The 56,560-nt window shown below is 63.4% G+C and carries 56 protein-coding genes and 1 tRNA gene (2 of these 57 only partly in view); 41 read left to right on the top strand and 16 right to left on the bottom strand.

Annotation, left to right across the window (positions count from 1 at the left end):
* Positions 1 to 78 carry the 5' end (the start) of an O-acetyl-ADP-ribose deacetylase gene (locus AC5RU3_RS05710; RefSeq protein ID WP_458117096.1) on the bottom strand. 447 nt of this gene lie to the left of the window's left edge, so 78 of the gene's 525 nt are visible here — the first part of the coding sequence; it begins with the start codon at positions 76 to 78; its stop codon lies off the left edge, out of view.
* Between the two features lie 111 nt (positions 79 to 189).
* On the opposite strand from AC5RU3_RS05710, the gene AC5RU3_RS05705 reads away from it, so the two are divergent.
* Both AC5RU3_RS05705 and AC5RU3_RS05700 read left to right on the top strand, forming a co-directional pair.
* Positions 190 to 1,590 carry an AMP-binding protein gene (locus tag AC5RU3_RS05705; RefSeq protein ID WP_493965019.1) on the top strand — a complete coding sequence of 467 codons (1,401 nt, stop codon included), beginning with the start codon at positions 190 to 192 and terminating at the stop codon, positions 1,588 to 1,590.
* Positions 1,574 to 2,746, top strand: a complete 1,173-nt coding sequence (locus AC5RU3_RS05700; protein WP_493965018.1) for an acetyl-CoA C-acyltransferase — start codon at positions 1,574 to 1,576, stop codon at positions 2,744 to 2,746. The genes AC5RU3_RS05705 and AC5RU3_RS05700 overlap by 17 nt, the downstream gene beginning before the upstream one ends.
* Positions 2,747 to 2,808: 62 nt before the next feature.
* Here AC5RU3_RS05700 and AC5RU3_RS05695 read toward each other — a convergent pair whose 3' ends face one another.
* Genes AC5RU3_RS05695 through AC5RU3_RS05685 form a run of 3 tightly spaced genes read right to left on the bottom strand, consistent with a single transcriptional unit; the run spans position 2,809 to position 4,784 of the window.
* Positions 2,809 to 3,441: an energy-coupling factor transporter transmembrane component T family protein gene (locus AC5RU3_RS05695; RefSeq protein ID WP_493965017.1), complete on the bottom strand. Its 633-nt coding sequence runs from the start codon at positions 3,439 to 3,441 to the stop codon at positions 2,809 to 2,811.
* The gene (locus tag AC5RU3_RS05690) at positions 3,438 to 4,151 is read right to left on the bottom strand and encodes an energy-coupling factor ABC transporter ATP-binding protein (RefSeq protein ID WP_493965016.1); all 714 of its coding nucleotides are present in this window, start codon (positions 4,149 to 4,151) and stop codon (positions 3,438 to 3,440) included. The genes AC5RU3_RS05695 and AC5RU3_RS05690 overlap by 4 nt, the downstream gene beginning before the upstream one ends.
* Before the next feature lie 9 nt (positions 4,152 to 4,160).
* Positions 4,161 to 4,784 carry a biotin transporter BioY gene (locus AC5RU3_RS05685; RefSeq protein ID WP_493965015.1) on the bottom strand — a complete coding sequence of 208 codons (624 nt, stop codon included), beginning with the start codon at positions 4,782 to 4,784 and terminating at the stop codon, positions 4,161 to 4,163.
* 139 nt (positions 4,785 to 4,923) lie between these two features.
* On the opposite strand from AC5RU3_RS05685, the gene AC5RU3_RS05680 reads away from it, so the two are divergent.
* Complete coding sequence (locus tag AC5RU3_RS05680; protein WP_309072338.1) at positions 4,924 to 6,522, top strand: ABC-F family ATP-binding cassette domain-containing protein; 1,599 nt, start codon at positions 4,924 to 4,926, stop codon at positions 6,520 to 6,522.
* Here the strand turns inward: AC5RU3_RS05680 and AC5RU3_RS05675 are convergent.
* The 3 genes from AC5RU3_RS05675 to AC5RU3_RS05665 are packed head-to-tail and all read right to left on the bottom strand — an operon-like array spanning position 6,519 to position 8,010.
* Positions 6,519 to 7,334, bottom strand: coding sequence for an SURF1 family cytochrome oxidase biogenesis protein (locus AC5RU3_RS05675; protein WP_493965150.1), 816 nt, complete (start codon positions 7,332 to 7,334; stop codon positions 6,519 to 6,521). The two genes, AC5RU3_RS05680 and AC5RU3_RS05675, sit on opposite strands and share 4 nt — an antisense overlap.
* Positions 7,335 to 7,336: 2 nt before the next feature.
* Positions 7,337 to 7,603, bottom strand: a complete 267-nt coding sequence (locus AC5RU3_RS05670; RefSeq protein WP_309072337.1) for a hypothetical protein — start codon at positions 7,601 to 7,603, stop codon at positions 7,337 to 7,339.
* Positions 7,600 to 8,010: a DUF3099 domain-containing protein gene (locus AC5RU3_RS05665; RefSeq protein WP_309072336.1), complete on the bottom strand. Its 411-nt coding sequence runs from the start codon at positions 8,008 to 8,010 to the stop codon at positions 7,600 to 7,602. Before AC5RU3_RS05665 ends, AC5RU3_RS05670 begins: the two co-directional genes overlap by 4 nt.
* 114 nt (positions 8,011 to 8,124) lie before the next feature.
* Between AC5RU3_RS05665 and AC5RU3_RS05660 the strand changes: the two genes are divergently transcribed.
* Positions 8,125 to 8,868, top strand: coding sequence for a beta-ketoacyl-ACP reductase (locus AC5RU3_RS05660; RefSeq protein WP_309072335.1), 744 nt, complete (start codon positions 8,125 to 8,127; stop codon positions 8,866 to 8,868).
* 75 nt (positions 8,869 to 8,943) lie between these two features.
* Positions 8,944 to 9,687: an SDR family oxidoreductase gene (locus tag AC5RU3_RS05655; RefSeq protein WP_493965014.1), complete on the top strand. Its 744-nt coding sequence runs from the start codon at positions 8,944 to 8,946 to the stop codon at positions 9,685 to 9,687.
* 34 nt (positions 9,688 to 9,721) lie between these two features.
* Here AC5RU3_RS05655 and serB read toward each other — a convergent pair whose 3' ends face one another.
* Entirely contained in the window at positions 9,722 to 10,603 is an 882-nt protein-coding gene (gene serB, locus AC5RU3_RS05650) for a phosphoserine phosphatase SerB (protein WP_309123850.1), read from the bottom strand.
* Between the two features lie 157 nt (positions 10,604 to 10,760).
* Here serB and AC5RU3_RS05645 point away from each other — a divergent pair, with 157 nt between their 5' ends.
* From AC5RU3_RS05645 to lplAB, 5 genes are all read left to right on the top strand, one after another.
* Positions 10,761 to 11,546, top strand: coding sequence for an ABC transporter ATP-binding protein (locus AC5RU3_RS05645; RefSeq protein WP_309070387.1), 786 nt, complete (start codon positions 10,761 to 10,763; stop codon positions 11,544 to 11,546).
* Positions 11,547 to 11,564: 18 nt separating this feature from the next.
* A complete protein-coding gene (locus AC5RU3_RS05640; RefSeq protein ID WP_458117105.1) occupies positions 11,565 to 12,341 on the top strand; it encodes a sulfite exporter TauE/SafE family protein in 777 nt (258 codons plus the stop codon).
* A gap of 1 nt (position 12,342) precedes the next feature.
* Entirely contained in the window at positions 12,343 to 13,155 is an 813-nt protein-coding gene (locus AC5RU3_RS05635; protein ID WP_493965013.1) for a TrmH family RNA methyltransferase, read from the top strand.
* Between the two features lie 120 nt (positions 13,156 to 13,275).
* A complete protein-coding gene (locus AC5RU3_RS05630; RefSeq protein ID WP_309070390.1) occupies positions 13,276 to 13,530 on the top strand; it encodes a type B 50S ribosomal protein L31 in 255 nt (84 codons plus the stop codon).
* A 91-nt stretch (positions 13,531 to 13,621) separates the two neighbouring features.
* Positions 13,622 to 14,695 (top strand): lipoate-protein ligase LplAB, encoded by a 1,074-nt coding sequence (lplAB, locus tag AC5RU3_RS05625; RefSeq protein WP_493965012.1) that lies wholly within the window; start codon positions 13,622 to 13,624, stop codon positions 14,693 to 14,695.
* Positions 14,696 to 14,698: 3 nt separating this feature from the next.
* Here the strand turns inward: lplAB and pepN are convergent, their stop codons facing one another.
* On the bottom strand, positions 14,699 to 17,356 hold the full coding sequence (pepN, locus tag AC5RU3_RS05620) for an aminopeptidase N (protein WP_493965011.1): 2,658 nt from the start codon (positions 17,354 to 17,356) through the stop codon (positions 14,699 to 14,701).
* A gap of 118 nt (positions 17,357 to 17,474) precedes the next feature.
* Between pepN and AC5RU3_RS05615 the strand changes: the two genes are divergently transcribed.
* The 3 genes from AC5RU3_RS05615 to AC5RU3_RS05605 are packed head-to-tail and all read left to right on the top strand — an operon-like array spanning position 17,475 to position 20,843.
* Positions 17,475 to 19,076, top strand: coding sequence for a circularly permuted type 2 ATP-grasp protein (locus AC5RU3_RS05615; RefSeq protein ID WP_493965010.1), 1,602 nt, complete (start codon positions 17,475 to 17,477; stop codon positions 19,074 to 19,076).
* Positions 19,069 to 19,995 carry an alpha-E domain-containing protein gene (locus AC5RU3_RS05610; RefSeq protein WP_493965009.1) on the top strand — a complete coding sequence of 309 codons (927 nt, stop codon included), beginning with the start codon at positions 19,069 to 19,071 and terminating at the stop codon, positions 19,993 to 19,995. Before AC5RU3_RS05615 ends, AC5RU3_RS05610 begins: the two co-directional genes overlap by 8 nt.
* Positions 19,992 to 20,843, top strand: a complete 852-nt coding sequence (locus AC5RU3_RS05605) for a transglutaminase family protein (protein ID WP_309070395.1) — start codon at positions 19,992 to 19,994, stop codon at positions 20,841 to 20,843. Before AC5RU3_RS05610 ends, AC5RU3_RS05605 begins: the two co-directional genes overlap by 4 nt.
* Positions 20,844 to 20,913: 70 nt before the next feature.
* On the opposite strand, the gene glgC is transcribed toward AC5RU3_RS05605, so the two are convergent.
* On the bottom strand, positions 20,914 to 22,152 hold the full coding sequence (glgC, locus tag AC5RU3_RS05600; RefSeq protein ID WP_309070396.1) for a glucose-1-phosphate adenylyltransferase: 1,239 nt from the start codon (positions 22,150 to 22,152) through the stop codon (positions 20,914 to 20,916).
* 86 nt (positions 22,153 to 22,238) lie between these two features.
* Here glgC and glgA point away from each other — a divergent pair, with 86 nt between their 5' ends.
* The gene (gene glgA / locus AC5RU3_RS05595; RefSeq protein ID WP_309070397.1) at positions 22,239 to 23,432 is read left to right on the top strand and encodes a glycogen synthase; all 1,194 of its coding nucleotides are present in this window, start codon (positions 22,239 to 22,241) and stop codon (positions 23,430 to 23,432) included.
* Here the strand turns inward: glgA and AC5RU3_RS05590 are convergent.
* Both AC5RU3_RS05590 and AC5RU3_RS05585 read right to left on the bottom strand, forming a co-directional pair.
* Complete coding sequence (locus AC5RU3_RS05590) at positions 23,429 to 25,516, bottom strand: acyl-CoA dehydrogenase family protein (RefSeq protein ID WP_493965008.1); 2,088 nt, start codon at positions 25,514 to 25,516, stop codon at positions 23,429 to 23,431. The two genes, glgA and AC5RU3_RS05590, sit on opposite strands and share 4 nt — an antisense overlap.
* Positions 25,513 to 26,232 (bottom strand): TetR/AcrR family transcriptional regulator, encoded by a 720-nt coding sequence (locus AC5RU3_RS05585; RefSeq protein ID WP_309070399.1) that lies wholly within the window; start codon positions 26,230 to 26,232, stop codon positions 25,513 to 25,515. Before AC5RU3_RS05585 ends, AC5RU3_RS05590 begins: the two co-directional genes overlap by 4 nt.
* A gap of 111 nt (positions 26,233 to 26,343) precedes the next feature.
* On the opposite strand from AC5RU3_RS05585, the gene AC5RU3_RS05580 reads away from it, so the two are divergent.
* The 7 genes from AC5RU3_RS05580 to AC5RU3_RS05550 all read left to right on the top strand — a co-directional run bounded on the left by AC5RU3_RS05580 (position 26,344) and on the right by AC5RU3_RS05550 (position 33,890).
* The gene (locus AC5RU3_RS05580; RefSeq protein WP_493965007.1) at positions 26,344 to 27,684 is read left to right on the top strand and encodes an acetyl-CoA C-acetyltransferase; all 1,341 of its coding nucleotides are present in this window, start codon (positions 26,344 to 26,346) and stop codon (positions 27,682 to 27,684) included.
* A gap of 2 nt (positions 27,685 to 27,686) precedes the next feature.
* Entirely contained in the window at positions 27,687 to 29,030 is a 1,344-nt protein-coding gene (locus AC5RU3_RS05575; RefSeq protein ID WP_309070401.1) for a 3-oxoacyl-ACP reductase, read from the top strand.
* Positions 29,030 to 29,956: a MaoC family dehydratase gene (locus AC5RU3_RS05570; protein ID WP_458117112.1), complete on the top strand. Its 927-nt coding sequence runs from the start codon at positions 29,030 to 29,032 to the stop codon at positions 29,954 to 29,956. The genes AC5RU3_RS05575 and AC5RU3_RS05570 overlap by 1 nt, the downstream gene beginning before the upstream one ends.
* A gap of 156 nt (positions 29,957 to 30,112) precedes the next feature.
* Positions 30,113 to 31,078, top strand: coding sequence for a trypsin-like serine peptidase (locus AC5RU3_RS05565; protein ID WP_458115070.1), 966 nt, complete (start codon positions 30,113 to 30,115; stop codon positions 31,076 to 31,078).
* 101 nt (positions 31,079 to 31,179) lie between these two features.
* Entirely contained in the window at positions 31,180 to 32,418 is a 1,239-nt protein-coding gene (locus tag AC5RU3_RS05560; RefSeq protein ID WP_493965006.1) for a kynureninase, read from the top strand.
* 71 nt (positions 32,419 to 32,489) lie between these two features.
* Positions 32,490 to 32,573: transfer RNA gene (locus AC5RU3_RS05555), tRNA-Leu, on the top strand.
* Between the two features lie 306 nt (positions 32,574 to 32,879).
* Positions 32,880 to 33,890 (top strand): 1-aminocyclopropane-1-carboxylate deaminase, encoded by a 1,011-nt coding sequence (locus tag AC5RU3_RS05550; RefSeq protein WP_493965005.1) that lies wholly within the window; start codon positions 32,880 to 32,882, stop codon positions 33,888 to 33,890.
* A 559-nt stretch (positions 33,891 to 34,449) separates the two neighbouring features.
* Here the strand turns inward: AC5RU3_RS05550 and AC5RU3_RS05545 are convergent.
* Positions 34,450 to 35,052, bottom strand: a complete 603-nt coding sequence (locus AC5RU3_RS05545) for a DUF6318 family protein (protein WP_309070406.1) — start codon at positions 35,050 to 35,052, stop codon at positions 34,450 to 34,452.
* 184 nt (positions 35,053 to 35,236) lie between these two features.
* Between AC5RU3_RS05545 and AC5RU3_RS05540 the strand changes: the two genes are divergently transcribed.
* Together AC5RU3_RS05540 and AC5RU3_RS05535 are read left to right on the top strand one after the other, a co-directional pair.
* Positions 35,237 to 36,538: a M20/M25/M40 family metallo-hydrolase gene (locus AC5RU3_RS05540; protein WP_309070407.1), complete on the top strand. Its 1,302-nt coding sequence runs from the start codon at positions 35,237 to 35,239 to the stop codon at positions 36,536 to 36,538.
* Positions 36,538 to 37,698 carry an acyl-CoA dehydrogenase family protein gene (locus AC5RU3_RS05535; RefSeq protein WP_493965004.1) on the top strand — a complete coding sequence of 387 codons (1,161 nt, stop codon included), beginning with the start codon at positions 36,538 to 36,540 and terminating at the stop codon, positions 37,696 to 37,698. Before AC5RU3_RS05540 ends, AC5RU3_RS05535 begins: the two co-directional genes overlap by 1 nt.
* Here the strand turns inward: AC5RU3_RS05535 and AC5RU3_RS05530 are convergent.
* Positions 37,695 to 37,928: a DUF5703 family protein gene (locus AC5RU3_RS05530; protein WP_309070409.1), complete on the bottom strand. Its 234-nt coding sequence runs from the start codon at positions 37,926 to 37,928 to the stop codon at positions 37,695 to 37,697. The genes AC5RU3_RS05535 and AC5RU3_RS05530 overlap by 4 nt on opposite strands.
* Before the next feature lie 41 nt (positions 37,929 to 37,969).
* Between AC5RU3_RS05530 and AC5RU3_RS05525 the strand changes: the two genes are divergently transcribed.
* Complete coding sequence (locus AC5RU3_RS05525) at positions 37,970 to 38,215, top strand: hypothetical protein (protein WP_309070410.1); 246 nt, start codon at positions 37,970 to 37,972, stop codon at positions 38,213 to 38,215.
* Between the two features lie 17 nt (positions 38,216 to 38,232).
* Here AC5RU3_RS05525 and AC5RU3_RS05520 read toward each other — a convergent pair whose 3' ends face one another.
* The gene (locus AC5RU3_RS05520) at positions 38,233 to 39,168 is read right to left on the bottom strand and encodes an aldo/keto reductase (RefSeq protein WP_309070411.1); all 936 of its coding nucleotides are present in this window, start codon (positions 39,166 to 39,168) and stop codon (positions 38,233 to 38,235) included.
* 49 nt (positions 39,169 to 39,217) lie between these two features.
* On the opposite strand from AC5RU3_RS05520, the gene AC5RU3_RS05515 reads away from it, so the two are divergent.
* On the top strand, positions 39,218 to 40,042 hold the full coding sequence (locus AC5RU3_RS05515) for an undecaprenyl-diphosphate phosphatase (RefSeq protein WP_309070412.1): 825 nt from the start codon (positions 39,218 to 39,220) through the stop codon (positions 40,040 to 40,042).
* A gap of 49 nt (positions 40,043 to 40,091) precedes the next feature.
* Positions 40,092 to 41,375: a cysteine--1-D-myo-inosityl 2-amino-2-deoxy-alpha-D-glucopyranoside ligase gene (gene mshC, locus AC5RU3_RS05510; RefSeq protein WP_493965003.1), complete on the top strand. Its 1,284-nt coding sequence runs from the start codon at positions 40,092 to 40,094 to the stop codon at positions 41,373 to 41,375.
* Here the strand turns inward: mshC and AC5RU3_RS05505 are convergent.
* Complete coding sequence (locus AC5RU3_RS05505; RefSeq protein ID WP_309070414.1) at positions 41,372 to 42,268, bottom strand: proteasome assembly chaperone family protein; 897 nt, start codon at positions 42,266 to 42,268, stop codon at positions 41,372 to 41,374. The genes mshC and AC5RU3_RS05505 overlap by 4 nt on opposite strands.
* Positions 42,269 to 42,372: 104 nt before the next feature.
* Between AC5RU3_RS05505 and AC5RU3_RS05500 the strand changes: the two genes are divergently transcribed.
* The 15 genes from AC5RU3_RS05500 to tatC all read left to right on the top strand — a co-directional run.
* Entirely contained in the window at positions 42,373 to 43,146 is a 774-nt protein-coding gene (locus tag AC5RU3_RS05500; RefSeq protein WP_309070415.1) for an HAD family hydrolase, read from the top strand.
* A complete protein-coding gene (locus tag AC5RU3_RS05495; protein ID WP_493965002.1) occupies positions 43,143 to 44,297 on the top strand; it encodes a site-2 protease family protein in 1,155 nt (384 codons plus the stop codon). The genes AC5RU3_RS05500 and AC5RU3_RS05495 overlap by 4 nt, the downstream gene beginning before the upstream one ends.
* 56 nt (positions 44,298 to 44,353) lie before the next feature.
* Positions 44,354 to 45,436 (top strand): tRNA (adenine-N1)-methyltransferase, encoded by a 1,083-nt coding sequence (locus AC5RU3_RS05490; RefSeq protein WP_493965001.1) that lies wholly within the window; start codon positions 44,354 to 44,356, stop codon positions 45,434 to 45,436.
* A gap of 108 nt (positions 45,437 to 45,544) precedes the next feature.
* Entirely contained in the window at positions 45,545 to 47,311 is a 1,767-nt protein-coding gene (gene arc / locus AC5RU3_RS05485) for a proteasome ATPase (RefSeq protein ID WP_309070418.1), read from the top strand.
* 62 nt (positions 47,312 to 47,373) lie between these two features.
* Positions 47,374 to 48,957 carry a depupylase/deamidase Dop gene (dop, locus tag AC5RU3_RS05480; protein WP_493965149.1) on the top strand — a complete coding sequence of 528 codons (1,584 nt, stop codon included), beginning with the start codon at positions 47,374 to 47,376 and terminating at the stop codon, positions 48,955 to 48,957.
* Between the two features lie 38 nt (positions 48,958 to 48,995).
* Positions 48,996 to 49,205, top strand: coding sequence for a ubiquitin-like protein Pup (locus AC5RU3_RS05475; RefSeq protein ID WP_309070419.1), 210 nt, complete (start codon positions 48,996 to 48,998; stop codon positions 49,203 to 49,205).
* A gap of 3 nt (positions 49,206 to 49,208) precedes the next feature.
* Positions 49,209 to 50,030 carry a proteasome subunit beta gene (gene prcB, locus AC5RU3_RS05470; RefSeq protein WP_309070420.1) on the top strand — a complete coding sequence of 274 codons (822 nt, stop codon included), beginning with the start codon at positions 49,209 to 49,211 and terminating at the stop codon, positions 50,028 to 50,030.
* A 2-nt stretch (positions 50,031 to 50,032) separates the two neighbouring features.
* Positions 50,033 to 50,764, top strand: coding sequence for a proteasome subunit alpha (prcA, locus tag AC5RU3_RS05465; protein WP_309070421.1), 732 nt, complete (start codon positions 50,033 to 50,035; stop codon positions 50,762 to 50,764).
* Positions 50,764 to 52,125 carry a Pup--protein ligase gene (gene pafA, locus AC5RU3_RS05460; RefSeq protein ID WP_309070422.1) on the top strand — a complete coding sequence of 454 codons (1,362 nt, stop codon included), beginning with the start codon at positions 50,764 to 50,766 and terminating at the stop codon, positions 52,123 to 52,125. The genes prcA and pafA overlap by 1 nt, the downstream gene beginning before the upstream one ends.
* Before the next feature lie 129 nt (positions 52,126 to 52,254).
* The gene (locus AC5RU3_RS05455; protein ID WP_493965000.1) at positions 52,255 to 53,190 is read left to right on the top strand and encodes an FKBP-type peptidyl-prolyl cis-trans isomerase; all 936 of its coding nucleotides are present in this window, start codon (positions 52,255 to 52,257) and stop codon (positions 53,188 to 53,190) included.
* A gap of 10 nt (positions 53,191 to 53,200) precedes the next feature.
* A complete protein-coding gene (locus AC5RU3_RS05450) occupies positions 53,201 to 53,596 on the top strand; it encodes an FKBP-type peptidyl-prolyl cis-trans isomerase (protein WP_309070424.1) in 396 nt (131 codons plus the stop codon).
* Positions 53,597 to 53,637: 41 nt separating this feature from the next.
* Positions 53,638 to 55,674, top strand: a complete 2,037-nt coding sequence (locus AC5RU3_RS05445) for a helix-turn-helix transcriptional regulator (RefSeq protein WP_493964999.1) — start codon at positions 53,638 to 53,640, stop codon at positions 55,672 to 55,674.
* Positions 55,675 to 55,683: 9 nt separating this feature from the next.
* Entirely contained in the window at positions 55,684 to 56,016 is a 333-nt protein-coding gene (locus AC5RU3_RS05440) for a hypothetical protein (protein WP_309070426.1), read from the top strand.
* Positions 56,017 to 56,054: 38 nt separating this feature from the next.
* Positions 56,055 to 56,342 (top strand): Sec-independent protein translocase subunit TatA, encoded by a 288-nt coding sequence (gene tatA / locus AC5RU3_RS05435; RefSeq protein ID WP_309070427.1) that lies wholly within the window; start codon positions 56,055 to 56,057, stop codon positions 56,340 to 56,342.
* A 5-nt stretch (positions 56,343 to 56,347) separates the two neighbouring features.
* Positions 56,348 to 56,560: the beginning of a twin-arginine translocase subunit TatC gene (gene tatC / locus AC5RU3_RS05430; protein WP_309070428.1), read on the top strand. The gene runs 615 nt beyond the window's last position; the window shows 213 of its 828 coding nt (coding positions 1–213); its start codon is at positions 56,348 to 56,350; the stop codon falls past the right edge of the window.

Genomic DNA, 56,560 nt, shown 5'->3' with positions numbered 1-56,560 from the left:
TGAATTCGCCGCATTCACGACGGCGTCAACAGTCTGGGTGGTGATGTCGCCCTGGACGATCCGGATCTCCGCCGTCATAGGACAAGAGGGGTTTCATTGTGGCTGAAACGCAGCGCCGCCGAAGTGCTGGACATGGGCACCAATGTACTAACGTTTTGCGTACCTCCAGAAGAGGAAGTTCGTTCGCTTATGCCCTTCATCAATCGTCTGCTCCACTTCGCTGCGAGCGAACCCCTGCGCGCCGCCGTCGTTGTTGGTGACCGTAGATTGAGTTACGGCGAGCTTGCTATGCGTGCAGCCCGCCTCCGGCTGCCGGCGGGGAACCTCATTGGCGTCGACATTGCCGATCCGCTCGAGTTCACTGTCGCATTCACCGCCCTCGTCGGGCGGGGCAGGTGCGCCGCCGTTCTCGACCCGGCCTTGCCCGATGCGCTTCGCGTCAGGGTCCTCGATGAACTGAGGCCGGCAGCGATCCTCACCGGCGGAGCGGAGCACAGGGGCGATGCGCCGCCCCTGGGAGAGGCGCCGGCCGGCGCCCGCTTCTACTGCGGATTCACATCCGGCACGTCCGGCGTCCCGAAAGGATTTGTACGTACCGTGGGCTCGTGGTCGCGGTCCCTGGAACGGAGCGTTGACTGGTTCGGTGTCGCCCCCGGCCTCCGCGTGCTCGCGCCGGGTCCGTTGGCGGCCAGCCTCAGCCTGTACGCTCTGGCGGAGTGCCTCTTCGCCGGTGCGACCTTTCATGCCCCGGCACCCGGGGCGGCATCCGCGAAAGGCCCGCATCTGGCGGAGATCCTGCGCACCGAACGGATCGAGCACCTCGTGGCAGTCCCTTCCGCCTTACGGATCGCACTCGACCGCACGACGGGAACACTGCCCCACCTGCGCACGGTCGTCTCGGGCGGGTCCCGGCTGTCCCCGGCGGAAGCAGCGATCATCGGCCGCGCGGCACCCGCCGCACGGATCTTTGAGTACTACGGGGCATCAGAGCTCAGCATCGTCACCGCCAGACGCGTGGACGGCAACGCCGGGGACAATGTCGGACGCCCCTTTCCGGGCGTGCACCTCCGGATAGAGCGCGACGGCGCCACGCCGGAGAACCGGCCAGGGACGATCTTCGTCCGGACTGACACGGCCATCGAGGGATACCTGTTCGGCGATGACGGTCGCGCGTTCCAGCGGCACGGGGACTGGGTGACGGTCCAGGACCGCGGCTGGATTGACGACGACGGTGCCCTGCATCTGACCGGGCGGAACGGCGACATGGTGGTCGTCGCCGGTACCAATGTCTATCCGGCCGAGGTCGAGGCAGCCCTGACCGAGGCCGGCTACCCGTCCGCCGTCGTGGTCGGTGTTCCGAACGCCGGACGTGGTGCTGTCCTCGCCGCCGTGATCGAGGCGCCCGGAGGTACCGCTATCAACGTGCCGGTGCTGCGGGCCCGGCTGAAACAACTTCTGCCGGTGGGAAAGGTCCCGCGGTCACTTTTCCGGACAGCGTCCCTCCCGCTGACTGCAGCGGGGAAACCGGATCGTGCGGCGCTGCAGGCTGCCGTCCTGGCCAAGGAGAGTGAGCTTGAACCCATCGTTTGAGCCGGACTACCGCCGTCGGGCAGCAGTGGTCCTGTGCCGCCGTACTCCGTTCGGGCGGGTGCGGGGTGTGCACGCGGCAATCGAGGCTCACCAGCTGCTCGCCGCCGTCCTTCCTGCGGCCCAGCGTGACGCCGGGCTGGCTGCCGAAGACATTGATGATGTCATCGTCGGTAACGCCACTGGCGGCGGTGGCAATGTCGCGAGGCTGGCCGCCCTGACAGCAGGGCTTCCGAACGCGGTACCCGGCCTCACCGTCGACAGGCAGTGCTCTTCCGGGCTCGACGCTATCGTGCTCGCGTGCCGGCTGGTCGAATCGGGAGCCGGCGACTGGTTCCTCGCCGGGGGAGTGGAGAGCTGCAGTACAGCCCCGCTGCGGGCGCATCGCCTGACGTCCCTGCCGGGCGCTCCGGACTTCTATTCCCGCGCTCAGTTTGCGCCGGAGGAACAGGGCGATCCCGACGCCGGCGAAGCGGCCGAGAACGTCGCCGCCGCCTTCGGTGTCGGGCGGGAGCAGCAGGACCGGTACGCGTTGTCCAGCTATGCACGCACAGCCGCAGCGCATGACGCCATGGCCGCGGAGATCGTCCCCGTAGGGGGTTGCGGGGCCGATGAGACGTCACTACGCACGATGTCGGCTGCTCTCATGGCGCGGTTCCCGCCTGCATTCAGGACCGCCGGAAGCGTCACGGCAGGCAATTCGTGTGCCGACGCCGACGGCGCGGTGGTCGCCGTCGTCACAACCGTCGATCATGCCCGCGCCGCAGGTTTCGGGACCATCCTTGAATTTCGCGGCTCGGCCGTTTCGGGTGGACCGCCCGCACTGTTCGGGACCGCGGGCGCGTTTGCCGTGCGCAAGCTCCTTGACGGACTGCGGCTCTCTTCGGATGACATCAATACGTGGGAGTACAACGAGGCATTCGCCGCACAGGTCCTCGCATCGGCACTTTTGATCGGCGTTGCACCGGAGAATCTGAATCTTCACGGCGGTGCCCTCGCCTACGGGCACCCCTATGGGGCGTCCGGCGCCATGCTCGTTGCGAATCTCCTCCGCCAGGCGTCCCAGCGCGAGGACGACGGCGGCTGGTCGGTGGCGGCGGTGAGCGCCGCCGGCGGGGTCGGAACAGCGGCCGCTTTCCGGCCTGTGTCTCTACGGTAGGAGAGGTTTCTCGGGGGCGGAAACAGGATCAGAGCAGAAACAGGAGCGCGTACCGCGCCCGGTCAGCCGTCGTCGTCGGAGTCGGCGAGAGCGCGGGCAGCCAGCGCTTCACCTGTCTGGTGCGCATATGCCACTGCACCGATGAAGACCGGAAGGATGAGAGCGCGCGGATTGCGCTCGAGGCCGCGGGCGCGGGCGGCGTCGCGAGAGTCTTCAGCCGCCCCCACGAGGTAGGGAATACTGCGCAGCATGAGGGCGATGGTCAGCCCGAGACGCTCCGGATCCACGCCGAGTGGCCGGAGCGGGCGTGCCAGGAAGACCAGGCCGTCGAGCAGGCGCTGGCTCTGGGTTGTCAATGTGACGAGCAGTGCAGCCAGCACGCAGACGGCGATGTTCCCCACCACCGTGAAGGCCGTTTCGGGACCGGACCTGAACCACTGGAATGCTCCAAGAATCAGGATCAACGGCCACATCCTCAGCAGCGGCTGCACCAGCTCGCGAAGGGTGAGCCGCGCTCCGACAAGATAGCCCAGGACGACCAGGCCCAGGCCGACGAGGGTTGCAAGCGGCGAATTCAGCATGAGGACGAGGACTGACAGCGTCGCCACGGGCATGAACTTCGCCCAGAGGGGAGCAGCGTGCAGGAGCGAATTGCGTTCGACGTAGGCGCCCAGCAGGCTCGCGTGCCCCCTCATCGCCGCGGTTCCTCATGGGCGACATCCCGCACACTGAGACGCCGGTATGCAGCGACCGCCTCCGTTGGTTTACCGTCGAACACCACCCGGCCTCCGTCGATGACCAGGGTGCGGTCGGCCTGGAGGGCGAAGTCGAGCGAGTGCGTCGTGAAAACGACCTGCTGCTCCAGCCCGCGGAACATCCGGCGAACCCGTTCCTCATTACGCAGGTCCAGGAGGGTGGTCGGTTCATCGGCGAGCAGCACCTCCGGCTCGGTGGCAAGCACAACGGCAAGGGCGAGGAGTTGCCGTTCTCCGCCCGACAAGTCGTAGACACTCTGGTCGGCAAGGTGCACAAGTCCGAACCGGTCCAGCACCTTTTCGGCCGCGCTTCGCCGCTCCTCGGCGTTCCGGTGCCGGCGGCGCAGTGACAGCTCCACATCTTCGCGGCCCGTGGGCATGATCAGCTGGGACAGCGGGTCGGTGAACATGAAGCCGACTGCGCGTCGAACCGAGGAGCCCTTCCGCGCGGTGTCCAGTCCGTTGACCAGCACCTGCCCGGAGGTCGGCAGGACCAGTGAATTGATCAGCTTCAGCAGCGTGGACTTGCCGGAGCCGTTGGCGCCGATGATGCTGATGCGGTCTTCAGCCAGGGTCAGGTGCAGCGGCTCCAGGATTTGCCGTGTGGCGGGGTGCTCGGCCCTGACTGCGGCGCCCTTGAATATGATCACTGCGGCGGTTCAGGGACGGGACTGCAGGCGGGGGAACGCTTTGATGACGCTGAGACCGATTGCGGCCGCTGCCAGGTTCTTCAGGATGTCGCCCGGGAGGAAGACGACGTCCGCGGCGATTGCCGCGCCGAGGTCCAGTTTCGCGTTGATCATCATTCCGATGATGCCGAAGGGATGGGTGATGAGAAGACTCGTGATGGTGCAGGCGGCGAAGAGACCGAGGAAGCGGTGGCGGTCCAATCTGCGGAACACCAGACGGGCAAGGAACCCGACAAGGACCGCCGCAACCGGAAAGGCGATGATGTAACCGGCAGACGGACCGAAGAGTACGCCGATGCCGCCCCGGAACTGACTGAAGATGGGCAACCCCGCCAGCGCAACCGCAACATACAGCGTGAGCGCCGCTCCGGCCCGCCATGGACCGAGCACAATTCCCGTCACCATGATTGCCAGTGTCTGCAGCGTGATGGGCACCCCCACCTGACCGACCGGTATAGCGGGTAGGATGGCACTGACGGCCACAACGGCCGCGAACACCGCGATCAGCGAGAGATCGGTTGCATTCCAGGATCGACGCGCCCGCGCCGACACATCGGTGGGCGAGGAGTGCGGGGCCGGATTCGTCTGTTGCATCGTGAAGCTTTCTGTGGGATCTACACAACGGTGAGCTGTTACTTACCGAGATTAGTGCGGAGAGAACCAAACACTTTTGTAGGGTTCCTACAATATTGAGGCCCGGCGCGTGATGCCGGGACAGGAAAGGCCCAGCCACGTGATTACCGTGTCGAATCTTGAACTGCGCGCGGGCGCAAGGCTGCTGATGGACGAGGTCTCCTTCAGGGTGGACCGGGGGGACAAAATCGGCCTTGTTGGGCGCAACGGCGCCGGCAAGACAACCCTGACCCGCGTACTGGCAGGTGAAAGCCTGCCTGCAGCCGGGTCGGTCAGCCGCACGGGGGAAATAGGCTATCTGCCCCAGGACCCACGCACGCCCAACATGGAACAGCTGGCACGGGACCGGATCCTTTCCGCACGCAACCTGGATGTCGTGGTCGGAAAGCTCCGCCAGACGCAGGACCAGATGGCCAGTGAAGATACCGCAGTCCGAGACAAGGCCATGGCCCGCTACGACCGTCTCGAAGCGGAATTCCTCGCTCACGGCGGCTATGCGGCTGAGGCCGAAGCAGCGGCCATCTCCTCGAACCTTGCGCTTCCGGAGCGGATTCTGAATCAGCCGCTCAAGACGCTCTCGGGCGGTCAGCGCCGCCGCGTCGAGCTCGCGCGCATTCTCTATTCCGGCGCCGAGACGATGCTTCTCGACGAACCGACCAACCACCTCGACGCCGACTCGATCACCTGGCTGCGGGACTTCCTGAAAAACCATCAGGGCGGGCTGATCGTGATCAGCCACGACGTCGACCTGCTTGAGGCGACGGTGAACAAGGTGTTCCATCTCGATGCCAACCGGTCGACCATCGATCTCTACAACATGGGCTGGAAGCGCTATGTCCAGCAACGCGAGACGGATGAGCGGGCCCGGAAGCGGGAGCGGGCGAACACCGAGAAGAAGGCCCAGGTACTTCTCGACCAGGCCAACAAGATGCGTGCCAAGGCCACCAAGGCAGTGGCGGCCCAGAACATGGCCAAACGTGCGGAGCGGATGCTTTCGGGTCTCGACGAGGTGCGCGCGTCCGACCGGGTCGCAGCACTGCGATTCCCGGAACCTGCGCCCTGTGGCCGCACACCGATGACAGCGGAAGGACTCAGCAAGTCCTACGGATCGCTGGAGATCTTCACCGACGTCGACCTCGCCATCGACCGCGGTTCCAAGGTCGTGATCCTGGGTCTCAACGGTGCGGGCAAGACGACCCTGCTGCGGATGCTCGCCGGGGTGGACAAGCCCGACACCGGAAAGATTATCCCCGGGCATGGGCTGAAGGTGGGCTACTACGCCCAGGAGCACGAAACCCTCGATACCAACCGCACCGTGCTTGAGAACATGCGTTCCTCCGCACCGGATATGCGCGACGCCGAGGTGCGCGGCATTCTCGGGTCGTTCCTGTTCTCGGGTGACGACGTCGACAAGCCCGCCGGTGTGCTCTCCGGCGGCGAGAAAACCCGGTTGGCACTCGCGACTATCGTGGCGTCGTCGGCCAACGTGTTGCTGCTCGATGAACCGACCAACAACCTGGACCCCGCCAGCCGCGCTGAGATCCTCGGAGCGCTTCGGAACTATTCGGGCGCAGTCGTCCTCGTCAGCCACGATGAGGGGGCTGTGGACGCACTCAACCCGGAGCGGGTGGTGCTTCTGCCCGACGGCGTCGAGGACCTGTGGAACGACGAATACCTTGAGCTGGTGACGCTGGCCTAGAGCCCGCGGGCGTCGAGGATGGCGTCCTCTTCCTCTTCGGAGGAAGGGCGTCGTCGGACACGGACGGGAGCCGCCGGCGCATCCTCGTCTTCATGGTCGATGCGGTATTGCTGCCTTGCCGCATAACCCAGCCCCACGAAGAGAAGCACGCCGAAGGCGAACCACTGCATGGAGTAGGACAGGTGGGGGCCGAGGTCGATGGCCGGCTTGGCCGGGGCCACAGGCGCAGTGGCAGGAGCCGGCGTCTCACCGGCCAGCAGACCATAGGAGGCAGTGGCGATGGGGTAGTCCAGCTGCTGCCCGTAGGTGGTGAGATCGATCGAAGCGAGCTGTCCTTCCGGCGCCGACCGGTCCAGCGCCGGCTCGGCGGGCCGGATGCGCGCGACGACGGTGACCTCGCCGTCGGGGGCCGCCGGAACGTCGTCCGGCCGGCCGGCCTGGTTATTGCCGATGGGCAGCCAGCCGCGGTTGATGACAACGGCGCTGCCGTCCTCCAGCTTCAGCGGCACCAGAACCTCATAGCCCGGCTGACCGTTGAGCGGCCGGTTGCGGACGATGCGCTGGTTGGGGGAGTCATACTCACCAACAAGCGTGACAGGTGTCCATTCAGCCGCATCGTCGAACGATGTGAAGAGCTGCGGGGCGTAGGGAACCGGCTCCTGATCGTAGTTGGCCTGGACCGTGTTTACAGTGGCGGCGGCCTGGTCCCGCCGGTCCAGTTGCCACAGACCCAGGGCGGAGCAGGCCGCGGCCAGCACGAGGACGAGCGCCAACCAGCCGAACCAACGCGGTGTCGCCAGATATTTCAGGATATTCACGACGACGCCGGACTGCCTTCCAGCGGGAGTGTCTGCTTCCAGAGGCCGCGCGTAACCAGGTAATCCTGAAGCCACTCCCGGTGCTCCGGACAGGCCAACCAGACCTTCCTGCGGTCCGGTGTATGGATGCGCGGGTTATTCCAGAGAAGTTGCCAGGACGCGTTCTGCCCACACGCCTTGCGGGAGCACTTGGGGCCTCCGGACACAGCAGGCCCTTCGGCTGCCCGCGGCGCAGCGCCGGAGAGCTGGTCGAAAATGCTCATGCTGCCCCTTCCCTCCCGTGTGGTTCCTGCTCCGTGTCCGGTTCGTCCGGAATGATCTCGCCCTGCAGCGTTACCGGCCCTTCATCCTCGGCGACCGGGCGCGGAGGTTCGAGTTCCGGTGCCGGCGCCCGCTCCAGCAGCGAGTCGCTGTGGGTCAGGTTGCTGGTGTCGCTCCCGCCGTTCGCGATGATGACCGCGAAGTAGGGCAGGAACACCGCTCCGGCGATCATCACCCACTGCAGCCATCCCTCCACCACAAACACGAGGATGAGGCAAACCATGCGGATTCCCATCGAGAGGGAATACTTGATCATCCGCTGGCGCATCTCATCACTGTGAGCTTCGCGGGCATCACTGATGTTATGGATTTCCGGACGGCGCTTTGACTGATGGTTCAGCTTGAACATCACACTCCAAGGGACTCTTCTATTGTCTCACTCCCTTAGCCGTTGTTAAAGTTCCCGGTTTCGCCGCTAGGATCGAACGGACGTAGGCACCGCACCATCCGAAAGGACCCCTCCGTGCAGGAACAGAACACCGCTGGAACGCCCGACGAGAAGACCGGACGCAGCGTTCTGGTGACGGGGGGCAATCGGGGGATCGGGCTGGCTATCGCGCAGTCCTTCCTTGCCAACGGTGACCGCGTTGCCATCACGTACCGCAGTGGCGACGTTCCGGAGGGCATGCTCGGAGTGAAGGCCGACGTCACTGACTCGGAGCAGATTGACACAGCTTTCCGCGAGGTCGAGGACGCTCACGGACCTGTTGAGGTGCTGATCGCCAACGCAGGAATCACGCGGGACACCCTGCTGCTTCGCATGAGCGAGGCCGACTTCACCGACGTGGTCGACACCAACCTCACCGGTTCGTTCAGGGTCATCAAGCGGGCCAGCAGGGGGATGATCCGCCTGCGCAAGGGACGAATCGTGCTGATCTCGTCAGTCTCCGGCCTGTACGGTGCACCCGGTCAGATCAACTATTCCGCATCGAAGGCGGGCCTGGTCGGCATCGCCCGCTCCCTGACACGGGAGCTTGGTTCCCGGGGAATAACGTGCAATGTGGTTGCTCCAGGCTTCATCAACACGGATATGACGGCAGCACTGCCGGAGGAAACCCAGCAGAACTACCTGTCCTCCATCCCGGCAGGCCGATTCGCCGAGGCGGACGAGGTCGCGAACGTTGTCCGCTGGGTCGCGAGCGACGAAGCCGCGTACATTTCCGGTGCCGTCATCCCGGTCGACGGCGGACTTGGAATGGGTCACTGATCCAGGCCGTCAGGCAGCCTGAATAACGATCCATCAACGCAACAGACAAAATCCGAATCAAGGAGACCATCGCTCATGGGCGCACTGGACAGCACAACTGCAATTGTTACGGGTTCGTCCCGCGGTATTGGGGCGGAGGTGGCGAAGCTGCTGGCAGAGCAGGGTGCCGCCGTCGTCGTCAACTACCGTCAGAAGGCACCCCGTGCCAACAAGGTGGTCGCCGGTATCGAGGCCGCGGGTGGCCGCGCAGTGGCCGTTGGCGCGGACCTCACAGCACCTGAGGGTGCGCAGGCGCTCGTCGATGCGGCCGTTGAGAATTTTGGCGGACTCGACCTGCTGGTCCTCAACGCCTCCGGCGGCATGGAGACCGGTCTGGGCGAGGACTACGCACTCAAGCTGAACCGGGATGCACAGGTCGGTATGCTCTCGGCGGCGCTGACGGTCATGAAGCCCGGCTCCCGTGTGGTTTTCGTCACGAGCCACCAGGCACACTTCATCAACTCGGTTCCAACCATGGACGCCTATGAGCCTGTCGCGCGCAGCAAGCGCGCCGGCGAGGATGCGCTTCGCGAGATGGTTCCAGCGTTGACCGAGCAGGGCATCACGTTCGTGGTGGTTTCCGGCGACATGATCGAGGGCACTGTAACCGCCACCCTGCTTGACCGGGCCGCCCCCGGCGCAATCGAAGCACGACGGCAGGTAGCAGGACGCCTCTATTCAGTCGAGGAGTTCGCGGCGGAGATCGTAGCCATGGCTACCGCGGATGTTCCCACGGGTCACACGGAGTATGTGGGCGGCGCCGAGCACTTCACCCGCTGAGCTAGCCGCTCCGCGCTCTACTCCGGGGCCGGAACTACAGCCGCACGAAGTGGCGGACTACGTCCAGATGCGGGAAGTTGACGGCGGCGTCAGCCGCCGCCCGCACCGCGGGCTTGGCGTTGAAGGCAACGCCAAGCCCGGCCGCCGCCAGCATGTCGAGGTCGTTGGCTCCGTCGCCCACGGCGACCGTGCGTTCGAGCGGAATGCCGGCTGCCTCGGCCCAGGCGCGCAGGCAACGCTCCTTCTCCGCACGGTCCACGACCGGGCCGATGACCGAACCCGTCAGGGTCCCGGCATCCACACCGAGTTCGTTGGCCTTGGCATGGGTGAGCTTCAGCCGCGCAGCGAGCGGCTCCAGAATCTGGCTGAACCCACCCGAGACGACCGCCACGAGATGGCCCGCGTCAAGGAACGCCTCCACGAGATGTTCGGCTCCCTCACTCAGTTCAATCCGGGTGCCGACGTCCTCGATGACGCCTTCGGCCAGCCCGGCGAGCACAGACACCCGTGCGTGCAGGCTTTGGGCGAAATCGAGTTCTCCGCGCATCGCTGACTCTGTCACCGCCGCCACCTCGGCCTCTCGGCCGGCGTGTGCAGCAAGGAGCTCGATGACCTCCTGTTTTATCAGCGTTGAGTCCACATCCATGATGAGAAGCTTGGTTCCCTCGCTGAGGAGCGCGGGAGGTACAACGGCAATTCCAATGTCGTCGGAGATCAGCGGAGCGAGCGCGGTCCGCAACGTATCGATGTCGTTGTCCGAACTGACAGTCAGGCTGGAAACCTGATACCTGCCGCCGTTGTCCGTACTTTCGCCGACGACGACGGCGCCCGTCGTTTGCATGGCGCGGCGCACCTTTGATTGATGCGAATCCTCCAGTCGGGTGCCGTAGCTGACCACCCTGAACATCTCCGTCACGTGCGCGCATGGCCTTTCATCGGTCCGACTCTCACCTGTCATTATGATGCTCAGCGCAGTGGCCGTGAAACCGGCGCAGGGCGGGGTCTAACGGGTGCGTCACGTCCTGACGGTTGATTTAACGTTCAAGGCCGCACTTGGCCTAGTGTCTACTGTCATGAGTGATGTTCTGGAACTCTCCGGGGTAAGCCTTGTCCGTGGAGGGAAGGCGCTCCTGGACGACGTCGACTGGCAGGTCCGCGAAGGTGAGCGCTGGGTGGTCATGGGACCGAACGGTGCCGGCAAGACGACCCTGCTGCAGATCGCTGGTGCCCGGATTCATCCCACCCGCGGGGTCGCCGGAATACTCGATGAAGTGTTGGGCGCCGTCGACGTCTTTGAGCTGCGCCCGAGGATCGGCCTCGCCTCCGCTGCGCTGGCCTCGCAGATCCCTGAACACGAAACCGTTCTCAACGTTGTGGTCACGGCCTCGTACGGAGTGACCGGGCGCTGGCGTGAGCAGTACGAAAAGCTGGACGAGCGTCGAGCCTTCAAGCTGCTCGACACCTGGGGTGTGTCCACGCTGATGAACCGCCCGTTTGCTTCCCTGAGTGAGGGTGAGCGCAAGCGCGTGCAGATAGCACGTGCCCTAATGGCCGACCCCGAACTCCTGCTGCTGGACGAGCCCGCTGCCGGCCTGGACCTGTCCGGGCGGGAGGACCTCGTCGCGCGCCTGAGCGAACTGGCCGCAGATGAGGATTCACCCGCGATTGTCCTGGTAACCCACCACCTTGAAGAGGTGCCGCCGGGCTTCACCCACGCCATGCTGATGCGGGAAGGCGCCGTGGTGGCAGCTGGACCCATCGGCGAGGTTCTAGTTGCAGACCTCTTGAGTGAGGCGTTCGACATGCCCCTCCAGGTCACGCATCGGGACGGCCGCTACAGTGCCGTAGCCCGTTCCTAGCGGACCGGTACGAACTTCGTGGACCTACTGCGCGACGGCCTGATCCTCCTCGGTGGCCTTTGGGCCGGAACCATCAACACGATCGTCGGCTCCGGAACCCTGGTGACCTTCCCCATCCTCGTGGCTCTGGGCTACGCACCGGTGACGGCCACCATCAGCAACGCGATGGGGCTCGTGGCCGGTAACGTATCCGGCGCGTGGGGGTACCGGGAGGAGCTGAAGGAACACAGAAGAACCCTCGCAAAGCTCTTGCCCGCTTCCTTGCTCGGCGGCATCACCGGTGCCGCCCTGCTCCTGAACCTTCCGGAGACGGTCTTCGAGATCGTCGCGCCGTTCCTGATCGTCGTTGCCCTGGGGTTCGTGATCTTCCAGCCGAAGCTGCAGCGCTGGGTCCGCCGTCGTGCGGAATCGAAACCGCCTACCCGGTCCCACCCGCTCGCATTGACGGTGCTGGTATTCCTGGCCGGCGTGTACGGCGGCTACTTCGTCGCAGCGCAGGGCATCCTGCTCGTCGGCATCCTTGGTGTCTTTCTGCACGGCACCATGCAATCGGCCAACGCGATGAAAAACGTGCTGGTGCTGGGCGTGAACCTTATTGCGGCCGTTTCCTACATGATCTTCGCCTTCGACCGGATCGAGTGGTGGGTTGTTCTGCTCATTGGCATCGGCTCCCTGATCGGCGGCATCATCGGTTCAAAGGTCGGCCGTCGGCTTTCCCCCGTGGTGCTACGCAGCGTGATCGTCATCCTTGGCCTGGTTGCCCTTTACGCGATGATCGCGCGGCTGGTGAGCTAGGTTGCCGCTGGAAATACTCACTGACGCGTCAGATCCCCGCGTCACCGATTACACCGGCCTCACCGACACCCAGCTGCGTCGGCGGCGGGAACCGGCGGAGGGCCTCTATATCGCCGAAAGCACGAAGGTGCTCCGCAGGGCGATCGACGCCGGTCATACTCCTCGTTCCTTCTTCCTGACGGACAAGTGGCTGCCGGATCTCGAGGACGTCCTTGGCCGGTTTCCGGACGTGCCCGCCTACGTTGGCTCTGAGGCCGTGCTCGAGGAGATCACCGGTTTTCATCTGCACCGCGGAGCGCTGGCGGCCATGAACCGGCCCGCCCCGCGCGGCGTGGAAGACGTTCTGCGCGAAGCGCGCCGCGTCGTCGTGCTTGAGGACATGGTGGATCACACCAATCTTGGCGCCGTGTTCCGCTCCGCTGCGGCGCTCGGCATCGACGCGGTCCTGGTTACTCCGCGATGCGCGGATCCTCTGTACCGCAGGGCAATCCGCGTCAGCATGGGAACCGTATTCCAGGTCCCCTGGGTCAGGCTTGAATCCTGGCCGGACAGCATCAGCACCCTGCGCGACCTCGGTTTCCTGGTGGCAGCGCTGGCCCTTGAGCCGGGGTCGATCGAATTGCAGGAGCTGTCACAGCGAAACCCTGAACGCCTTGCTCTAGTCCTCGGTACTGAAGGTGAGGGGCTCTCTCCACAGACCATCGAAAGCTCGGATCTCATCGTCCGTATTCCCATGAGCAATGCCGTCGACTCGCTCAACGTTGCAGCAGCGGGGGCCGTCGCCTTCTGGGAGTGCCGCCGTCGTACCGGCTGACCGGCGGGCGCTTTTACGGATCGGGAGCAGGTGCGGTAGAGTTGGTTGCTGGCCTGCGGGCCGCCAACTTTCACATCACCGGTGTCTGGCAAAATCCAGGCAACTACAGAAGGTACTCCTATGAAGTCTGATATCCACCCCAAGTACACAGCGGTGGTCTTCCGCGACCTCGCTTCCGAGAAGTCTTTCCTCACCCGTTCAACGGTCACCTCTGACAAGACCGTCGAGTGGGAAGACGGCAACACCTACCCGCTGGTAGAGGTGGAAATCTCCTCGGAGTCGCACCCGTTCTACACCGGCAAGCAGCGCATCATGGACTCTGCCGGTCGCGTTGAGCGCTTCAACCAGCGCTTCAAGGGCTTCGGCAAGAAGTAGCCTCGTTTAGTCTGCGCCGCTGGGCCCGAACCGGAATTTCCGGTTCGGGCCCAGCGCTTTAACCGAAGTACAAAGTGGCGGCAGGAGGATTATGGGAAAGGCATCAATGCGGCAGCATCACGGGGAGTTCAAGGTGCCGGGGGGCAAGCTGGTCGTCGCGGACACCGATGTCGTCGGCGGCAAGCTCAGCGGCGTATCCATCAACGGTGACTTCTTCCTGGAACCGGATGAGGCCCTCGACGACATCAATGCCGCCCTTGAGGGCCTGCCCGCCGACACCCTGCACGGAGACCTGGCATCGGCGATCCGCCGGAGGATACGCGCAGACGCGCAGCTGTTCGGATTCTCGCCCGAGGCGGTAGCCACGGCCGTCCGGCGAGCCCTCGGGAAGGCTTCATCGTGGGCGGATCATCAGTGGGAGATCATCCCTCCCACGCCTCTCTCCACGGCCATGCACGTAGCCATGGACGAAGTGCTGACGCGCGAAGTGGGAGCCGGCCGGAGGAATCCCACCCTGCGCTTCTGGGAATGGGAAAGCCCGTCCGTGGTCATCGGCAGCTTCCAGTCCGTGCGCAACGAGGTGGATGAGGAAGCCGTCCGCCGTCACGGTGTGAACGTGGTCCGTCGGATCAGCGGTGGGGGAGCGATGTTCATGGAGCATGGAAACGCCATCACGTACTCCCTCTACATCCCGCAGTCGCTGGTGGACGGGTTGAGTTTCGCTGATTCCTACCCCTTCCTCGACGACTGGGTCATGGAGGGATTGAGGCAACTCGGCATCTCGGCGTGGTACCAGCCGCTCAACGACATCGCCACTGACCTCGGCAAGATTGGCGGCGCGGCCCAGAAACGACTGAGCAACGGCGGCATGCTCCACCACGTGACGATGTCCTATGACATCGATGCCGACAAGATGCTCGAGGTCCTGAGGATCGGCCGGGAGAAACTCTCGGATAAGGGAATCAAGAGCGCAAAGAAACGGGTGGATCCTCTCCGCCGGCAGACGGGACTGGCCCGCGAGGAGATCATCCAGATACTGAGCGACACCTTCCGGAAGCGGTATCAGGCCACGGACGGTTCGCTCAGTCCGGCGGAAATGTCGGCAGCGCAGTCTCTGGTCGAGGAAAAATTCGGTACCGACGAATGGCTCTACCGGGTTCCGTAGGCCTCACCCCGCAGAAGCCGGTTGCCCCTCCAGCCGACCGCGGGCACCTTCTCCGCTGGTTTGCACGGCCTGGGCGCGGAGTCGGCGCATCAGATGATCACGCTCCTCCAGCACAATTCGGCGCAGCGACTGTGGGGCATCGGCATGCTCATCCAGCCATGCGTCCGTCAGCTGCACCACGGGGTGGTCCACAGGTAGCTCGCCGGACTGGAGGTCCTGATGTGCAGGAAACAATCCGCGCACAATCCTGGCAGACATTTCGATCGGCAATTCGCGCCATACCCGGTCGATCTCATGAAAATAAGCGGCGACGTAGGGCTCGTGCAGCTCTTTGGGACCCTCCTGAAAGCCCAGGATGGTCGCGCTGAGCAACTCGTTGGAGAGCCTGTCGCCGAAGACCACTTCCTTCCAGGCCTTCGCCTTGACTCCCGCGTCCGGGAAGGCTGTGCAGGCGGTTGTGAAGCCGGAGCGTCCCGCTGCGGTGTGGTCGCGCTGCAATGCGGCTTCAAGCTCGTCGACTGTCGCAAGATTCTGTGCAGATAGCGCCTGCCAGAATTGCCATGTCAGGTCGTCGTCGATGACCAGTCCGTCAATCGACACGGATCCCTCTAGGAGCCCTCGCAGCAAGGGTGCGTGGACTGCGGTCTTTCGAGAGATCGCTGCGAGCGCGCGAGCCCACACCAACTGATGATCGGAGGCGGGTTCAGCGCTGCGGAGCCCACGCATCAGAAAGGCCGCGAACCGCTCACGCAGAGCCGGACGGTCCGCCGCGGGAGCATAGTGTTCAATGGCGTGCCGGGCGTTCTGGAGCAGCTGCTGAAGGACCCCCACGCCTTCCTCGGCTGGAGCAGTGCGCTCGACAGCGTTCACATAGTCGTTTGCGGTTAACAGTGCGTCTCGCGTCGAGGACCAGAGAGCGGCCAGACAGACGGCCCGCGCCAATGGCTCCTCGAGACGATCGCCGGCGGCAAGGAGAGTTGTCAGGGAGCGCTCATCGAAAACAAGCTTTGCGTAGGTGAGGTCGTCGTCGTTGATCAGGAGGAGGTCGGGCTGCCGGCAGCCGACCAGTTCCGGAACTTCGGTTCGGGCGCCGTCCACCATCACGCTGTGGTAGGCGGTGCGGAGCAGCCTGCCGTTTACGTCCAGTGAGAAAAGACCCAACCGGATACGGTGCGGGCGGGGGGCCGATGTCCCGGTCACGGGGTCGTCGGCTCGCTGGAGGATCGCAACGGACGTGTACGCGCCGTCGCCGTCGGTGCGCACTTCGGCCTCCAGTTGCGGCACGCCGGAGGTCTGCAGCCAGCAGCGGGCCCACTCTGACATGTCCCTGCCGGAGGCGGCGCTGAGCGCACTCAGCAGATCGACCAGTGCCGTATTCGAGAAGGCATGCTCCCGGAAATAGGATCGTGCGGCCCTGGTGAATGCGTCGAACCCTGCATATGCGACCAGCTGCTTGAGTACCGATGCGCCCTTGGCGTAGGTGATGCCGTCGAAGTTGAGCTTCGCAGCCTCCAGATCGACAATATCGGCGACGATCGGGTGAGTTGACGGGAGCTGGTCCTGGAGGTAGGCCCAGGACTTCCGGCGCGTGGCGAACGTGACCCAGGACGTAGCGGATCCCAGTGCTTCCGCAACCGCAAGTGCTCCCGAGAAGTCGGCGAAGGACTCCTTCAGCCAAAGGTCGTCCCACCAGGTCATTGTCACAAGGTCGCCGAACCACATATGGGCCATCTCGTGCATGATCGTGTTGTCGCGCGCCTCGTATTGGGCATGGGTAGCCCGGGAAGTGAAGACGTAGGACTCCGTGAAGGTCACCAGCCCCGGATTCTCCATGGCGCCAAGGTTGTACTCAGGCACAAAAGCCTGATCGTACTTCCCAAAGGGATAGGGGTAGCGAAACAGGTCATGGAAGTACGTCAAACCGCGCCGGGTCGTGTCGAAGATGCGCTCTGCGTCCAGGTGTTCAGCGAGCGAACGGCGGCAGAAGAGCGACAGAGGGATCGTCAGTACCTCGCCGTCACCGACGATCCCGGTCCAGCTATCCGTCACTGATGCGTACGGACCCGCAAGCACGGTCGTGATGTAGGTGGAGATGCGCTCGGTGGGCTTGAAGTGCCAGGTGGCCGAACCGTCGTCGTGCTGGTCCCGGCTGTTCTCGGAACCGTTGGAGGCGACCGTCCAGGATTCGGGCGCGCGGACGTGAAAGCTGAAGGATGCCTTGAGGTCGGGCTGTTCGAAGCAGGCGAACACGCGCCGTGCGTCCGCCGGTTCGTACTGGGTGTAGAGGTAGGTTGCATCGTCGGCTGGGTCCTGGAAGCGGTGCATGCCCTCACCGCTTCGGCTGTAGAGGGCAGTCCCCTCCACGATGACGGTGTTCCGCGCTGCAAGATTCGGAAGAAAAATGCGTGCGCCGTCGACTGCCTGCACTGGATCGAGGACCTCGCCATTGAGGATGACGGCCGCGATGCCAGAGTGGATGAAATCGAGGAAGGTGCCCGCGCCGGGGGTCGTGCAGTCGAAGGTGATTTCCGTACGGGAGGAGAAACCGGGGTTCTGACGGTCTTCGGCCGTGCGCAGGTCGAGCGCTACATCGTAGCTGGTGACGCTGATGATTGCTGAGCGGCCGGCCGCCTCATCGCGGCGCAGATTTTCGTTGTGCACCGGCCTATTCAACCACGGCCCGCCCAGGACCTACCGTGGAGACGGAACGGGCGGTTGCCGAAGACCCGGAGCGTCGCGCCGGTAGGTAAACAAGGCCGATGCATGGCAATGTGGTGCCATGTCCGAGCTCTTTGAAGACTATGCAACAGCGGCCCGCCGTACGGTCGCCTACGACGAAATGTTCGATGGCGCGAACCTTCCACGCACGGAATACCGACCGGTCGCGGCCGCCCTTGGGGAGCTCAACCTCGCCGATGTGACGGCCCGGGCAGATTCGATGGCCCGGACGTTCCTCGATCGCGGAGTAACCTTCGATTTCGCGGGGGAGGAGCGCCCGTTCCCACTGGATATCGTGCCGCGCGTCATCGCCGGGTCGGACTGGGACCATCTCGAGCGGGGAGTCGCCCAGCGGGTCCGTGCGTTGGAGGCCTTCCTGAACGATGTCTACGACAAGATGGCCGTTGTCAGCGACGGCGTCATTCCCCGTCGCCTGATCACCTCCTCGGCCCACTTTCACCGTGAAGTTGCCGGGTTCGACCCCGCAGGCGGGGTGCGGGTACACATCTCCGGTATCGATGTGGTGCGCGACGACGAGGGCACCTTCCGCGTCCTTGAAGACAATGTGCGGGTCCCCAGCGGAGTCAGTTACGTCTTGGAGAACCGGCGCGCGATGGCGAAGGGCCTTCCCGAAGCGTTCGGCCAGCAGCACATCCGGCCGGTCGAGGAGTACCCGCGGCGCCTGTTGGCCGCGCTGCGCAAAACCGCGCCTCCCGGCGTGGAGGATCCTACCGTCGTCGTCCTGACACCCGGCGTCTTCAATTCGGCCTACTTCGAGCACACCTTGCTCGCCGGCCTCATGGGGGTCGAACTGGTTGAGGGACGGGACCTCATCTGCAGGGGCAACAGGGTGTACATGCGTACCACCGCCGGTGAACAGCGTGTCGATGTGATCTACAAGCGAATTGATGATGAGTTCCTTGACCCCCTTCAGTTCCGGGCAGATTCCGTGCTCGGCTGCCCCGGCATCGTCAACGCGGCGCGGGCCGGGATGGTGACGATCGCAAATGCAATAGGCAACGGCGTCGCCGATGACAAGCTGGTTTATACATACGTTCCGGACCTGATCCGTTACTACCTCAGCGAGGAACCGATCATTGCCAACGTCGATACCTTCCGGCTGGAGGAGCCGGCGGCACGGGAAGAGGTGCTCGACCGGCTCGATGAACTCGTCGTCAAACCCGTGGACGGTTCCGGCGGCAAGGGGCTGGTCATCGGTCCCGACGCGACTGCCGACGAACTGAATGCGCTTCGCGGGCGTATCCTCGCCGATCCCCGCGGATGGATCGCGCAACCTGTCCTGCAGTTGTCCACCGTACCCACCATGTCCGGCGGTCAATTCAGTCCCCGTCACGTGGATCTGCGGCCCTTCGCAGTCAATGACGGCGAAAACGTGTGGGTCCTGCCCGGTGGTTTGACGCGGGTGGCCATGAAGGAAGGCTCGCTCATCGTGAATTCAAGCCAGGGAGGGGGTTCGAAGGACACCTGGGTGGTCGACGGACAGGCCGACAGCCCCGCTGCGCCGGAGTTGATTCCCCTGAGGGAGCATGTCAGTGTCTGGCCGGTTGAGACGGGATGGCGCGACCGCCAGCCGGAGCAACAGCAACAGCAGCAGCAGCAACAGCAACGCAGTCGCGAGGAGGAGGTGTCGGGCGATGCTTAGCCGGATCGCAGAGTCCCTGTTCTGGATTGGCCGGTACGTCGAGCGCGCCGACGGGACAGCACGAATCCTCGATGTTCACCTTGAGCGGCTCAACCAGATGCCGCACCCCGTCCAAAGTGACGTGTCGCGCCAATTGCTCGGCGTTATGGGCAGCCGGCCGCAGACTGAGGACTTCGGCCTGCCCGAGCTTCTCGAAGCGTTGGCTTTCGACCGGAGCAGCGCGACCTCGATCGCCGGTGCACTTGGGGCCGCCCGTGAGAACGCACGCCGGGCAAGGGAAACTGTTTCGGGCAGCGTCTGGGAGGGATTGAACACCACTTGGTACGGGCTCACTCAGCACCGGAAGGACGTTGTCGGAACCTACCGCTTCTGCCACTGGGTTCTTGAACGCACGGCCATGGTCCGTGGCCTTTCAGACACCACCATGAGTCATGACGAAAGCTGGCAGTTCCTCGTGCTGGGAAGAAGCCTCGAACGGGCCGACATGACCGCGCGGATGCTCTCCACGAGGGACGTCCACGCCTCGGGTCTGTCCTGGGTGAATATGCTGCGCTGCGCCGGAGCCTACGAGTCGTTCCTCCGCACCCGCAGGGCTTCCTTCGGTGAGCAGCACGCGGCGCAGTTCCTTCTTCTGGACCGCCTCTTCCCGCGGTCAATCATGTACGCGCTGAGCGACGCCGAGAAGTGCCTGGCGAAACTGAACCCCGAGTATCAGCGGGTCGGCTTCATCAACGATGCAAGCCGGATTGTCGGCCAGGCGCGCACGTTCCTTGAGTTCCATCAGACGGACGATCTGATGTCGGAACTGCCGGAGCACATGGAAAGAGTTCAGAAAGCGTGCGCACGTGCGTCCGACGCCGTCGCACGCACGTATTTCTCACAGGCAGCGGAGCTGTCCTGGGTGGGGGAGGTCTCATGACCCGTTTGCTGATCGAACACCGCACGGGGTACGACTACCTGCGCCGCGTCTCACTGTCGTACAACGAAGCCCGCATGACTCCGCTCACGGATTCCCAGCAGGTGGTCCTGGAGTCCACCATCAGCCTGAACCCCACCAGCGCGGCCATGGCGACCTACCGGGACTACTGGGGCACGCGGGTAACCTCATTCGATGTGCAGGTTCCGCACGATCGACTCGAAGTATCCGCCCGGACGCTCGTCGAGGTGAGCCGCACTGAACGAATTCCCTCACCGGAGGAAGTGGTGAGCTGGGAGGATTTGCGGTCCGACGACGTCGTAAATGACTACGCGGACTGGTTGCCGCACACCCATCTGACCAAGCCGAATGACGAGATTCGCGCTTTGGCAAGCGAGGTAACCGATGGCCAGGATCCGCACACCGCGGCTCACTCCGTCTTCGACTGGCTGAAGGGCGAGATGCAGTACGTGCAGGGAGTCACGGGTGTTCAATCCAACGCGCGTGATGCGTGGGCTGAACGTCAGGGCGTGTGCCAGGATCTCGCGCATGTCGCGATAGGCGCGCTCCGCAGCCTTGGCATTCCGGCCCGATACATTTCGGGTTATCTCCATCCGCGCAGGACGGCGGCCGTCGGGGAGGCAGTAGCCGGCCAGTCACATGCCTGGGTCGAATGGTGGGACGGCGAATGGCGCGGCTGGGATCCGACCAACAGCGGTCCGGTCAGTGACTTCCACGTATCCGTGGCGCGCGGCCGCGACTACCGGGACGTCTCGCCGCTCAAAGGCATCCTCTCGGGCGGCGGCGGGTCCACGCTCAACGTGACGGTCGAGATCAAGCGCGTAGCCTAAGCAGGGCAGCCGCCCTGGTGGCGGCTGCCCTGCTTGGGAATATCCCGGATTCGAACTACCTCAGGGACGGCTACTCCACCATCTGGCCCTTGCTGAGGATGGTGAGGCCTGAATCCGTCACCGTGAATCCACGGCTGAGGTCGAGCTCCCTGTCGACGCCGATCTTGGCCCCGGGCGGTACGTGAACGTTCTTGTCGATGATTGCCTTGTGAACTACAGCTCCCGCTCCGATCGTCACGTGGTCGAGCAGGACCGAGCCTGCGACGTCCGCGCCCTCGTCGACGAACACATCCGTCGCCAGCACCGAGCCCTGGACCGAACCACCCGAGATCACGACGCCGTTCGACACGATCGAATCGTGTGCCACGCCGGAGACGCCCGTGGCGCTGCGAACGAACTTGGCAGGCGGGGAAATGCTCTGGCGGGTGTAGATCGGCCACTCGAGGTTGTAGAGGTTGAACAGCGGCAGTGGAGTGATGAGATCCATGTTCGCTTCGTAATAGGAGTCGAGAGTGCCGACGTCGCGCCAGTACTGGCAGTCCCGGTCCGTCGATCCTGGGATCTCGTTCCTGGTGAAGTCATAGACGGCGGCGTCTCCACGCTCCACGAAGTGGGGGATGATGTCGCCGCCCATATCGTGCTTGGTGTTCAGGCGCGCAGCGTCGATTTCCAGAGCTTCGATGAGCGCGTCGGTATTGAAAACGTAGTTGCCCATGGATGCCAGGAAGCTGTCCGGGTCATCCGGCAGGCCGGGTGTGGATTCAGGCTTCTCGACGAAGGCCGAGATCCGGTCGGGATCGCTGGAGTCCAGCTCGATTACTCCGAACTGGTTCGCGAGGTGCAGCGGCTGCCGAACCGCCGCGACGCTGACCGATGCTCCGCTCTTGATATGCGCCTGCACCATCTGCTCGAAGTCCATGCGGTAAACGTGGTCGGCACCGATCACGACGACGATGTCCGGCCGGGCATCGTGAATGAGGTTCAGGGACTGGTAGATGGCGTTCGCGCTTCCAAGGAACCAGCTCTTGCCCCGTCGCTGCTGTGCCGGTACCGACGCGATGTACTGCTGCAGCTGTGTGGACATCCGCCAGGTCTCGGAGATGTGCCGGTCGAGGCTGTGCGACTTGTACTGGGTAAGCACCACGATCTGCAGATAACCGGAATTGACCACGTTGGATAGCGCAAAATCAATCAGGCGGTACGGTCCCGCGAATGGCACCGCAGGCTTTGCGCGGTCCGCAGTCAGGGGCATCAACCGTTTTCCTTCGCCGCCTGCCAGTACTACCGCCAGCACTTTTTTGACTGCCACGGTTCAAACCCCTTCCGCTCGTCCTTGAGTATGACCTCGTTCGACTCACACTAGAGGACTGGCCCGCCCTGCACTACGTTGGAAACGTGCGAATAGACATTGTGACAAAAGAGTTCCCGCCGGAAATCTACGGTGGAGCAGGTGTTCACGTCGCGGAACTGGCTCGTGTGCTGGCCGGGCGTGTCGATCTGGCTGTGCACTGCTTCGGCTCCGCCCGCCCCGAGGACTACCACGGTGCTCGCGTGAGCACCTACGGAGTGCCGGATGGACTTGCAGCTGCGAACGCTGCGGTCCAGACTCTTGGCACAGACCTGTCCATCCTTCAGGGCATCGCGGGCGCTGATCTGGTTCACTCGCACACCTGGTACGCAAATATGGCGGGTCACCTCGCGTCGCTTCTTCATGGGATTCCGCACGTCCTGAGCGCGCACAGCCTGGAACCGCTGCGTCCCTGGAAAGCGGAGCAGCTCGGCGGCGGATATGCCCTCTCATCCTGGGTGGAGAAGACGGCCTACGAGGCCGCGGCGGCTGTCATCGCTGTTTCGGACGGTATGCGCCAGGACATCCTGCGCTGTTACCCGGACGTTGATCCGGCGAAGGTTCAGGTGGTCCACAACGGCATTGACACCGCAGCGTGGTCGGCGGACCACAATGACGACGCCGTCCGGTCGCTGGGCATCGATCCCGGCAAGCCCAGCGTGGTCTTCGTGGGACGGAACACGCGGCAGAAAGGCGTTCCCTATCTGTTGCGCGCGGCGGCGAAGTTACCCGCCGATGTGCAGCTTGTGCTGTGCCTTGGCGCCGCGGACACGCCGGAACTGGCCGCCGAGACCGCCCGGCTAATCGATGAGCTGCAGGCGCAGCGCGGCTCGGTCATCCTGATCGAGCGGATGCTCCCGCGACCTGAACTCATCCAGGTGCTCAGCCATGCCACTGTCTTCGCCTGCCCCTCAATTTATGAGCCGCTGGGGATCGTGAACCTCGAGGCCATGGCGTGCGGCGCCGCAGTGGTGGCAAGCGCCACGGGAGGCATCCCGGAGGTCATCGAGGACGGCATCACCGGTACGCTCGTTCCGCTCGAACAGGTTCAGGATGGAACCGGAACTCCGCTTGACCCGGACGGGTTCGTGAATGATTTCGCGGAGGCTCTAAATGTCCTCGTCGCGGATCCCGCACGCGCCCGCGCCATGGGTGAGCGCGGACGCGTCCGCGCGGAAGAGCATTTCTCGTGGGACTCCATCGCTGAGTCCACCCTCAACGTCTACCGCTCGGTGCTCTAGCGGGTCTCGGCCCTCCGCTCGATGAGGATCTTCTCGTCGAGCGGGGCGTCTGGGCTCGCCCGCAGGATGCGGGCGTAATTCCGGGACTCCTCCTGGCGCCCCCGTTCTGCGCCGGTTGCGATGGCCGCGCGCAGGTGCTCGGGACCGTAACCGAACGCGTCAACCAGATCCACGGCGTGTGGGCGAAGCTTCAGCAGCAGCCGGTTGATGTACGGACCGAGCGTTCTGGCGCGCTGCGCCGAGAGCCGACCGTTCATCAGGTACCACCCGAGGTTGTCCTCGATGAGGCACAGTCCGAAGAGGTCACGGAGCCACGTGAGGACCTGGCGTGTACCGGCGTCCTCGGTGCGGGCAAGGGCCGCGGTAAACGCCTCCCACTGCAGCAGCTCCGCGTGGGCGCGGGCAGCCTCGATGAGTTCGTGCTGGTGCTGATTGAAGACCTCCGCCGCTTGGGCGGGAGGAAGCCGGCGTGCTCCCCGCAGCGCCCCGGCCAACTCCCCGACCATGGTGTCGACCCTGCCGCAGAGCAGTTCGTGCTGGGTGTCCTCGTCCCGAAGTGCGATCGCTGATTTCCGTTCGGAGCCGGTGTCGACCACGGTTTGGAGAACCCGGCGCAGACCGGTCCTGTGCAGCGTGCGGTCAGCGGCCTGAGTAGCAACGAAGCGGGCCAACACGCCGAAATCGACTCCCTGGAACTCCTTGGCGTAGTCCGCAAGCAGGCGCTTGGCAACGAGCTGCAGCAGGACGTTGTTGTCCCCCTCGAACGTTGCATACACGTCGAGGTCCGCGCGCAGCGAGGTGTATCTGTTCTCGGTAAGGAATCCCGCACCCCCGCTGGCCTCCCGGCACTCCTGCAGCGTGTCGAGCGCGTGCCACGTGGATAGCGGCTTCAGCGCCGCCGCCAGCGTCTCCAGATCCTGGCGGTCCTCATCGGTTGCATGCTTACCGGAGAACACGCCGTCGAACTTCTCAAGCAACTCTTCATGTGCGAAAGACGCGGCATACGTAGTCGCCAGCCGGGGGAGGAGCCTGCGCTGGTGGAGCTGATAATCGAGAAGGACTTCCTCGGACAGTTCCGAAGACGTCGTGAACTGGCGGCGCTCCACCGAGTACTGGATGGCCGTTTTCAGCGCCAGCTTGCTGGCAGCCACCGCAGCACCGTCGAGGGAAACCCGGCCCTGGACCAGAGTGCCCAACATGGTGAAGAAGCGCCTGCCGGGCGACTCGATCGGGGAGGTGTATGTTCCGTCCTCGCTGACGTTCCCATACCGGTTGAGGAGGTTGGCACGTGGGACCCGGACATGCGTGAAGTGCAACCGGCCGTTGTCGATCCCGTTCAGTCCGCCCTTGAGTCCGTCGTCTTCACCCCCGATTCCTTCCAGGAAATTCCCCTCCTCGTCGCGCAGTGGCACATACAGCGCATGCACGCCGTGATTAACCCCGCGGGTGATGAGCTGTGCAAAGACGACGGCGGCCCTTCCGTCGTTGGCCGCGTTACCTATGTAGTCTTTCCAGGCCGCGCGAAACGGCGTATGAAGATCGAAATCGCCGTTCTCGGAGTCGAAGGTGGCGGTGGTGCTGATGCTCGAGACATCCGAGCCGTGTCCGGTTTCGGTCATCGCGAAGCAGCCCGGGATTTCCATGTTCATGATGCCCGGGAGCCACCGACGGTGATGTTCATCGGTTCCGAGGTGCAGGACTGCCGCTCCGAACAGGCCCCACTGCACACCCGCCTTGATCTGGAGCGAAGGGTCAGCGACCACCAGCTCCTCAAAGCCGGCGATGTTGCCGCCGTGGTCATCGGATCCACCCAGCTCCGTGGGGAAGGCCCGGTGGACGGCCTTGTTCTGAACAAGCACGTGGAGCTGTTCAAGACAGCGTGCTCGATGCTCAGCGCTGGTGGCACCCTCAACCTTGTGTAGGGCGGGATCCCCTGCGAGCGCACGCGCCGTCCGGCGCGAGCTTGCCCAGCGTCCCAGCAACTGTTCGCCCAGGGCTGCCACGTTGACGACGGCGGCGTCGTCGTCATGGATTGGGAGGGTGGCTGGTACCGAGAGCTCGGGACGTGTGGCTGTTTGGGTCATGATCCATCCTTTGAAAGGGGGCTGCGAAGAGAGGTAGGTGCGAGAGAAGCCTGCGGCACTGCGGTGGCGATACCGTCGAAGAGCCAGGCGGTGAGGGAATCAGCGAGGTCGGATTCACTGGGACGGTCAGGCCCCGGGGGTACCGACAGCCACTGCTCTCCTGCGGCGCGGACCATGCCGATTGCCGCACGGGGCCAGAATGTCAGTGGCTGCGGAACGGCGGGCCCGGCAGGGTCGTCCGCCAGATATCGCTCCATGGGACTGGCGAGCATCGTGGAGATCGCGTCGAAGAATGTGCTGAGCGTGGGGGAGCTCTCAAGTGCGGAACCTGCGTCCTGCGCCGGCTGCGTCACGAACATGTAGACGTTCGGTGAGGACTCGGCCATCTGCAGGTACGCGGAGACCATCGCACGCAGACCGTCCCTGGGCGTACTGGCCTGCCGGGCCGCCTCAATCAGTTGCTCCTGCATCCGACCGACGACAACCTCGCCCATTGCACGCTGCAGCCCTGCCTTGTCCCCGAAGTACCGGTAAAAGACGGACTTGGATGTCTCTGCTGCCGAAGCGATCTCCTCCATGGAGGCGCCCGGGCCGATTCTGTGTACTGCTTTGCGTGCGGTCCTGATGAGTGCCGCGCGGCGGGCTTCGCGATGCTTGGACCATCGGCTGGAGCGTCCGTCCGCAAGCGGGCGCACATGGGCAGTGAGCTGATTCACGATACTCAGCGTATCAGGTACGCTGGGTATCGATAACTTACCGGGTCTGCCGCATGAGAGTCAGTCGGGCAGGACCTCTTTTCCACGCAAAAGCGCCAGCCAAGGAGCAGCATGAACTCCCTTCCCACCCAACAGGACTCCACGCCCGAGAGCGACCGCAGTGTCCCAGCGCAGCCGCGGGCCGCCGTCGTGATCGGAGGGAACCGCATCCCGTTCGCTCGGTCTGGCGGACAGTACGCCTATGCCTCCAATCAAGAGATGCTGACGGCGGCGTTGGACGGCCTCGTGGCGCGCTTCGGGCTACAGGGCGAGCGCATCGGCGAGGTGGCGGCGGGTGCCGTCCTGAAGCACTCCCGTGACTTCAACCTCACGCGCGAAGCGGTCCTGGGATCAGCGCTCGCCGCGAATACGCCCGCATACGATGTGCAGCAGGCCTGCGCCACCGGTCTCGAAACCGTGGTCGGCCTTTCCAATAAGATCAAGCTCGGGCAGCTCGAATCGGGCATCGCCGGGGGCGTTGACTCGGCATCGGACGCACCGGTGGCGGTGAGCGAGGGGCTGCGGCGCGTATTGCTCGACCTCTCGAGGGCGAAGAGCACTATCCAGAAGCTTGCAGCGTTGCGCGGACTTCGCCCCGCGGACCTGTTGCCGAATGCTCCGACAACATCGGAACCCCGTACCGGACTCTCGATGGGCGAGCACCAGGCAATCACCACAGCCCGCTGGAACATCAGCCGGGAGGCTCAGGATGAGCTGTCGCTGGCCAGCCACACGAACATGGCGGCGGCCTATGACCGTGGATTCTTCGACGACCTCGTCACGCCGTTCCGCGGGGTGTCCAGGGACGCCAACCTCCGCGCTGATACGTCTCTCGAGAAGCTTGGCTCCCTCAAGCCGGTGTTCGGGCGCAATCTCTCCGCAGATGCGACCATGACCGCCGGCAACGCAACCCCGCTGACCGACGGCGCGGCGGTCGTTCTACTGGGTTCCGAGGATTACGCCCGCCAGAACAATCTGCCGATGCTCGCCAATGTCGTTGATGCGGAGGCGGCAGCTGTTGACTTCGTAGACGGGAAGGAAGGCCTGCTGATGGCGCCGGTCTACGCCCTGCCACGCTTGCTCCAGCGGAACAACATGAGCCTGGCCGACTTCGACTTTTTCGAAATCCACGAGGCATTCGCCAGCACCGTCCTCACCAGTCTTGCGGCCTGGGAAGATGAAGACTTTTGCCGTACACAGCTGGGGTTGCCCGGCGCCCTCGGGAGCGTCGACCGTACCAAGCTCAACGTCAACGGATCATCCCTCGCTGCCGGACATCCCTTCGCCGCGACCGGCGCCCGTATCGTTGCTTCCCTGGCCAAGACGCTGGCTGAAAAGGGGTCGGGCCGCGGTCTTATCTCTGTCTGTGCCGCCGGCGGTCAGGGCGTCGTCGCGATCCTCGAGGCGCGCTGATCATGACGGACACGTACCTCAAGCTCGTCAATGCCAAGCCATTCAGCCAGTTTGCGAAAACGGCAGGCCTGCCACGACCCGTGCCGCTCCGGCGTCACGCTCCCGGTGCGCCGCTGGTTCCCGGTCCGGTTCTCGTACTCGGTAGGTCGCCGGGCACCCAGACCGTAGCCACCACACTGCTCGGCTGGGATCTGGATGTCCGTCGGCACCTACGCCCCAAGGAGAAACTGGGGGCGGTGGTCGTAGTGCTCGACGATGTCGCGGATCCCGCCCAGTTGGCAGGTCTCTTCCTGGAAGTCGGCTCCGTCGTTCGCCAACTCCTGCCCGGCGGGCGCATCGTGACGATCTCCCGGCCCGCAGCAGGCAGCACCGAACCTCGGGTTGCCTCCGCACGTAACGCCGTCGAGGGTGCATTGCGCAGTCTTGCGAAGGAGCTGCGCGCCGGTGCCACCGCTAACGGGGTCCTGCTCGACGCTGACGTGGACGTGGAAGCGCCCAGCGTCGGTGCGACACTCGAGTTCCTCCTTTCCGGCAAAAGTGCCTACGTCGACGGACAGTTCGTCACCGTGGAAACGTCCGACGGCGCTGCGCACCATCAACGCTCCGATGCTCCGCTCGCTGGGAGAACCGCCGTCGTCACGGGCGCCGCGCGGGGAATCGGCGCTGAGATCGCCAAAGTTCTTCGCCGCGACGGAGCCCAGATCATCGCCGTGGACGTGCCGGCCGCGGGCGAACACCTTGCCCTGGTTGCGAACGAGGTGGGAGGCACGGCCCTGCAGGTCGATGTCACGGCACCCGATGCTGCAGAGCGGATCCTCAATCACGCCGCCACCCGTTACGGCAGGCTGGACATCATGGTGCACAACGCAGGGATCACCCGCGATCGCCTGCTGGCGAATATGGACCCGGCACGGTGGAACTCCGTCATGGCGGTGAATCTTGAATCGCAACTGCGCATCAACGAGAAGCTCCTCGCCGCTGACGGGTTCAGCGCCGACGGCAGCATCGTCTGCCTCGCGTCCACCAGCGGGATTGCAGGCAACCGCGGCCAGACAAACTATGCCGCGTCGAAGGCCGGCGTGATGGGGATGGTCAGGTCCACGGCCAACTCACTGGCCGGATCCGGGCGCACTATCAACGCCGTCGCACCGGGGTTCATCGAAACCGACATGACCGCGAAGATCCCCTTCGCCACGCGTGAAGTGGCGCGTCGTCTGAGCAGCCTCCAGCAGGGTGGGCTCCCTCTGGACGTAGCCGAAGCCGTGTCCTTCCTCGCGTCTCCGGGTGCCTCGGGAATCAGCGGCCAGGTATTGCGCGTTTGCGGTCAAAACCTGGTCGGTGCGTGATGGATCGCTTGCTTCAGGAACCGCCGCCCCTCACCGCCCTCTACGCGAAGGCGCTGATACGTCCTGCGCAGACCGCCCTGCGGTTACGGAAGCCGTCAACCGCACTTCCCGATGTCCGTCACCGGGTGGAGAACGTCACTGCGACGCCGGAGAAGGTAGCCGCCTTTCAAGGGCTAATGGGCCGGTTCCAATCTCAATTCCTGCCATCGGGATACGTTCACACGCTCGCTTTCCCAGTCGCGGTCAGCGTGCTGGCCCGCCCCGACTTTCCTCTTCCGTTACTCGGCATGATCCATCTTCGCAACGAGGTCCGCCATCTTCATCCGATTGCCATCGATGAACGTCTCAGCGTGACGGCACGGGTGGAGAACCTGTTGCCCCACCGCAGCGGGACGATGGCTGACGTCGTGGTCGATGTGGAAGCTGCCTCCGAACTTGTGTGGAGCGGACGGTCCACCTATCTGGCGAAAGGCGTTCAAGCCGCTGCGCCAGGAACAGACAGCAGTGACCCTGCCGTGACCGATCGCACAGCGGAGGATGTCCCCGATTATCCGACACGTGTTTGGACATTGAACGGCGGCATTGGGCGCAGTTATGCGGCTGTGTCGGGAGATTACAACCCGATTCACCTCAGCGTTGCGTCCTCGCGGATGCTCGGGATGAAGCGACCTATCGCGCACGGGATGTATCTTGCGTCGCGCATGGTCGCCGAGATCGGACCGGACGAGTCATCGCCGTTCCAGTGGACGATCGACTTCCGGGCGCCCGTCACGTTGCCGTCCAAGGTGCTGCTCTCGGCACAGGTGGAGAGATCGTCCACTTCGGACTGGCTGGGTGCCGAGGTGACCGCGTGGGATCCGAAACGCCGTCGTACTCACTTCTCAGGGCGGCTGGAACGATTGCACCGGCAAGCCGGCGCGGAATAGTTGCACACCGGCTCTTCCACGTCCAGAGGGAGCGGTTGAATCACCACCACTTTCAGGTCAGTTGGCTCCCGGACCTGTGAAGGCGGTTCCGAACAGTGGAGACTCCAGATGTCAGCTACCGCTGACTGCTCACCACTGATCGAAACGAGGAATTTCGTGAACTCACGAGGTTTGAAGGCAGCCGTTTTCGCAGCATCGACGCTGATGGCTTCGGCACTTCTGTCCGGCGGGGCCGCCCAGGCCGCTCCGCAGGTGCCAATGAAGGCGCCGGCAGCATCCATCTCGCACACCCAGGTCGACTCGCAGGAAGCACTCGAGGCGTACTGGACGCCGGAACGGATGAAGAGCGCGAAGCCGGGCAACACCATCAACTCCCAGGGCTGGGGCGAGCAGGGCCGCTCGATCATGCCCAAGGCCGGCACTGAGGCGCAGGCCGCGCCCCAGCAGAAGGCAGCACCAAGCACGAGGGCAGGCAGCCCGGCTCCGGTCTCACATATCGGGAAGGTGTTCTTCACGCTCGGCGGCCAGAACTACGTCTGCTCAGCGAACTCCGTGCAGAGCACCAACCAGAGTACTGTCGCCACCGCTGGACACTGCACCTACGACATCAACGCAGGCTGGGCCAGCAAGTTTGTGTTCGTCCCGGCCTACAACAACGGCTCCGCCCCCTACGGCATGTGGTCGGCCACTTCGCTGCACTCCACCACCGAGTGGGTGTCCCGGAACGACATCAGCTACGACGGCGCCTTCGCCGTCGTAGCTCCGTTGAACGGCCGGACCCTGACCGCCGCGGTAGGAGCGTCGAAAATCGGGTTCAATCTCGCCCGGGGCCTCACCTACACCGCCTATGGTTACCCGGCAGCCTCACCGTTCAACGGTGAGACCCTGAAGAGCTGTTACGGGACCGCATCGAGGGATCGGATCGGCGGCACCCAGTCACAGGGCATCCCCTGTGACATGACCGGCGGATCTTCCGGCGGCCCGTGGTTCGTCGGATCCGGCTCGGGCGGCACCCAGAACTCGGTGAACAGCTTCGGCTACAACATCCAGAAGAACGTGATGTATGGCCCGTACTTCGGCAGCTCAATCCAGACCGCGTACTCCACGGCGTCGAACCGCTAACACGCACTTGCCACCATCGAAGGGCCGGCTTCCCCGCCGCGGGGAAACCGGCCTTTCGATGGTGTGATCTGCCCTACACCGCCCGCACTTACACTGATCTCATGACTCCCGACTCCCGGCTGGCGCTCGCCCGCAGTCTCGACGCCGAAGACCCGCTCGCGTCACGCCGCTCCCTGTTTGAAGGTCACGACGACGACGCTGTCGCGGCGTACCTCGACGGCAACTCGCTGGGACGGCCGCTCAAGGCGACCAGCGCCCGTCTCACGGAATTCGTACGCGATCAGTGGGGCGGGCGGCTCATCCGTGCCTGGGACGAGGATTGGCTGCAACTTCCGCAGAGGGTGGGGGACAGGATCGGCCGGATTGCACTCGGTGCCGCTCCGGGTCAGTGCGTGGTGGCCGATTCGACCAGCGTTCTCCTCTACAAGGTCGTTCGCGCGGCCTGTGCCGCCCGCCCCGACCGTACCGAAATTGTGATTGAGCGGGACAACTTCCCTACCGACCGATTCATCGTTGAGGCCATCGCCGCCGACCGCGGGCTAACGGTTCGCTGGGTGGAGGTAGCGCCTGACGCCGGTCCGACGCTGGAGGGGGTGAGCGAGGCGCTCGGCCCAGATACCGCCGTCGTCGTGCAGAGTCATGTGGCGTACCGATCCGCGCACATAGCGGACATGGAAGCCATAACCCGCCTGACACACGACGCCGGAGCGCTCATCGTCTGGGACCTAAGCCACTCGGTGGGGTCGGTTCCGGTGCGGTTGGACGAGTGCGAAGCCGATTTTGCGGTCGGATGCAGCTATAAGTACCTGAACGGTGGGCCAGGAGCGCCTGCTTGGGCATACGTCGCAGCGCGACATCTGGCGGACCTCAGCCAGCCAATCCCCGGGTGGTTGGGAAGTGCGGATCCCTTTGGGATGGGGACGGGCTACCAGCCCGCAGACGGGATTCGCCGCATGGTCTCGGGTACACCGCCGATCCTGGGTATGCAGGCGCTGCAGGACATGCTGGACCTTCTGGAGGAAGTCGGCATAGAGGCTGTCCGTGCGAAGTCCTTGAAGTTGACTTCATTCGCCGTCACCATCGTCGAGGACCTCATGGGGGCCGACGGGGTGCAGATTGCCTCACCCCGCACTCCGGAGGAGCGCGGCAGCCACATCACGATTGACCATCCTGCCTTCAGCGGGATGATCTCGGAGCTCTGGCGCGACGGAATCATTCCCGACTTCCGTAATCCTCATGGCCTGCGTCTCGGGTTCTCACCCCTGTCGACGTCCTTCGAGGAGACTCTCGTTGGTATCGGATCAATTGCGGACAGACTCCGGTCGAGAGGTCTCGATTAAAGACTTCGGGCCTGATCGTGTTAGAGTTTTTCTCGCTGCTTCGAGCGATTCACTCCTCGAAAACATCACCTGCGCGGGTGGCGGAATGGCAGACGCGCTAGCTTGAGGTGCTAGTCCTCTTATTGAGGGTGGGGGTTCAAGTCCCCCTCCGCGCACAACAAAAACCCCGGGAAACCGGGGTTTTTTTGTGCCCTCAACCACGCGAAGTGCGTTCTCGACCACGTGTCTCCCGCCTCGACCGCTGGACGCCGCTTCAGTTTGGGTCGGCGCTGTATCTATTGGAGCCGACTTCTGCCAAAGGCGTGATGGAAAACCCGGGTACCCCCGAGCGAACCATTGGTACGGTGATGGGACCGTCCGCCGGCTGGGTGTGAATCACCTGCCGTAGGCGAGTTTTTGATCGACGGGCGCTCAGTCTTCGTTTCGCTTGTGCTCCCGTCTCCTAGCGAAGGGACCTATCCATGGCTATCTCGGATTTTGACCGCTACCCCCTCACCTTCGGCCCTAGTCCGGTACATCATTTGCCTCGCCTGACGGCGCACCTGGGCGGAGCGCATATCTGGGCAAAACGGGAAGACATGAACAGCGGGTTGGCGTTCGGGGGGAATAAGACCCGCAAGCTTGAGTACTTCATCCCCGATGCGATCGCTCAGGGTGCAGACACCCTGGTATCTATCGGCGGGTACCAGTCCAACCACACACGCCAGGTCGCTGCAGTCGCAGCGAAGCTGGGCATGAAGGCACGTCTGGTCCAGGAAAACTGGGTGGAATGGCCCGATCCGCTCTCGGACCGGGTGGGAAACATCCTGCTCTCCCGGATAATGGGCGCCGACGTGCGGTTGGACAGCGCCGGTTTCGACATCGGAATCAGGGACAGCTGGAAAAATGCCATCGAAGAGGTGAGGGCCGCCGGGGGCACTCCTTACGCGATTCCGGCAGGCGGCTCGGACCATAAACTCGGCGGGCTGGGCTTCGCGAATTGGGCGTATGAAGTAGAACAGCAGGAACGTGAGCTTGGCGTGTTCTTCGACACCATCGTTGTGTGCACAGTTACCGGCTCTACTCACGCGGGAATGATCGCGGGGTTCGCGGGACAGCAGAGGCCGCGTCGCGTCATCGGGATTGATGCGTCTGCCACCCTGCGGAAAACGCGCGAGCAGGTCGAACGAATAGCACGGAACACGGCAGAGCTGATAGGACTGGGCCGCGAACTCCGGGATGACGAGATCACTGTAATGGAAGGATGGGCCGGCGATCTGTACGGAATACCGGTCGAGTCAACGCTGGAAGCCATCAGGTTGGGCGCCTCGCTGGAAGCGATGATCACTGACCCCGTCTACGAGGGGAAGTCGCTGGCAGGCCTGATTGATTTGGTCAAGAGCAGAGATATCCCGGCCGGCAGTAACGTCCTGTATGCCCACCTCGGCGGCCAACTCGCTCTCAACGCCTACAGCGGCTTGTTTCGCTCCTGACTCCTTCGCCAACCCGTCCCAAGGAATCACCAAGCCTTCCAAAGCATCATTGAGCCGGGAGCAGCCGCCATGACCTGGCGAGAGTTCTCGCCGGGCGGGTTCGACGTACGCGCCTCCTGCATCGGACCCGTCCGGCTCCCCTCACAGCCGGGTGTGGGACTCTTCTTCGGGTTACTGAAAGGTACTCTCAAGAAGCCCTCAAGCAATTCTCACGTCTGTAGAAGATTGCTTGACGCCTGAAGCTTCAGCAGAGGATCCTGAAAGTCCTGTAGCAGAGCGGGACTAGTTGGGGCGGATATGGGAACAATCAAGTGCAAGACCTGTCCGAGCACGTGGACGGTCACAACGAGCAAGGCTGAGTCTGTCATCGCACAAAATCACACGTACCTGAACCCTGGCCATAGGACGGTCACGTTGTGGGAGGAACATGAGGACGAGGCACGCGCTTCCTGATCGATGAGTGTGTGAAGTCACCAACCTCGCGAATCGGTCTAACGAAAAAGCACCCATCCCCTGCGGTCGGCAGGGGATGGGTGCTTCTACGTGTCGAGGAGCAGGACTACTCCGCAGCAGGCAGTTCGGCGTCCGGAGTCTCCTCGAGGTACGTCGCTTTCCATTCGCCCTCCGTGTAGACCACGGTGGCCGAGTAGATCGAGCCGGCCGCGTCGAACGGACGTGTCTCCTGCGCCTCGCCCGACTCGTCGAACTCAGTGTAGGCACTCGGATTGACGGGGATCACAGCCTCAACTTCCACGCCCTCAGCGACCTCGTCGGCGGGGGTAGTGATGAGGATCTGCTTCACCTTGGGCTGCCCGCCAAGGATCCAACCGCCGTCGTCGTAGATAGCCTTGATCGATTCAGCATCGGCAACCGCCGCGTCAGCGCCGTCGAGGGACGCGAGCAGTGCTTCGATGTCGCCTGTCTGCAGGGCGTAGGACTTCAGTTCGAATACATGGTGCAGAAATGCCTTGGCCCCATCGGCGGTTGACTCGCCCATGAGCTCATTGGTGGCAGGCTGCACGATGTTCGCTGCAGGAGCGCTTGAGCTTGCAGGGGTGGGCGCTGCCTCTGCTGGTGTGGCGGCAGATTCGGAGGACTCGCCGCAGGCGGTGAGCACAGCGAGGGCGACGACGGCGGTAGCCGCAATCTTGATGGTCTTCATGTTCTCCCCAGGGAAGGTAATTTGTGCGCCAGAGCGGCGCCGACGCCCAACAGACTAGCCGTAGCCTGAGGCAACAAGACGCAATTCACAGCGGAACGTGCTGCAAATCACACGATTCGGGTCCCGGCCCCGGTACTCATCGGTAGGCTGGAGTCATTCACCCACCGAACGATGGAGGTCTGTCATGGGAGTCGCCCCCGAAGATGAAGTAGTCCGGATCTGCCGGGAGCTCATACAGATCGACACCTCCAACTTCGGAGACAACGAGGGGCCGGGAGAGCGGAAGGCCGCTGAATATACGGCGGGGCTGATTGAGGAAGTGGGTCTTGAGGCCCAGCTCTTCGAGTCGGCCCCGGGCCGGGCGTCGGTTGTCACCCGTGTCAGCGGAAGCGACTCAAGCCTCCCTGCGCTGGTGGTTCATGGCCACCTCGATGTCGTGCCGGCGCAGAAGGAGGATTGGAGCGTAGACCCGTTCGGCGCGGAGGAACGGGACGGTCTGATCTGGGGACGCGGGGCCGTCGACATGAAAGACATGGATGCGATGATCCTGTCTGTCCTCCGGTCGATGCAGCGGGAGGGTGTCCATCCGAAGCGTGACCTCATCTTTGCCTTTTTCGCCGATGAGGAAGCCGGCGGAAACTACGGCGCCTCCTGGTTGGTCGACAACAAACCGGAGCTTTTCGAGGGCGCAACCGAGGCGATCTCGGAGGTGGGTGGATTCTCGGCGACGATCGGCGGGCAGCGCACATACCTGCTGCAGACGGCGGAGAAGGGGATCTCCTGGCTCCGCCTCGTGGCTCACGGCCGGGCCGGGCATGGATCGCAAATCAACACCGACAACGCGGTGACACAGCTCGCCCGGGCAGTGGCCCGTATCGGAGAGCATCAGTGGCCGGTTGAACTGACACCTACCACGCGCCAGTTCCTGGATGGCGTGACGGAATTGACCGGCGTCGAATTCGACCCTGACAACCCGGAGACACTACTCAAGGAACTGGGCACCGTCGCGCGCTTTGTCGGCGCAACCCTTCAGAACACGTCGAACCCAACCATGCTGAAGGGGGGATACAAGCACAATGTCATCCCAGGCAGCGCGGAGGCGCTCATCGACGTCCGTACCCTTCCAGGGCAGGAAGAGGAAGTCCTGGCGACCATCAAGTCCCTCGCTGGAGAGTCCGTGGAAGTCTCCTATGCGCACAAGGACGTTTCCCTCGAGGTACCGTTTGCCGGTAATCTGGTCGACCGCATGGTCGATGCCTTGCTTGCCGAGGACCCTGAAGCCAAGGTCCTTCCGTACACCCTGTCCGGTGGCACAGACAACAAGTCGCTCAGCCGGTTGGGCATCACCGGGTACGGATTCGCTCCGCTGCGGCTGCCGGATGATCTCGACTTCACCGGAATGTTTCACGGCGTGGATGAGCGGGTTCCCACCGAATCCCTCCGTTTCGGCGCGAGGGTCCTCAACCGGTTGCTCACCAACAGCTGATGGGTTCCCCCGCAGAAGAAATCCTCCCGGACGACCTCCTGAACCGGTTCCGAACACGCGCGCCTGATTACGACGCACGCAATGTGTTCTGCCACGAGGATTTCGATGATCTCGCCTCACGCGGTTATCTACGGCTCTTCTGCGCGGAGGACGACGGCGGCGCGGCTCTTGGCATGGCGGAAGCGGTTGCCTGCCAGCGACGATTGGCTGCTGCCGCGCCCGCAACCGCCCTCGCCGTCAACATGCACCTCGTCTGGACCGCCGTGGCAAGGCTTCACGAGAAGCTGGGGGACCCGTCCCTGGGCTTCATCCTGAAAGAGGCTGCCGAGGGGGAGGTCTTCGCCTTCGGACTATCGGAACCGGGTAACGATGCTGTGCTGTTCGACTCGATAACCATTGCGGAGCGGGAAGTGGGCGGTGCCTACAAGTTCACCGGTACCAAAATCTTCACCAGTCTTTCCCCGGTATGGACCAGGCTCGGCGTCTTCGGCAAAAGCGAGGGTGGCGGGGAACCGCAACTCATTCACGGATTCGTCACCCGGGGGTCAACAGGTGTGGAAATCCTCGCGGATTGGAACACGGTAGGGATGCGGGCGACGCAATCGCACACGACTCGCCTCAACGGCGTCGTCATACCGTCCGAGCGCATCTTCCGGCATCTCCCGGTCGGCCCCAATCGCGACCCCTTCGTCTTCGCCGTCTTCGCCGCATTCGAGACCCTCATCAGCGCCGTTTACGCGGGCATCGCGGACCGCGCCCTCGAACTCGCTGTGCAGGCGCCGCTTGCGCGGACGCCCGGTATGGACGGCGTTCCGGTTGCGTCCCGACCCGCCATACGGATGACCGTAGCTGAAGCGGCAATGAAGTGGGAGGCTCTTGACGCGCACCTTCGGCTGCTCGCTGCCGACCTGGATGACGGCGTCGACCATGAGGACCGATGGTTCGCAAAGCTGGTGTCCCTCAAGACCCACGCGACAGGCGCCGCCCGCGAACTGGTGGATGCAGCTGTGTCGCTCTCCGGCGGCAGGGGCTACTTCACGGACAGCGAGATCAGCCGCCTTTCGCGCGACGTGACCGCAGGTACCTTCCATCCCTCCACCGTGGAATCCGCTCGTCGCACGGTGGCGAACGCCTGGCTTGGACCTGAGCAGCAGATCTAGGCCGTGCGCTCCACCCGCAGGACCTTGCGCCGAAGCCAGAACCTTCGATGCCCGCCAATGTAGATGCAGCTGCGTTCGAGTTCCCACTTGCCGTATTCGGCATGTTCGGTCAGGAGCTGGCGGGCAGCGGACAGGGGCTCACCAGCGCTGACGGTGACCACAAGGTACTCATACTGACGGCCGTAGTCCCGTTTCCGGATGACGGTTGAGTTCAGAAATTGTTCGCGCATTTCCCTCCAATTTGCTTCACTTTACCGATAACGTCTAGACCATGAGCATCGATCCGCGTGTCGCATTGCAATCGCTGGTTTCCGCACTTGAAGAGCACCTCGCCGCTGCAGCATCGCGCAGGGGAGACGATGATCCGGCGGTGGAATCTGCTTATCTTTCGATCGCGGATTCCTTTGAGGCATACGAAGAATCGTTGTATGAGGCGTATGGAGAAGTGACTCCGCTCGTCATTTACGAGGACGACGAAGACGAAGAGGAAGAAGTGGAGTCGGTCACCGGTTCGTAAGCCGACCGATCCGGCGGCTATCGGGGAGCCGAAACCTCATCGAGAACCTCAGCTATCTGCGCGGGCAGGGGAGCCTGGGAACACGCAAGAAGCTCCTTGAGTTGCGCCCCCGTGCGTGCGCCGAGGACAGCCGAAGCCACGGTCGGTCGCTGGAGCAGCCAGCGCAGGGCGACCTCCGCAGCTGAGAGTTCCAGTCCGCGCGCAGCAGTAGACACCGCATCCGTGATCCGCGCGGCCTTGCCGGCCAGATATGGTTCGAGATAGCCGGCCCAGTCGTCGCTGGCAGCACGAGAATCAGACGGCAGTTGGGAGCGATACTTCCCCGTGAGCGCCCCACGGCCAAGCGGTGCCCAGGCGATGGTTCCCACACCGAAAGCTTCCGATGCAGGCAGCACCTCGTCCTCCACCCGTCGGCTCAACAGGGAATACTCCGTTTCGTGGACAGACACCGGGAATCCTGCCGTGGAACACAGCCGGGCAAGTTCCCACCCTGTGTAATTGGTCACACCCACATAGCGGGCGCGCCCTGAACGATAAGCGTATTCCAGTGCGGCCAGGGTCTCCTCGACGGGGACGGGCGATTCCGACGCCGGCGCCATCCAAAAGTCGACGCTGTCGGTGCCCAGCCGTGAAAGCGAAGCGTCCAGAGAATCCAGCAGTCCCTTACGCGAGGCGTCCACGCGGCCCTCGGACCAGTGCCTCGGAATGCCGCCCAGTACTGCAAGTACAACCTCAGAGCGGGCGACGACGTCTCCCAACAGGGAACCGAGGAGCGCTTCCGCCTGCCCGTCGGAGAATCGAGCAGCAGTGCTCACAAGCGTTCCACCGGCCTCTACAAACAGGCGAAGTTGCTCCCGCGCTGCCTCTTCATCAACGTCCATTCCCCAGGTCATCGTCCCTAGACCGAGCACAGATACCAGCTGTCCGCTACCGCCCACATTTCGCCACTGCATACGCCAAGCCTAAAGCCTGTGCTCCGAACGGTGACGTAGGGTCTTATCTGTGAATTGGATCGAAGCGGCCGTCCTGGGCCTCGTTCAGGGCCTTACCGAATTCCTGCCAATCTCATCGAGTGCACACCTGCGGATCGTCGGGGAATTGCTGCCCAGGGCGCAGGACCCCGGAGCGGCCTTCACCGCCATCACCCAACTTGGAACTGAAACCGCCGTCATCGTCTACTTCTGGCGCGACATCCTCCGGATCATCCGGGCATGGTTCGGTTCGCTCACCCGGAAGGTCCCACGAAACGATCCGGATGCACGGATGGGTTGGCTGGTCATTCTCGGCAGTATTCCCATCGTCATCCTGGGTCTGCTCTTCCAGGACCAGATTGAAAGCACGTTCCGCAGCATGTGGCTTGTCGCCACCATGCTGGTGGTCTTCGGCGTCATTCTGGCCGTCGCAGACGCTGTTGGACGCCAAAGACTCACCCTCGACCGTCTCACCTATAAGCACGGCATCCTGTACGGCTTCGCCCAGGCGCTGGCGCTCATTCCCGGCGTCTCCCGCTCGGGCGGAACCATCACCGCGGGACTCCTGATGGGCTACACCCGCGAGGCCGCCGCACGGTATTCCTTCCTTCTGGCCATCCCCGCAGTCTTCGGCAGTGGCTTCTACCAGCTCTACAAGAGCGCAGGCACGCCGGGACCCTACGGACCCGGGGAGACGCTGCTCGCAACACTTATCGCCTTCGGCGTGGGCTACGTGATCATCGGATGGTTCCTGAAGTTCGTTTCCACACGCAGCTACGGAATCTTCGTCTGGTACCGCATAGCGCTGGGCCTGGTTATTTTCTTGCTCCTTGGTTTCGGTGTCATCTCCGCATAACGGGCGCCGCGCCATCTGTCCTCCAACACCGACCCTCTAAGGTAGAACCGTGATCTCCTGGAATTCCCGCACTGTTCCGGACCTGCCCGGCGGCCCCCCACCCATCCGCCTTTGGGATAGTGCGTTGGGGACACTCGCCGAACTCCCGCAGGAAGCCCGCCAAGGACTGTATGTATGCGGGATAACCCCGTACGACGCAACCCACATGGGCCACGCGGCAACCTACGTGGCCTTTGACCTGTTGAACCGGCTCTGGCGGGACGCCGGTCATGACGTCGACTACGTGCAGAATGTCACCGACGTCGATGACCCGCTGCTGGAGCGGGCGACCGCCACAAAAGTCGATTGGATGGATCTCGCCCGTTCCCAAACGGACCTCTTCCGCACCGATATGGAGGCACTGAACGTACTGGCGCCTGACCATTACGTGGGCGCGGTGGAGTCGGTGCCGGCCATCGTTCCGGTCATCGAGGACCTGCTCCAGCGCAACCTTGCCTACTGCGTCCCTGGATCGGAGACGGAACCCGATGGGGATGTCTACTTCTCTGTCGAACGAGCCAGCCAGGAAACGGATGCCGGCAACGGAACCACGTGGAATCCGGGTTTCATCTCGCACCTGAGTGGGCAGGAAATGATCGCGACCTTCGCCGAGCGGGGCGGAGACCCCGCCCGAGCCGGCAAGCACAACCCCCTGGATCCGCTCCTGTGGCGCGTGGCGCGACCAGGGGAGCCCTCCTGGGACGGAGCCTCCCTGGGCCCGGGCAGGCCAGGGTGGCATATTGAGTGCTCCGTGATTGCACTTCAGCACCTCGATGCGCCCTTCGCGGTTCAGGGCGGGGGATCGGATCTGATGTTCCCGCACCACGAGATGAGCGCCGGACATGCCCAGGCCATCTCGGGTCTCCCTCTCGCCCGCCACTACGCGCATGCGGGCATGGTTGGGCTCGACGGCGAGAAAATGAGCAAGTCCAAGGGGAATCTTGTGCTGGTGTCAGCTCTACGGGAGGCCGGCACGGATCCAGTGGCCATTCGTCTTGCCATCCTCGCGAATCACTACCGCTCCGACTGGTCGTGGACCACGGGAGCCCTCGACGCTGCACGCTCCCGTCTTGATATGTGGCGAGCGGCGCTTGCCACCGCCACCGTGGAGTCGGTGCACGAACTCCTTGCGTCGATGCGCGCGGCACTGGCTCATGACCTTGATGCTCCGGCCGCCTTGGAGGCAGTGGACAGCTGGTGCGCGGCGGGCGCACATCTCACGGGTACAGACGAAGGCGCGGAGCTTGCGGCGGACGCGCTGGACGCACTCTTGGGCATCCGGTTGAAGGACTAGTCCTTCCGCCGCTTTTTCAGGTAACGCTCGAACTCCCGTGCGATGGATTCGCCGCTTGCCTCGGGCAAGTCGGCGGTATCTTTGGCTTCCTCAAGCTGCCGGACATACGCTGCAACCTCCGGGTCCTCAGTCGACAGCTCGTCAACGCCCCGCTCCCAGGCCTCCGCTTCCTCGGCGAGCGCGTGGGTGTCCAGACCTACGTGAAGCAGCTCTTCCAGACGGTTCAGCAGGGCAAGCTGCGCTTTAGGCGACGGTGACTGTCCAACATAGTGGGGAACAGCAGCCCACATGGACAGCGTCGGTATATCCGCGAGCTGACCGACTTCAGCGAGCACCCCTACTATTCCAATGGGCCCCTCGTAGGTTGAGGACTCGACGTTGAGCGACTCGCGAATGAGGTCATCGTCTGAAGAAACCGTGACCGGTATGGGGCGGGTATGGGGCACGTCCGCGAGAAGGGCACCCACCAGGACGAGGCAGTCGACCTCGAGCTCCTTCGCCATTCCGATGAGTTCGGCCGTGTAGGCGCGCCACTTGTAGGACGGCTCCACTCCGTGCACAAGGATCACATCGAGGTTGCTCTCCGGCACCGAAGCGCGGCTGATGCGGGTGGTTGGCCACTTGATGCGCCGCTGCCCGGAGCTGTTGCGTTTGATGACGGGCCTGGTGAACTGGAAGTCGTAGAACTCGTCGGCGTCAATGGTGGAGATCTTCTCGCCGCCCCACTGCTTGCCCACAAACTTCAGGGAATCGCTGGCGGCTTCGCCGGCGTCGTTCCAGCCTTCGAAAGCGGCCAGCATCACGGTGACCCGGCGCTTCCCGTTGCTCTCAGGGAAGAGCCCCGGAAGGCCCGCGGGAACGCCTTGGCTCTGGTTGTCTTCGAACGTACTCACCGTTTCACCCTAGACCTCCTGCTGCTGCCCTGTCAGGCACGCCACCGGCGCTTCGCGCAGAGCGCACCGCAGTTCGGCGCAACGCAGCCACGTAGACTTGGGACATGGTCACCCCTTCCAGCGATACGGCTGTGCCCTCGAACATCACCGCGCCGCCCGGGCATGAAGCGTCCGGAACGGTCGAGCTTCAAGCGGTCCTCTGGGACATGGACGGCACCATTGTCGACACCGAGCCGTACTGGATAGAAGCGGAGCACCAGCTGGTAGCGGCTCACGGTGGCTCCTGGTCAGCTGAACAGGCCGAGGGTCTGGTAGGGCAAGCTCTAACTTTCTCCGCCGGGGTGCTGCAGGCGGCCGGTGTGAAGCTCAGCGTGCGGGAGATCATCGATACGCTCACCGAACAGGTGACGGCTAAGGTGCGCGAATCGGTGCCGTGGAGGCCCGGTGCGCGCGAACTCCTTCTGGCCCTTCGCGGAAGGGACATCCCATGCGCCTTGGTCACTATGTCGGAGCAGCAACTGGCCGTGGAAGTGGCCCGGCATCTCCCGGGAGACACCTTCGAGCTGCTGGTCACCGGAGACCGCGTCACCAGGGGGAAGCCCGATCCGGAGGCCTACCAGACGGCGTTCGATGAACTTACTGCACGCGTAGGCCCGTTGCGTAAAGGGGCCGTCGTCGCGATTGAGGATTCCCTTCCCGGCGTCACCGCCGCCAAGGCCTCCGGAGTGGTGACTCTCGGTGTGCCGCATTTCGTTGCGTTGCCCCCCGACTCCGCCGACCATCTTTGGCCATCCCTCGAAGGGCGCCAGGTCGAGGATCTCGAAAGCCTTCTGCCCTCCCAGACCGAGAGCGCCTCCGGCGACAGGCGGATCACGTGAACCGGTCACGACGCGCTGAGGCAACACGGCAGGACGGCATACCGCTGGGAAGGATTGTCGGTATCCCTGTGGTGCTGGCCTGGTCCTGGTTCATCATTGCCGCTTTCGTGGTGATTGTCTTCGGCCCTCAGGTAGCAGATCTATACCCCGGCCTGGGAATCGGTGCCTATGGCGTTGCTCTTGCCTACGCGGTGCTCCTGGCGGTATCGGTGCTGATCCATGAGCTCGCCCACGCACTTTCTGCCCGCCGCTTCGGATGGCCGACAACCCGGATCGTCCTGAACCTCTGGGGTGGACACACCCAGTTCGAGAACTTCGCAGCCAGCCCGGGCAGATCTCTCGTTGTGGCGCTTGCGGGACCGGCCGCTAACTTCGTCCTCGCTCTGGCCGGCTGGGGAGCGATTCTCCTTCTGCAGCCAACGGGCGTGACCAATCTGCTCGCCAATATCCTCGTCTGGGCAAATTTCCTCGTCGCAGCGTTCAATGTGCTGCCGGGACTGCCGCTCGACGGCGGGCGGATCGTGGAATCAGCCGTCTGGCGCGCTACCGGAAGCCAGGAAAAGGGCACCGTGGCTGCCGGCTGGACGGGGCGGTTGATCGCCGTCGGACTGATCGCCGTCGTCGTGCTGGTTCCGCTTCTGACTGGTAGCCAGCCCAGTCCCGTCACGGTGATCGTAGCCGTCGTCATGGGAGGTTTTCTGTGGCTGGGAGCCAGCTCCGCGATAGCCAATGCCAAGATGCGGCTGCGGCTACCGGAAGTCAGCGCGGGAAGGCTCAAGCAGCCTGCCGTCGGCGTACTCGCCGGGACCTCCGTGCAACAGGTAAAGCGTCTCCTCGCCGACAGGCCGGGAGTCGACGTCGTTCTCACCAGCCCGAACGGGCTGCCGGAAGCGGTAGTTGACCGCGATGCGCTGACGGCCGTTCCCGACTCCCAGGCTGAGACCACTCCTGCCAACGCTGTTGCCCGGGCCCTCGCCCCCGGAGCATATGTCCCGGAATTGGCCGAAGGGCAGGAGCTGGTGCAGTATCTCGCCCGGCTCGCCGGCAGTGAATACGCCGTCACGGACAGACAGGGCACAGTGACCGGGTTGCTGCACCAGTCCGTTGTCATCGCGGCAATCACCGGCCGCTCCCACCCAGGTTTCAACTGACACCCCAAGCACGCGGGCGCCTCCGGGCTGCCTCAGCAGAACCACCGGAGGACCTCATGAACACCAGCCAGTTCGGCACGGCGACCGACATCGAGACTGAGCAGCAGCCCCATGGAGCGGCAGCTCGCCGCGGTCCGCTCCGTCCCGGCGAACGGGTGCAGCTGACGGACGAAAAGGGTCGGATGAATACCATCACCCTGACCCCGGGCGGAGCCTTTCACACGCACAAAGGGTTCCTCAGCCACGATCAGCTGATCGGAGCATCGGAAGGCACCATCGTTACCAACACCAACGGCGCGCAGTACCAGGCGCTTCGCCCGCTGCTCTCCGACTTCGTGCTGTCGATGCCGCGCGGCGCGGCCGTCGTGTACCCCAAAGATGCCGGCCAGATCGTGACGATGGCTGACATCTTCCCAGGTGCGCGCGTCGTCGAGGCTGGGGTCGGTTCCGGAGCGCTCTCCATCTCATTGCTGCGCGCCGTCGGTGACAACGGCTACCTTCACTCGTTCGAGCGTCGGGAAGAGTTCGCGGACATCGCGAAAGGGAACGTCGAGACGATCTTCGGCGGCCCGCACCCCGCCTGGCAGATCACGCTCGGAGACTTCCAGGAGCAGGTCATTGAGGCCGAAAAGCCGGGAACCGTTGACCGCGTTGTCCTCGACATGTTGGCGCCATGGGAATGCCTCGACGCCGTTGCCACAGTGCTGGCACCCGGCGGTGTGTGGATCAGCTACGTCGCTACGGTGACACAGCTGTCGCGTACCGCCGAGGCGATTCGCGCCGACGGACGGTTCACCGAGCCGGACGCGTGGGAATCGATGGTGCGCGGCTGGCACCTTGAAGGCCTCGCGGTCCGCCCTGATCATCGGATGGTGGCGCACACCGGGTTCCTGCTCACGACCCGGCGCCTCGCGCACGGCGTGACCGGTATCAGCACCAAGCGTCGACCATCGAAGACAGGGTTCAGCGAGGAAGACCTGAACGCGTGGACCCCCCAGGCCGTGGGTGAGCGTGCAGTGTCGGACAAGCGGCTTCGACGCGTGGCGCGCGACGCCAGTTCAACTATCCAGCGTGGGTCGCTTCCACCCGAGGAAGCCCAGGCTCGACGCGAGTCCGAGTCGGCCGACAAGGGCGAGTAATCCGGCTCGGCCGAAAGTGACGAAGTTATCACTTTCGACCTAATCCGTTCTGCACTGCGCTATGGTCAAAAGGGAACGCAACAGACAACGGTGAAGGTGGCGATCGCGTTGGATACATCACACAACGACTCCGGAACACCCAAGTCAGCCCCGGAATCGCCCCGCACGCCCACTGATGGGCAGCTTGCTATGGCCCAGCGCCAGATCAATGTCCTGCGCGACAAGCTCAGGCACATCGACCGGCAGTTGGCAGCCGCCACACAGAACAACTCGAAGCTCGTCTCGGCCCTCGAAACCGCACGCACTGAGATCGTTCGCCTGAAGACAGCGCTCGAGAAGGAAGGCGCCGCGCCGTTCAGTTTCGCAACGGTCATCGAGGTGAACCCCCGCAGCTCGACTGTCGGCGGCAACGGAGCACAAGCGGCTCTGCAGGACAGCGCAGACATCTTCCAGTCCGGACGAAAACTTAGGGTCGCCATCAGTCCACTGGTCAACGTGGAGCAGGTCATGCCGGGGCAGGAGGTGCTGCTCAACGAATCCCTGACGATCGTCGCAGCACTTGCCTTCGAACGCGCCGGCGAACTGGTGACGATCAAGGAGCTGCTCGGCAAGGACAGGGTCCTCGTGATCGGCCGCGCCGATGAAGAGCGCGTGGTCCGTCTGAGCGGTCCGCTTCAGCAACAGAAAATCCGCGTCGGCGACGCGTTGTCCGTTGATAACAGGACCGGCTACGCCTTGGAGAAGATTGCGCGCAGTGAAGTCGAAAACCTCGTCCTCGAGGAAGTGCCGGACATCGCTTATGAGGACATTGGAGGGCTCGGACCGCAAATCGAGCAGATCCGCGATGCTGTCGAGCTACCGTTCCTTCATCCCGACCTCTACCGCGAGCACGGGCTGAAGGCGCCGAAGGGGATCCTTCTCTATGGTCCACCCGGGTGCGGTAAGACCCTGATTGCCAAAGCTGTAGCGAACTCGCTGGCGGCCAGGGCCATTGAACGCACGGGTTCAGAGGAAACCCGGAGTTACTTCCTCAACATCAAGGGTCCAGAGCTGCTCGACAAGTATGTCGGTGAGACGGAACGGCACATCCGGCTGATCTTTGCGCGTGCCCGGGAAAAGGCCTCGGATGGATCGCCCGTCGTCGTCTTCTTTGACGAGATGGACTCGCTTTTCCGGACGCGCGGCACCGGAGTCTCCTCCGATGTCGAGACCACCATCGTGCCCCAGCTGCTCAGTGAAATCGACGGCGTCGAAAAGCTTGAGAACGTCATCGTGATCGGTGCGTCCAACCGTGAGGACATGATCGATCCAGCCATCCTCCGGCCGGGGCGCCTTGACGTGAAAATCAAGATCCACCGCCCCGACGCGGAAGGCGCAGCGGAGATTTTCGCCAAATACATCACCGATGATCTGCCACTCCACCGGGACGACCTCGCTGAATACGGCGGAAGCGTCCCAGCGACTATCCAGGCGATGATCCGGCTGACGGTGGAGAAGATGTACTCGACCGAGAAGTCCAATGAGTACCTTGAGGTCACGTATGCCAATGGCGATACTGAGATGCTCTACTTCAAGGACTTCAATTCCGGCGCAGTGATCCAGAACGTTGTGGACCGTGCCAAGAAGAGTGCAATCAAAGACCTCCTGCTGAACGGCCAGAAGGGCCTGCGTATCGAACACCTCCTTCAGGCAGTTGTCGACGAGTTTCGTGAGCACGAGGACATGCCCAACACCACCAATCCGGACGATTGGGCTCGGATTTCCGGCAAGAAGGGCGAACGGATCACCTACATCCGCACGATCGTGCAGGGCAAGGCCGGCCAGGAGCCCGGGAAGACCATTGAGACAGCAGCCAACACAGGGCAGTATCTGTGACAGGAAAGCGTCCCGAACCTGCACCAACAACCGATGTGCCGCCACTGACTGTTCACCGGGTCATGGGCACGGAAACCGAATACGGAATCATTGCCCCGGGTATCTCCGACGCAAACGCGACCGTCCTGTCGACGCAGGTGGTCAATGCCTATGCGGCGACCCTGCGGGAAGGACTGGGCAACCTCGCCGGGACCCGCTGGGACTACACGGACGAGGCCCCACTGTCCGATGCCCGGGGTTGGCAGATGGGACGCGCGGCCGCGGACCCGTCACAGCTCACGGATGAGCCGCCGGTTCTGACGGCGGAGCAGATAGCGCTTGTTGATCAGGGATCCGGCGAACCGTCCGAGGACGCCGCGGTGCTGATGAATCTTGTCCTTGGGAACGGGGCAAGGCTCTACGTTGACCATGCGCACCCGGAATACTCGAGCCCCGAAGTGACGAGCCCGCTGGACGCCGTGCGATGGGACCGCGCAGGGGACGTAGTTGTCCAGCGGGCAATGGCACGTATTGCGGCAACGCCCGGCTTCTCGCCGGTGATCCTGTACAAAAACAACACCGACAGCAAGAGCGTCTCCTACGGGTCACACGAGAACTACCTCGTGCCGCGACACGTTCCATTCGGCAGGATCGCGGCCGCCCTGATCCCGTTTTTCGTCACGCGGCAAGTGATCTGCGGCGCGGGCCGGATCGGTATCGGCGCTGTAAACCAGCAGCCCGGCTTCCAGCTGAGCCAACGGGCTGACTTCTTTGAGAATGAAGTCGGCCTCGAGACAACAGTGCGGCGGCCGATCATCAACACCCGGGACGAGCCCCACGCGGTAGCCGAGAAGTATCGCCGCCTGCACGTAATCATCGGGGATGCGAACCTGAGCGAGGTGTCCAACTATCTGAAGCTGGGTACCACCTCGCTGATCCTCGGTCTGATAGAGAATGACCTCGTGCCCGTCCCGGAGATCGCCGATCCCGTCCGCGAGCTCCAGGCAGTCAGCCACGATCCCTCGTTGCGGCATCTTGTCACGCTGACCGACGGCCGTAAAGTGACGGCCGTGGACATTCAGGAGATGTACCTCGAAGCGGGCGCAGGTGCAGTGCGTGCGCAGGGCGGCGGGGATAAGCAAACCATGGACGTTCTCAGCCGTTGGGAGTCCCTGATCGCCACGCTCCGCAGGGAGCCGATGGAGGCTGCGCGCCAGGTCGACTGGATCGCGAAACTCAAAGTGCTGCAGGCGTACCGGGACCGGGATTCCCTCCAGTGGAATGATCCGCGACTGGCCCTTATCGACTTGCAGTACGCGGACCTTCGACCGGACAAGGGCATCTATTACAGGCTGGCCGCCAGAGGCGCGATGGAGAAGTTGGTGAGCAACGACGACGTCGTCGCGGCCGTCTCCGATCCTCCGCGGGATACGCGTGCCTACTTCCGTGGACGGTGTATCTCCTCCTTCCCCAATGAGGTTGTCGGTGCGAGTTGGGACTCCATCATCTTCGAACTGCCTTCGCAGCGCAGGCTGCAGCGCATCCAGACCAGGGAACCCCTCCGCGGAACAGCGGAACTGACCGAATCGCTGTTCGCCGGTTCGCGGACGGCTGAGGAATTTGTATCCCGCCTTCAGGGCGGTCCTGAACCCAGCATGGCACCATAGAAGTAGCCGATAAACGGCCGAAGAGAAGGGCTCTCATCATGGCAACACAGGACCAGCGGAACACCGGATCGCGCCCCGAGGAGCAGGACGAGGTCACGCCCGACCGAGCACCGGCACCGGCAGCGGACCAGTCGCAGGACAACAGCCAGACCGAAGGTGTCGATGATCTGCTCGATGAAATCGACGGTGTGCTTGAGTCGAATGCGGAGGAATTCGTCCGTGGATTTGTGCAGAAGGGCGGACAGTAACGCATGCTGCCGGAAGACGCGGCCTCAGCCATAGGCCGGGCCGCATCCACCTCTTTCTCCGACTACATCGCCGCACAGAATCCCGCCGCACTACCCTCTGCCCGCAATGCAGCGAATCATGCCGGAGCTGGCGTGGACCTGGCTCCCCATGCCACCACAATCGTTTCACTGACCTATGCCGGTGGTGTGCTCATGGCCGGTGACAGGCGGGCGACAATGGGAAACATCATCGCCAGCCGCCATATAGAGAAGGTTTTCCCCGCGGACACGTTCTCGGTGCTTGGGATTGCGGGCAGCGCCGGCATTGCTTTGGACATTACGCGTCTGTTCCAGGTTGAGCTGGAACACTACGAGAAAATCGAGGGCATGCGGATGAGCCTTGATGGGAAAGCCAACCGGCTCGCTGCCATGATCCGGGCGAACCTTCCGCTTGCCCTTCAGGGCCTGGCGGTTGTTCCTCTCTTCGCGGGGTTCGACACCACTCGCCGGGTCGGTCGGCTTTTCTCCTATGACGTCACCGGCGGACGTTACGAGGAGCAGGAACATCATTCGGTCGGTTCCGGTTCGGTTTTCGCGCGCGGCGCGCTCAAGAAGCTCTGGAAGCCGAACCTTGGAGAGGATGCTGCCGTGAAAGTGGCGGTGGAGTCGCTGTATGACGCGGCCGACGACGATTCGGCGACGGGGGGCCCCGACGTCGTGCGCCAGCTCTGGCCGGTGGTCTACACCGTGAACAGTGCGGGTGCCCGGCGCATCCCCGAGCGGAGCCTCGCAGAGGCGGCGGAGGAGATTATCGCATCACGGTCGGTATCAGGGCGGGAGGCCTAGCCATGACCCAACAGTTCTATGTTTCGCCCGAACAACTGATGAAGGACCGCGCCGATTTTGCGCGAAAGGGTATCGCACGCGGACGCTCCGTCATCGTTTTGACCTGCAGGGATGGCATTGCATTGGTTGCCGAGAATCCCTCACCTTCATTGCACAAGTTGGGCGAAATCTACGACCGCATCGCCTTCGCCGCCGTGGGGAAGTACAACGAGTTCGAGAGCCTCCGACAGGCCGGGGTGCGGTATGCGGACGTCAGGGGTTACTCCTACGACCGCGAAGACGTCACGGCTCGTGGACTGGCCAGTGTCTATGCGCAGAGCCTCGGAGCGGTCTTCACTGCTGAGAGTAAACCGTTTGAGGTGGAACTTGCGGTCGCTGAGGTCGGACACACCATCGGCCAGGATCACATCTATCGGTTGACCTTCGACGGCTCCATCGCCGATGAGTCAGGATTCATCGTGATGGGCGGCCAGGCGGATGCGGTGGTTGATGCGCTGAAGGGCCGCTGGAGCGCCGAGCAGGACTTCGCCGAAACTATCCGTGCTGCTGTTGACTCCCTCCGGCACGACGGCGGAACCTCCGCGGAGCCGCGGGCACAGCTGAGTTCGAGGACTCTCGAGGTCGCGGTGCTGGACCGAGACCCGCTCACCGCTCGCGGTACCGTCCGGGCCTTCCGTCGCATACCGGCACAGGATGTGGACGACATGCTGAGCAATGAACGAGTGTCCCTGTAATGGACCGCCGGATCTATGGGATCGAGACGGAATTCGGGATCGCCTACTCCGGTCCCAATTCTCGGCCTCTCTCGCCCGAGGAAGTTGCCCGTTACCTTTTTCGAAAGGTGGTGAGCTGGGGGAGGTCATCGAATGTCTTCCTCACCAATGGTTCCCGTCTCTACCTGGATGTCGGTTCTCATCCGGAGTACGCCACGGCCGAGTGCGACGACGTTGCGCAGCTGATAGCGCATGATCGTGCGGGCGAACTCATCCTCGAGGACCTGATCGCCGAAGCCCAGCGCAAGCTTGGTCAGGAGGGATATGACGGCCGGGTCTATCTCTTCAAGAACAACACGGATTCCGCAGGTAACTCCTACGGCTCCCATGAGAACTACCTCATCCCGCGCAAGCTGGAATTCTCCCGCCTGTCCGACATTCTGATTCCGTTCCTCGTCACCCGGCAGTTGCTGGTCGGGGCGGGGAAGGTGCTGAAGACCCAGTCCGGTTCCCTTTACGCCTTTTCCCAGCGGGCAGACCACATTTGGGAAGGGGTTTCGTCAGCTACAACCCGGTCCCGGCCCATCATCAACACCCGCGATGAACCGCACGCTGATGCGGAGTTCTACCGGCGGCTCCACGTCATCGCCGGGGACTCGAACATGTCCGAGACAACGACTTTGCTGAAGGTAGCGTCAGTTGACCTCATTCTCCGCATGATCGAGGCCGGCGTCATCATGCGGGACTTCCGTCTCGAGAATCCCATCCGGAGCATCCGGGAAATCTCGCACGACCTCACTGGCCGCCAGCCGCTGAAACTGGCCAACGGCCGACGAGTATCTGCCCTCGATATCCAGCATGAGTACCTCAGCCGCGCCCGGGCGTTCGTGCAGGCTGAAGGCGCGCACACGCCCCACCTTCCACGCGTACTTGAACTCTGGGAGCGAGCCTTGCGCGCAGTGGAGACGGACAACCACGCCCTGATCGATCGGGAGATTGACTGGGCAATCAAAAAGAAGCTGATTGACCGCTACATGGAACGCAATAATTTGGACCTGGATTCTGCGAGGGTTGCCCAACTGGACCTTACGTACCACGACATCTCCCGGACACGCGGTCTGTTCTTCATGCTGCAGGCCCGCGGAGAGACGGAGCGCGTGGTCGATGACGTCGAGATCAAGGCCGCAGTTGACGTTCCACCTCAGTCCACCCGTGCCCGTTTGCGGGGCGAGTTTGTTCGCCGCGCGAAGGAAGCAAACCGGGATTTCACCGTCGACTGGGTGCACCTGAAGCTCAACGATCGGGCACAGCAGACGATCCTCTGCAAGGATCCATTCGCGTCCGAGGACGAGCGCGTGACAGCGCTTCTCGAGCATTTGTAAGCATCCCTGCGTCAACCGGCACGGGAGAAAGTTTGCTGCCCAACCCGTTAGGGTAGGTAAGTCCGGTGCCGAAAGGACGACCGGCGGGACCGCGGAACCGCGTTCTCCATCCCACTTGAAAGAAATACTGTGAGAAAAGTATTAGCATTCCTGCTGCCCGCGATGCTGTTCCTGACCGGCTGCGGCGGCGCAAGTACCCCGGCGGACTTTGAAGACGCCGGCAAGACGGCAGGCGCTGCCGAGACACTCGAGTCCATCGAGGTCACAGATGCCGGGCCCGACGCCGCTCCAGAGGTTGAGTTCGACGCTCCGCTCGACATCACAGAGCAGGGGGCCCGTACCGTGACCGAAGGTAACGGCGCCGTCATCGAGGTCGGCCAGAACGTGAAAGTTCACGTCCTCTCCCTGAATCCTGAGGACGGCAGCCGAATTCAGGATTCGTACGAGGCAGGCGCCCCGCAAACGTTGCCGCTCGATGAAGAGCTCCAAGAGGTGTACCCGTCCCTCTATGAAGTAATGCTTGGATCCACGGTGGGTTCCCAGATTGCCTTCGCCATCCCCGCGGTTGAGGAACAGCCCCAGTCGCAGAAAGTTCTTCTCGTTCTGCAGGTGATCAGTGCAGAGAACCCGCCGAAGAAGCTCTCTTCCGAGGAAGTCGCCGAGCTCGAGGAAGCTGGTCAGCTTCCCACTGTGACACTCGACGGCGAAGGCGTGCCATCGATCGAGTTCCCGGAGAATGAGGCTCCGGCTGACCTCGTGGTCAAGGTCATCGAAGAGGGTACCGGCGAAGAGATCACGGAAGCTGACACCATCGCCGCCAATTACACCGGGTGGTCATGGCAGGGTGAGCAGTTCGATTCGAGTTTCGAACGCGGCGAGCCCTCGGAGTTCCCGCTCAGCGGTGTCATCCCCGGCTGGACCCAGGGACTGTCGGGGTTGAAGGCCGGTTCGAAGGTTCTGTTGGTGATTCCGTCCGAGATGGCTTACGGTGACCAGCCCCAGCAGGGACCGGCCGGACCGCTGGCCTTCTATGTAGAGATCGTTGAAAAAGTAGCCGCACAGTAAAGGAGCCGCCATGTCGTTCGGACAGCGCGAATACGACCGCACCAAACCCGAGGTCGATTTCCCCGGAGACGACCTGCCCGAGGACCTTGTCATCAGGGACCTCATTGAGGGCACCGGCCGGGAGGCCCAGGCCGGGGACACTGTCTCCGCCCACTACGTCGGGGTAGCCTTCTCAACCGGGGAGGAGTTTGACTCCTCCTGGAACCGCGGTACGCCGCTGGATTTCCGCATCGGCGTCGGGCAGGTCATCCAGGGTTGGGACCAGGGAATTCCCGGTATGAAGGTCGGCGGTCGGCGCCGCCTCGAGATTCCGCCGCACCTTGCCTACGGTGACCGCGGTGCCGGCTCGGCGATCGCGCCGGGCGAATCCCTCATCTTCGTCGTGGACCTGATGGGCGTTCGCTAACACCATCAAAGGCCAGGGGCGGGCAGCAACTCTCATTCGGGATGCTTGCCCGCCCTTCGTCGTCGTTGGGTCCCGTCGAGAAGGGTATTCTTGCCACCGTGTCAGCGAAACGAACAGAGCGTCTGCTCACCCTGGTGATGCTGCTCCTGTCTACCCGGCGGGGCTGGACGAAGGAGGAGTTGTTTCGCGAGATTGAGCAGTACGAACAGGCTTCCACGCCGGCAGCGCGTGAGAAGCTGTTCGACCGGGACAAGGCGACGCTCCGTGAACAGGGCATCCCGCTTGAGTCGTTTACTGAAGACTCGTTGTTCGAAAATGACAACACGTCAACCCGTTACCGGATAGATGCCGAGGACTACCGTCTCCCGGGCATGAGCTTTACGGCTCCAGAATCAGCAGCACTGACTATTGCTGCAGGAATGTGGGAAGAAGCCTCACTCGGATCAGCCGCCTCCCGCGCGCTACGGAAGCTGCAGGGCAGGGGAGTGGATGCGGAGCCTGTGCCCGCTTCCCCTATCGATGCACGGATCCGCACGAATGAACCGTTCTGGGATGAGCTCTGGCAGGCTACGAGCGGACGTCGGGTGATCCGGTTTGGATATCGTGCGGCAAGCACAGGCGAGGAGCGGGAACGCACAGTACAGCCATGGGGCATGGGAAGTAGGTTCGGGCACTGGTACCTCGTCGGATTCGACGTTGATCGTCAGGCAGAGCGCTGGTTCCGCCTAACGCGCATGACGACGCCGCCCGCCGTGCAGCCTGGGAGCTACACGGTACCTCCGGAATTCTCCATGTCCGCTTCCCTCGCCACCCTCGCCTCAGGACAGACAGGCCTGCACGCCACGGTCGCAGTCAGGACGGGAACCTGTCATATTCTCCGGGCTCGTCCGGGCGCTACGACAACTGAGCGGGGTGACGGGTGGGACACACTCGAATACACCTATACAGATCAAGCAACGGCAGCTGGGGAGATTGCGTCGTTCGGACAGAACGCGCAGGCTCTGTCCCCGCAGCCACTCGTGGCGGAAGTCCTGCGCCGGCTCGAGAGTGCTGCCCGGGCGCTCAGGGAAGCGCCGCCGACGTTCTCCTTCAGTGAAGACGCACCGCCCCGGTCCGCGGTGAGCCATGCCGTATCAACGGAGGACCGGCTACTACGACTGCTCGACCTCGTTCCATATCTCCTCAATCATCCGGGAGTGGAAGTGGCCGAGGCTGCCCGTGCCTTCGGTGTCTCACCGTCCCAGCTCATCCGGGACGTCGAACTGCTCTTTGTGAGCGGTCCACGTTTCTATCCGGACGGCCTGATCGACATCCACCTCGACGACGACCGGATTCACATCACTGATCCACAGTCGCTCGGTGACCCTATCCGTTTCGGACTGGACGAGGTGTGCGCCCTCCTGGTGGGCCTCGACACACTCATCAACCTGCCGGGGCTTCCCGATGACTCCGCGGTCCGGTCCGCGAGCGAGAAGCTGCGCAGCGGGGCAGGAGACGCCGCACGAATGAATGAGTCCATCGCCGCCCGAGTTACAGAGGATGAAGTAGCTCCCGTCCTCGCGACGGTGCGTGCCGGAATCGAGCAACGCAAACAACTTCACCTGCGGTACGTCGTGCCTGCCCGCGACGAGGTGACCGAAAGGAATGTGGAGCCCCTCAGGGCCTTCCTGCATGACGACATCTGGTATCTGGACGCCTGGTGTCACCGTGCCCGCGGACGGCGAAACTTCCGGTTGGACCGCATGCAGCAGGTCGATGTGACCGACCTGCCCGCCACAGCCGAGGCCGAGTCACCCCCTGTCATCTTTGACCCGTCCACTGCTGATCAAACGGTGGTTCTAGTACTTGGCGCCGGTGCCCGGTGGATTGCCCAGTCATATTCCGCTGTACGGACCGCCGAGACCAATGACGGCAGGCTTGCCGCGGAGATCCGCCTCAATACAACCGGACGGCTTCCCAGCCTGGTAGCCAGCCTCGGGGGTGAATGCACGGTGGTGATGCCCGGGGATGCTCGGAAGAATGCGCTCAGCTTCGTGGATGCTGCCCTGAACGTCTACGGGCAGCACGGCTCCAACTAGACTTGGAACATGGAATGGTGGACGTGGATTCTCTTGTGGCTGGCCCTTGCCGCGCTGGCACTGATCTTTCTGGGTTTCCTCGCATGGCGGATCTTCCGCGGCTTCACCGGTGTGATGGACGAGCTGGGGCGGGCGTCCGAGCTGCTTTCGCCTGACTCCGTTACGCACCTGGAATCCGGCTCCCGCCCTATACCGCTCGCCATCTTCGAAACTCCCGCCGCTGTGCGTGCTGAAAACTCCCGTGCAGCGCGGCTCCGGCAGTGGCAGCGCCTTGAGCGCAGAGTACGACGGCGGTCCCTTCGAGGCCAGCCCCAGCGCCTGCGTGATTTACCGCACCTATGACCTAGACTTGAACCAGAATCACCGAGAGGACAATCGCCATGCAGATTCAGGGTTGGCACATACTTATCATCATCGTCATCGCGATCCTCCTGTTTGGTGCCCCCAAACTGCCGGGTCTGGCTCGCAGCGTCGGACAGTCGCTGAGGATCTTCAAGTCGGAAGTCCGGCAGATGAAGGAAGAGAACGGGTCGGACGATCCAGACGGATCTCCGGTCGAGGGACGCGTGGTGAACCAGCCGCGCCACGACGACACCTCGCACTCCCGCGATCCTCACCATGGGACCACCCGTTCCTCGGGCCCGGGTAACACTCCGTCCTCCAACTGAGCGCTATGGCGCGGGTGAAAGGGCGCAAAGCCAATCCTGAAGGGCGCATGGCGCTCAAGGAACACCTCATCGAGGCGCGCAATAGGCTGTTCAAGTCCGCGATTGCCGTGGTGGTGGGCACCGTCGTCGGGTTCTTCATCTACAACCCGGTGCTTGAGGCAATGTCCAAGCCGGTTCGTGACATCAACGAGATCGAGGGCCGCAATGCGGCGCTGAAT

Source organism: Arthrobacter sp. MDB1-55 (assembly GCF_059092925.1).
The sequence above is the reverse complement of the archived record's forward strand: the minus strand, read 5'-3'. Positions and strand labels throughout refer to the sequence as shown.

Bases quoted from the DNA above. Each gene is read 5' to 3' on its own strand.
- AC5RU3_RS05445 (WP_493964999.1), top strand. From the start codon at position 53,638: ATGCTTGCCCGCCCTTCGTCGTCGTTGGGTCCCGTCGAGAAGGGTATT.
- AC5RU3_RS05525 (WP_309070410.1), top strand. From the start codon at position 37,970: ATGAGCATCGATCCGCGTGTCGCATTGCAATCGCTGGTTTCCGCACTT.
- AC5RU3_RS05440 (WP_309070426.1), top strand. From the start codon at position 55,684: ATGGAATGGTGGACGTGGATTCTCTTGTGGCTGGCCCTTGCCGCGCTG.
- AC5RU3_RS05570 (WP_458117112.1), top strand. From the start codon at position 29,030: ATGGATCGCTTGCTTCAGGAACCGCCGCCCCTCACCGCCCTCTACGCG.
- AC5RU3_RS05655 (WP_493965014.1), top strand. From the start codon at position 8,944: ATGGGCGCACTGGACAGCACAACTGCAATTGTTACGGGTTCGTCCCGC.
- AC5RU3_RS05530 (WP_309070409.1), bottom strand. From the start codon at position 37,928: ATGCGCGAACAATTTCTGAACTCAACCGTCATCCGGAAACGGGACTAC.
- AC5RU3_RS05580 (WP_493965007.1), top strand. From the start codon at position 26,344: ATGAACTCCCTTCCCACCCAACAGGACTCCACGCCCGAGAGCGACCGC.
- AC5RU3_RS05540 (WP_309070407.1), top strand. From the start codon at position 35,237: ATGGGAGTCGCCCCCGAAGATGAAGTAGTCCGGATCTGCCGGGAGCTC.
- AC5RU3_RS05695 (WP_493965017.1), bottom strand. From the start codon at position 3,441: ATGAGGGGGCACGCGAGCCTGCTGGGCGCCTACGTCGAACGCAATTCG.
- AC5RU3_RS05450 (WP_309070424.1), top strand. From the start codon at position 53,201: ATGTCGTTCGGACAGCGCGAATACGACCGCACCAAACCCGAGGTCGAT.
- dop (WP_493965149.1), top strand. From the start codon at position 47,374: ATGGGCACGGAAACCGAATACGGAATCATTGCCCCGGGTATCTCCGAC.
- tatA (WP_309070427.1), top strand. From the start codon at position 56,055: ATGCAGATTCAGGGTTGGCACATACTTATCATCATCGTCATCGCGATC.
- AC5RU3_RS05630 (WP_309070390.1), top strand. From the start codon at position 13,276: ATGAAGTCTGATATCCACCCCAAGTACACAGCGGTGGTCTTCCGCGAC.
- lplAB (WP_493965012.1), top strand. From the start codon at position 13,622: ATGGGAAAGGCATCAATGCGGCAGCATCACGGGGAGTTCAAGGTGCCG.
- pafA (WP_309070422.1), top strand. From the start codon at position 50,764: ATGGACCGCCGGATCTATGGGATCGAGACGGAATTCGGGATCGCCTAC.
- AC5RU3_RS05610 (WP_493965009.1), top strand. From the start codon at position 19,069: ATGCTTAGCCGGATCGCAGAGTCCCTGTTCTGGATTGGCCGGTACGTC.
- prcA (WP_309070421.1), top strand. From the start codon at position 50,033: ATGACCCAACAGTTCTATGTTTCGCCCGAACAACTGATGAAGGACCGC.
- AC5RU3_RS05605 (WP_309070395.1), top strand. From the start codon at position 19,992: ATGACCCGTTTGCTGATCGAACACCGCACGGGGTACGACTACCTGCGC.
- AC5RU3_RS05535 (WP_493965004.1), top strand. From the start codon at position 36,538: ATGGGTTCCCCCGCAGAAGAAATCCTCCCGGACGACCTCCTGAACCGG.
- AC5RU3_RS05475 (WP_309070419.1), top strand. From the start codon at position 48,996: ATGGCAACACAGGACCAGCGGAACACCGGATCGCGCCCCGAGGAGCAG.
- AC5RU3_RS05685 (WP_493965015.1), bottom strand. From the start codon at position 4,784: ATGCAACAGACGAATCCGGCCCCGCACTCCTCGCCCACCGATGTGTCG.
- AC5RU3_RS05560 (WP_493965006.1), top strand. From the start codon at position 31,180: ATGACTCCCGACTCCCGGCTGGCGCTCGCCCGCAGTCTCGACGCCGAA.
- AC5RU3_RS05490 (WP_493965001.1), top strand. From the start codon at position 44,354: ATGAACACCAGCCAGTTCGGCACGGCGACCGACATCGAGACTGAGCAG.
- AC5RU3_RS05590 (WP_493965008.1), bottom strand. From the start codon at position 25,516: ATGACCCAAACAGCCACACGTCCCGAGCTCTCGGTACCAGCCACCCTC.
- AC5RU3_RS05575 (WP_309070401.1), top strand. From the start codon at position 27,687: ATGACGGACACGTACCTCAAGCTCGTCAATGCCAAGCCATTCAGCCAG.
- AC5RU3_RS05670 (WP_309072337.1), bottom strand. From the start codon at position 7,603: ATGAGCATTTTCGACCAGCTCTCCGGCGCTGCGCCGCGGGCAGCCGAA.
- AC5RU3_RS05520 (WP_309070411.1), bottom strand. From the start codon at position 39,168: ATGCAGTGGCGAAATGTGGGCGGTAGCGGACAGCTGGTATCTGTGCTC.
- AC5RU3_RS05545 (WP_309070406.1), bottom strand. From the start codon at position 35,052: ATGAAGACCATCAAGATTGCGGCTACCGCCGTCGTCGCCCTCGCTGTG.
- AC5RU3_RS05705 (WP_493965019.1), top strand. From the start codon at position 190: ATGCCCTTCATCAATCGTCTGCTCCACTTCGCTGCGAGCGAACCCCTG.
- AC5RU3_RS05550 (WP_493965005.1), top strand. From the start codon at position 32,880: ATGGCTATCTCGGATTTTGACCGCTACCCCCTCACCTTCGGCCCTAGT.
- AC5RU3_RS05665 (WP_309072336.1), bottom strand. From the start codon at position 8,010: ATGTTCAAGCTGAACCATCAGTCAAAGCGCCGTCCGGAAATCCATAAC.
- AC5RU3_RS05500 (WP_309070415.1), top strand. From the start codon at position 42,373: ATGGTCACCCCTTCCAGCGATACGGCTGTGCCCTCGAACATCACCGCG.
- AC5RU3_RS05615 (WP_493965010.1), top strand. From the start codon at position 17,475: ATGTCCGAGCTCTTTGAAGACTATGCAACAGCGGCCCGCCGTACGGTC.
- AC5RU3_RS05645 (WP_309070387.1), top strand. From the start codon at position 10,761: ATGAGTGATGTTCTGGAACTCTCCGGGGTAAGCCTTGTCCGTGGAGGG.
- prcB (WP_309070420.1), top strand. From the start codon at position 49,209: ATGCTGCCGGAAGACGCGGCCTCAGCCATAGGCCGGGCCGCATCCACC.